The 57,671-nt window shown below is 71.7% G+C and carries 44 protein-coding genes and 1 riboswitch; of the genes, 15 read left to right on the top strand and 29 right to left on the bottom strand.

The genetic code is table 11. The annotated features are described in order from the left end of the window. A partial coding sequence (locus tag FREUN1FDRAFT_RS11860; RefSeq protein WP_369809788.1) for a cytochrome P450 occupies nt 1-1,423 on the top strand: 1,423 nt, incomplete at its 5' end. Between the two features lie 14 nt (nt 1,424-1,437). Here the strand turns inward: FREUN1FDRAFT_RS11860 and FREUN1FDRAFT_RS11865 are convergent. From FREUN1FDRAFT_RS11865 to FREUN1FDRAFT_RS11880, 4 genes are all read right to left on the bottom strand, one after another. Continuing rightward, entirely contained in the window at nt 1,438-2,295 is an 858-nt protein-coding gene (locus FREUN1FDRAFT_RS11865) for an ABC transporter permease subunit (protein WP_035951363.1), read from the bottom strand. Nucleotides 2,296-2,450: 155 nt separating this feature from the next. Further along, on the bottom strand, nt 2,451-3,470 hold the full coding sequence (locus tag FREUN1FDRAFT_RS11870) for an ABC transporter ATP-binding protein (protein WP_006540282.1): 1,020 nt from the start codon (nt 3,468-3,470) through the stop codon (nt 2,451-2,453). Next, nucleotides 3,467-4,663: a DUF4367 domain-containing protein gene (locus tag FREUN1FDRAFT_RS11875; protein ID WP_006540283.1), complete on the bottom strand. Its 1,197-nt coding sequence runs from the start codon at nt 4,661-4,663 to the stop codon at nt 3,467-3,469. Before FREUN1FDRAFT_RS11875 ends, FREUN1FDRAFT_RS11870 begins: the two co-directional genes overlap by 4 nt. Further along, the gene (locus FREUN1FDRAFT_RS11880; protein ID WP_050795835.1) at nt 4,647-5,192 is read right to left on the bottom strand and encodes a sigma-70 family RNA polymerase sigma factor; all 546 of its coding nucleotides are present in this window, start codon (nt 5,190-5,192) and stop codon (nt 4,647-4,649) included. Before FREUN1FDRAFT_RS11880 ends, FREUN1FDRAFT_RS11875 begins: the two co-directional genes overlap by 17 nt. A gap of 313 nt (nt 5,193-5,505) precedes the next feature. Here FREUN1FDRAFT_RS11880 and FREUN1FDRAFT_RS11885 point away from each other — a divergent pair, with 313 nt between their 5' ends. Next, entirely contained in the window at nt 5,506-6,333 is an 828-nt protein-coding gene (locus FREUN1FDRAFT_RS11885) for a TIGR03620 family F420-dependent LLM class oxidoreductase (protein ID WP_006540285.1), read from the top strand. Nucleotides 6,334-6,356: 23 nt separating this feature from the next. Here FREUN1FDRAFT_RS11885 and FREUN1FDRAFT_RS11890 read toward each other — a convergent pair whose 3' ends face one another. The 6 genes from FREUN1FDRAFT_RS11890 to FREUN1FDRAFT_RS11915 form a co-directional block, all read right to left on the bottom strand. After that, a complete protein-coding gene (locus FREUN1FDRAFT_RS11890; protein WP_006540286.1) occupies nt 6,357-7,877 on the bottom strand; it encodes a penicillin-binding transpeptidase domain-containing protein in 1,521 nt (506 codons plus the stop codon). Continuing rightward, nucleotides 7,874-9,295 carry an FtsW/RodA/SpoVE family cell cycle protein gene (locus FREUN1FDRAFT_RS43725; protein ID WP_006540287.1) on the bottom strand — a complete coding sequence of 474 codons (1,422 nt, stop codon included), beginning with the start codon at nt 9,293-9,295 and terminating at the stop codon, nt 7,874-7,876. Before FREUN1FDRAFT_RS43725 ends, FREUN1FDRAFT_RS11890 begins: the two co-directional genes overlap by 4 nt. Then, nucleotides 9,292-11,694 carry a hypothetical protein gene (locus FREUN1FDRAFT_RS43730; protein WP_006540288.1) on the bottom strand — a complete coding sequence of 801 codons (2,403 nt, stop codon included), beginning with the start codon at nt 11,692-11,694 and terminating at the stop codon, nt 9,292-9,294. The genes FREUN1FDRAFT_RS43725 and FREUN1FDRAFT_RS43730 overlap by 4 nt, the downstream gene beginning before the upstream one ends. Nucleotide 11,695: 1 nt before the next feature. Then, nucleotides 11,696-12,826: a hypothetical protein gene (locus FREUN1FDRAFT_RS11905; protein ID WP_006540289.1), complete on the bottom strand. Its 1,131-nt coding sequence runs from the start codon at nt 12,824-12,826 to the stop codon at nt 11,696-11,698. Between the two features lie 27 nt (nt 12,827-12,853). After that, nucleotides 12,854-14,128 (bottom strand): protein kinase, encoded by a 1,275-nt coding sequence (locus FREUN1FDRAFT_RS11910; RefSeq protein ID WP_035951355.1) that lies wholly within the window; start codon nt 14,126-14,128, stop codon nt 12,854-12,856. Nucleotides 14,129-14,210: 82 nt separating this feature from the next. Next, on the bottom strand, nt 14,211-14,906 hold the full coding sequence (locus FREUN1FDRAFT_RS11915) for a hypothetical protein (protein ID WP_035951356.1): 696 nt from the start codon (nt 14,904-14,906) through the stop codon (nt 14,211-14,213). A gap of 393 nt (nt 14,907-15,299) precedes the next feature. On the opposite strand from FREUN1FDRAFT_RS11915, the gene FREUN1FDRAFT_RS11920 reads away from it, so the two are divergent. The 4 genes from FREUN1FDRAFT_RS11920 to FREUN1FDRAFT_RS11935 all read left to right on the top strand — a co-directional run bounded on the left by FREUN1FDRAFT_RS11920 (nt 15,300) and on the right by FREUN1FDRAFT_RS11935 (nt 19,581). Next, nucleotides 15,300-16,460, top strand: coding sequence for a hypothetical protein (locus FREUN1FDRAFT_RS11920; protein ID WP_006540292.1), 1,161 nt, complete (start codon nt 15,300-15,302; stop codon nt 16,458-16,460). A 10-nt stretch (nt 16,461-16,470) separates the two neighbouring features. Continuing rightward, on the top strand, nt 16,471-18,567 hold the full coding sequence (locus FREUN1FDRAFT_RS11925; protein ID WP_006540293.1) for a hypothetical protein: 2,097 nt from the start codon (nt 16,471-16,473) through the stop codon (nt 18,565-18,567). A 331-nt stretch (nt 18,568-18,898) separates the two neighbouring features. Continuing rightward, nucleotides 18,899-19,309: a hypothetical protein gene (locus FREUN1FDRAFT_RS11930; protein WP_006540294.1), complete on the top strand. Its 411-nt coding sequence runs from the start codon at nt 18,899-18,901 to the stop codon at nt 19,307-19,309. Then, on the top strand, nt 19,306-19,581 hold the full coding sequence (locus FREUN1FDRAFT_RS11935) for a hypothetical protein (RefSeq protein WP_006540295.1): 276 nt from the start codon (nt 19,306-19,308) through the stop codon (nt 19,579-19,581). Before FREUN1FDRAFT_RS11930 ends, FREUN1FDRAFT_RS11935 begins: the two co-directional genes overlap by 4 nt. A gap of 111 nt (nt 19,582-19,692) precedes the next feature. Here FREUN1FDRAFT_RS11935 and FREUN1FDRAFT_RS41360 read toward each other — a convergent pair whose 3' ends face one another. The 10 genes from FREUN1FDRAFT_RS41360 to FREUN1FDRAFT_RS11985 form a co-directional block, all read right to left on the bottom strand. Then, nucleotides 19,693-21,159, bottom strand: coding sequence for a pectinesterase family protein (locus tag FREUN1FDRAFT_RS41360; protein WP_006540296.1), 1,467 nt, complete (start codon nt 21,157-21,159; stop codon nt 19,693-19,695). 128 nt (nt 21,160-21,287) lie between these two features. After that, nucleotides 21,288-22,739, bottom strand: a complete 1,452-nt coding sequence (locus tag FREUN1FDRAFT_RS11945; RefSeq protein ID WP_050795834.1) for an RICIN domain-containing protein — start codon at nt 22,737-22,739, stop codon at nt 21,288-21,290. Nucleotides 22,740-23,356: 617 nt separating this feature from the next. Then, the gene (locus FREUN1FDRAFT_RS11950) at nt 23,357-25,540 is read right to left on the bottom strand and encodes a sigma-70 family RNA polymerase sigma factor (protein WP_035951358.1); all 2,184 of its coding nucleotides are present in this window, start codon (nt 25,538-25,540) and stop codon (nt 23,357-23,359) included. A gap of 528 nt (nt 25,541-26,068) precedes the next feature. Next, nucleotides 26,069-27,511, bottom strand: coding sequence for an HNH endonuclease signature motif containing protein (locus tag FREUN1FDRAFT_RS11955; protein WP_006540299.1), 1,443 nt, complete (start codon nt 27,509-27,511; stop codon nt 26,069-26,071). A 296-nt stretch (nt 27,512-27,807) separates the two neighbouring features. Next, nucleotides 27,808-29,415 (bottom strand): hypothetical protein, encoded by a 1,608-nt coding sequence (locus tag FREUN1FDRAFT_RS11960; protein WP_006540300.1) that lies wholly within the window; start codon nt 29,413-29,415, stop codon nt 27,808-27,810. After that, complete coding sequence (locus FREUN1FDRAFT_RS11965; RefSeq protein ID WP_006540301.1) at nt 29,412-31,946, bottom strand: hypothetical protein; 2,535 nt, start codon at nt 31,944-31,946, stop codon at nt 29,412-29,414. Before FREUN1FDRAFT_RS11965 ends, FREUN1FDRAFT_RS11960 begins: the two co-directional genes overlap by 4 nt. Nucleotides 31,947-32,062: 116 nt before the next feature. Then, on the bottom strand, nt 32,063-32,881 hold the full coding sequence (locus tag FREUN1FDRAFT_RS11970; protein WP_006540302.1) for a hypothetical protein: 819 nt from the start codon (nt 32,879-32,881) through the stop codon (nt 32,063-32,065). After that, a complete protein-coding gene (locus FREUN1FDRAFT_RS11975; RefSeq protein WP_157474673.1) occupies nt 32,878-33,906 on the bottom strand; it encodes a hypothetical protein in 1,029 nt (342 codons plus the stop codon). The genes FREUN1FDRAFT_RS11970 and FREUN1FDRAFT_RS11975 overlap by 4 nt, the downstream gene beginning before the upstream one ends. 89 nt (nt 33,907-33,995) lie before the next feature. Then, entirely contained in the window at nt 33,996-36,041 is a 2,046-nt protein-coding gene (locus FREUN1FDRAFT_RS11980) for a hypothetical protein (protein WP_006540304.1), read from the bottom strand. Nucleotides 36,042-36,171: 130 nt separating this feature from the next. Continuing rightward, on the bottom strand, nt 36,172-37,779 hold the full coding sequence (locus FREUN1FDRAFT_RS11985) for a DUF4407 domain-containing protein (RefSeq protein ID WP_006540305.1): 1,608 nt from the start codon (nt 37,777-37,779) through the stop codon (nt 36,172-36,174). 596 nt (nt 37,780-38,375) lie between these two features. On the opposite strand from FREUN1FDRAFT_RS11985, the gene FREUN1FDRAFT_RS11990 reads away from it, so the two are divergent. The 4 genes from FREUN1FDRAFT_RS11990 (at nt 38,376) to FREUN1FDRAFT_RS12005 (ending at nt 42,157) form a co-directional block, all read left to right on the top strand. Then, nucleotides 38,376-40,397, top strand: a complete 2,022-nt coding sequence (locus tag FREUN1FDRAFT_RS11990; RefSeq protein WP_006540306.1) for a WD40 repeat domain-containing serine/threonine protein kinase — start codon at nt 38,376-38,378, stop codon at nt 40,395-40,397. 232 nt (nt 40,398-40,629) lie between these two features. After that, entirely contained in the window at nt 40,630-40,995 is a 366-nt protein-coding gene (locus FREUN1FDRAFT_RS11995; protein ID WP_035951359.1) for a metalloregulator ArsR/SmtB family transcription factor, read from the top strand. 16 nt (nt 40,996-41,011) lie between these two features. Then, nucleotides 41,012-41,518 (top strand): SRPBCC domain-containing protein, encoded by a 507-nt coding sequence (locus tag FREUN1FDRAFT_RS12000; protein WP_006540308.1) that lies wholly within the window; start codon nt 41,012-41,014, stop codon nt 41,516-41,518. Between the two features lie 33 nt (nt 41,519-41,551). Continuing rightward, nucleotides 41,552-42,157 carry a TIGR03086 family metal-binding protein gene (locus FREUN1FDRAFT_RS12005; RefSeq protein WP_006540309.1) on the top strand — a complete coding sequence of 202 codons (606 nt, stop codon included), beginning with the start codon at nt 41,552-41,554 and terminating at the stop codon, nt 42,155-42,157. Nucleotides 42,158-42,344: 187 nt separating this feature from the next. Here FREUN1FDRAFT_RS12005 and efeB read toward each other — a convergent pair whose 3' ends face one another. From efeB to efeU, 3 genes are all read right to left on the bottom strand, one after another. Then, nucleotides 42,345-43,748 carry an iron uptake transporter deferrochelatase/peroxidase subunit gene (gene efeB / locus FREUN1FDRAFT_RS12010; RefSeq protein ID WP_006540310.1) on the bottom strand — a complete coding sequence of 468 codons (1,404 nt, stop codon included), beginning with the start codon at nt 43,746-43,748 and terminating at the stop codon, nt 42,345-42,347. Beyond that, the gene (efeO, locus tag FREUN1FDRAFT_RS12015) at nt 43,745-44,800 is read right to left on the bottom strand and encodes an iron uptake system protein EfeO (RefSeq protein WP_006540311.1); all 1,056 of its coding nucleotides are present in this window, start codon (nt 44,798-44,800) and stop codon (nt 43,745-43,747) included. The genes efeB and efeO overlap by 4 nt, the downstream gene beginning before the upstream one ends. Before the next feature lie 211 nt (nt 44,801-45,011). Beyond that, nucleotides 45,012-45,950, bottom strand: coding sequence for an iron uptake transporter permease EfeU (efeU, locus tag FREUN1FDRAFT_RS12020; protein WP_006540312.1), 939 nt, complete (start codon nt 45,948-45,950; stop codon nt 45,012-45,014). 226 nt (nt 45,951-46,176) lie between these two features. On the opposite strand from efeU, the gene FREUN1FDRAFT_RS12025 reads away from it, so the two are divergent. The 4 genes from FREUN1FDRAFT_RS12025 (at nt 46,177) to FREUN1FDRAFT_RS12040 (ending at nt 49,124) form a co-directional block, all read left to right on the top strand. After that, a complete protein-coding gene (locus FREUN1FDRAFT_RS12025) occupies nt 46,177-46,605 on the top strand; it encodes a BlaI/MecI/CopY family transcriptional regulator (protein WP_006540313.1) in 429 nt (142 codons plus the stop codon). Continuing rightward, nucleotides 46,602-47,525 carry a M56 family metallopeptidase gene (locus FREUN1FDRAFT_RS12030; RefSeq protein ID WP_006540314.1) on the top strand — a complete coding sequence of 308 codons (924 nt, stop codon included), beginning with the start codon at nt 46,602-46,604 and terminating at the stop codon, nt 47,523-47,525. The genes FREUN1FDRAFT_RS12025 and FREUN1FDRAFT_RS12030 overlap by 4 nt, the downstream gene beginning before the upstream one ends. 187 nt (nt 47,526-47,712) lie before the next feature. Next, a complete protein-coding gene (locus FREUN1FDRAFT_RS12035; protein ID WP_006540315.1) occupies nt 47,713-48,399 on the top strand; it encodes a VTT domain-containing protein in 687 nt (228 codons plus the stop codon). A 143-nt stretch (nt 48,400-48,542) separates the two neighbouring features. Then, a complete protein-coding gene (locus FREUN1FDRAFT_RS12040; protein ID WP_232295151.1) occupies nt 48,543-49,124 on the top strand; it encodes an AbrB family transcriptional regulator in 582 nt (193 codons plus the stop codon). 61 nt (nt 49,125-49,185) lie between these two features. Here the strand turns inward: FREUN1FDRAFT_RS12040 and FREUN1FDRAFT_RS12045 are convergent, their stop codons facing one another. The 6 genes from FREUN1FDRAFT_RS12045 to FREUN1FDRAFT_RS12070 all read right to left on the bottom strand — a co-directional run bounded on the left by FREUN1FDRAFT_RS12045 (nt 49,186) and on the right by FREUN1FDRAFT_RS12070 (nt 55,389). Further along, entirely contained in the window at nt 49,186-49,974 is a 789-nt protein-coding gene (locus tag FREUN1FDRAFT_RS12045) for a membrane protein (RefSeq protein WP_035951360.1), read from the bottom strand. Between the two features lie 307 nt (nt 49,975-50,281). Beyond that, nucleotides 50,282-51,001, bottom strand: coding sequence for a phosphatase PAP2 family protein (locus FREUN1FDRAFT_RS12050; protein ID WP_006540318.1), 720 nt, complete (start codon nt 50,999-51,001; stop codon nt 50,282-50,284). A 280-nt stretch (nt 51,002-51,281) separates the two neighbouring features. After that, nucleotides 51,282-52,811 carry an ATP-binding protein gene (locus FREUN1FDRAFT_RS12055; RefSeq protein ID WP_006540319.1) on the bottom strand — a complete coding sequence of 510 codons (1,530 nt, stop codon included), beginning with the start codon at nt 52,809-52,811 and terminating at the stop codon, nt 51,282-51,284. A gap of 78 nt (nt 52,812-52,889) precedes the next feature. Continuing rightward, the gene (locus FREUN1FDRAFT_RS12060) at nt 52,890-53,726 is read right to left on the bottom strand and encodes an undecaprenyl-diphosphate phosphatase (protein ID WP_006540320.1); all 837 of its coding nucleotides are present in this window, start codon (nt 53,724-53,726) and stop codon (nt 52,890-52,892) included. A gap of 226 nt (nt 53,727-53,952) precedes the next feature. Further along, nucleotides 53,953-54,636: a response regulator transcription factor gene (locus FREUN1FDRAFT_RS12065; protein ID WP_006540321.1), complete on the bottom strand. Its 684-nt coding sequence runs from the start codon at nt 54,634-54,636 to the stop codon at nt 53,953-53,955. Between the two features lie 147 nt (nt 54,637-54,783). Then, on the bottom strand, nt 54,784-55,389 hold the full coding sequence (locus FREUN1FDRAFT_RS12070) for an arsinothricin resistance N-acetyltransferase ArsN1 family B (RefSeq protein WP_006540322.1): 606 nt from the start codon (nt 55,387-55,389) through the stop codon (nt 54,784-54,786). Nucleotides 55,390-55,930: 541 nt separating this feature from the next. Continuing rightward, a riboswitch (SAM riboswitch) is annotated at nt 55,931-56,046 on the top strand. A 37-nt stretch (nt 56,047-56,083) separates the two neighbouring features. Here FREUN1FDRAFT_RS12070 and FREUN1FDRAFT_RS12075 point away from each other — a divergent pair. After that, on the top strand, nt 56,084-57,661 hold the full coding sequence (locus FREUN1FDRAFT_RS12075; protein WP_006540323.1) for an aminotransferase class V-fold PLP-dependent enzyme: 1,578 nt from the start codon (nt 56,084-56,086) through the stop codon (nt 57,659-57,661). Nucleotides 57,662-57,671 lie beyond the last annotated feature (10 nt).

The following is a 57,671-nucleotide window of genomic DNA, read 5'->3' on the forward strand; positions in this document are numbered from 1 at the left end:
AGTTCTCGTAGACGTACCCGTCGGTGAGGTCGTTCGTCCGCACGACGACCTCGGCGGCGCCCGCGTGCAGGTCCGCGACGATGCTGATCTCCCGCCCGGAGAGGTCGACCAGGTCCCGGGACTCACCCGGAGCGCCGGCCCGCCCGGACCTGACACCGATCTCCTGACACCGATCTCGGAGGGAGGACCGATGGCCTCGACCCTGCCCGCGGACGACGTCACCCGGATCCTGCTGGATCTGTTCAGCCCGGCGAACCGCGCCGACCCCTACCCGCTGTTCGCGCAGCTGCGCGAGGGCGGGCCGGTACACGAGACGCCGCTCGGCATCCGGCTGGTGACCCGGCACGCGGAATGCACCGCGGTGCTGCAGAACCCGTCCTGGGGGCACAACCAGGGTCCGGACGGCGCGTTCCGGGGCGGCGACTCGTTTCTTTTCATGAACCCGCCGCAGCACACCCGGCTGCGGGGAATGGTCAGCAGGACCTTCACCCCGCGCATGATCTCGGGGCTGGCGCCGCGCATCGAGCGGCTCGTCGACCAGCTGCTGGACGCGATGGTCGAGGCCGGTGAGACCGATCTGATCGCCGCTCTGGCCTATCCGCTGCCGATGACCATCGTGTGCGAGCTGCTGGGGATTCCCGTCTCCGACTATCCGGTCTTTCACGAGTGGTCGATCGCCATCGCCCGCGGGCTGGACCCGGAAATCCTGCTCAGCCCGGAGGAGAAGACCCGGCGGGACGAGTCGACGGCCGCCTTCTACGACTATTTCCGGGAGCTGGCCCTGTCCCGGCGCGACCAGCCGGCCGGCGATCTGATCAGTGCGCTGGCCGCGGTCGACGAGAACGGTGACGGGCTTTCCGACACCGAGCTGCTCGGCACCGGGAACCTGCTGCTCAACGCCGGCCACGAGACCAGTGTCAATCTGATCGGGAACGGCCTGCTCGCGCTGCTGCGCCACCCGGAGCAGTTCGCCGCCCTGCGCGCCGACCCGCAGCTGGTTCCCAGCGCCGTCCAGGAGCTGCTCCGTTTCGACGCGCCGATCCAGCTGATCCCCCGCGACGCGCTGACCGAGCTGGAGCTCGCCGGCGAGACGCTGCCGCCCGGCTCCGGGGTGGCGGTGCTGCTCGCCGCGGCGAACCGTGACCCGGCCGCCTACCCGGACCCGGACCGCCTCGACGTCACCCGCTTCCACGGACGCCAGGCGGCTCCCCCGCGCCATCTCGCGTTCAGCCTGGGAGTGCATTTCTGCCTCGGTGCCGGGCTGGCCCTGCTGGAGATGGAGACACTGCTGCGCCGCCTGATCGAGCGGGGAATCACCATCGACCCGCTCACCGACGAGCCGGCCTTCAAGCCGAACGTGATCCTTCGCGGGCCGGAACGCCTTCCCGTCTCGGTACACGAACCGGCTCCGCGGCGGGCGTAGGCGCGGGCGCCGGGTCAGAAGTTGCGGCGCCGGAAGGAGGCCGCCGCGACGCTCCAGACCAGGACCACCCAGACCACCGCCCACGCCAGATAGGCGGCGGTCAGCGAATGCACGCTGAGGAACGGGAAGGCCTCGAACTCACCCGCGGCGAACCTGTGCAGCACCGACGGGTCCTGGAAGCCGCGCATCGCCCCGCGCCAGAGTCCGTCGGTGGGCAGCAGGATTCGTGAGACGGTGCCGACCCGTTCCACGGCCTCGTTGTCGAGTGCCGCGCCCACACCGCCGATCACCCCGGCGACCCAGGCCGACCCGAACAGCCCGATGGAGACCACGCCGGAGGCCATCGGCGACACCGCGGTCGACAGCAGGACGGCGAGGGTCAGCAGCACGATCACCTGGGCGGCGAGCAGAGCCAGCGCCGTCGCCGGCTCCGGCGGCCAGTAGCCGGACGTCGCCAGCACGACCAGGCACTGCGCGAGGCCGGCGAGCACCACGTAGACGGTGCCGAACACGACCAGCCCGAGCCATTTTCCGAGCAGGAACGCCGAGCGCCGGATCGGCCGGGCGAGCATCGCCAGCGCGATGCCCGACTCCGTCTCACCGGCGAGGGTGGGGCCGGCGAGGAAGGCGGTGCCCAGGGCCGCGATCAGGCTGAAGCCGAACATCACCAGGTTGAGGATCTGGGAGCAGGCCATCAGCTTCTCGCCGGAGGTGAGCCCGCCGTCGTCGGCCGCGGCGCCGAGCTGGGAGAACCCCCAGGCGCTGAGCGCCAGCAGCAGGACGGTGAGCACCCCCAGCGCACGCATCACCTTGCGCCGCGACGCCTCCCGCAGGGTGAGCCCGGCGATGGTGAGCACCGTCCGGACTGGCATCAGCCGCTCCGGAGTCGTCCGGGGTGCCGTCCGCCCCGGCGCCGGCTGGGTCGGTGTCGGCTGGGTCGGTGTCGGCTGGGTCGGTGTCGGCTTCCTGGCCTGCGTCGGCTGCGTCGCCTGCGCGGCCTGCGCGGCCTGCGCGGCCTGCTGCGTTGTCAACGGTCTCCCTCCGGCTGACCGGCGGCGCCGGTTCGCAGAATGCCGAGCAGGCGTTCCTCCAGGCTGATCCGCGCCGGCTCGACCGCGTGCACCCGCACGCCCAGGCCGACCAGCTCGGCGACCAGCCCAGGAACGACGTCCCCGCTGCCCCCGGTGGCACCGGTGGCGCCGGCCTCGTCGGGCGGCAGGGCCACGGTGTACCAGTCGCCGGACTGTTCGACCCGGCCGACGTCGGCGAGACGTCGCTGCGCCGCCGGTGGGACGTCGGTGAGCCGCAGCCGCAGCTCACGCTGGCCGAGGAGCTCCGCCAGGGTGCCGGCGGCCGCGACCCGGCCGTGGTCGAGGATCACGACGCGGTCGCAGACCCTTTCGACCTCGCCGATCAGATGCGAGTTCAGCAGCACCGCGACGCCCCGCGAACGCAGGTCCAGCACGATGTCACGGACGTCGGCGCGCCCCAGCGGGTCCAGCGCGCTGGTCGGTTCGTCCAGGATGACGAGCTCGGGGCGGGCGACCAGCGCGACCGCCAGCCCCAGCCGCTGCTGCATGCCCTTGGAGAAGCCGCCCACCCGGTCGTCGGTGCGGCCCGCGAGGCCGACCAGGCCGAGGCAGTCACGCCGCTCCCCGGCGGTGACGTCGGCGCCGGAAAGCCTGATGTGCAGGGCCATCACCTCGGACGCACTGAGCCACGGCTGGTATCGGAACAGCTCCGGCAGGTAGCCGACCCGGGCTCGCGCGGCCGGGTCGGTCGCCGGCCGCCCGAGCAGCAGCACCTCGCCGGCGTCCGGGCGGACCAGGCCGAGGAGCATTTTGATCACCGACGTCTTGCCGGCTCCGTTGGGCCCCAGCAGGCCGACCACCTGCCCGCGGCCGACCTCCAGGGAGACGTCCTCGACCGCGGTGCGGCGACCGTACCGCTTGTTCAGTCCCGAGGCCCACACGGCGGACGACGGTCGCAGGTCCCCGACCAGTCGTGCCGCCGCGTCGAGCGCGGGTCCTTCGGCGATTGTGGTCAACGCAGCTCCCTGGCGACGGTGAGGATCTCGTTCTCGGACAGCGAGCCGGCGACGGCGCACACCACGCCGCCCTGCACCCAGACGACCGCGGCGAGAGTGCCGTCGCGGCTGGTCAGCGCGGTGGCGGGAATACCGTTGACCTTGACCTGCCGGGTGGTGGCCTCCGCGGTGGGCACCGGCAGCGGCAGGGTCGAGCCGTCAGCGGCGAAGGTGCGCAGCTGGGCCGCGACGTCGGCCGGCAGGCCGGGCAGCGACAGTATGTAGTCGCGGACCGTCTCGAACGGGACGCCGGTCGAGAACGCCCGGGGCGCGACGGCACGGGCGACGACGAGGCCGGGCGCCCCGGAGCCGGAGGACCAGACCCGGGCCACGCCGGGGCCGGCGACCATCCGCACTCGGGTGCCGTCCAGGCCCGGGGGTACCGGCGGCAGCGTCTCGCCCTCGTCGGCCGCAGTGCGGGCGGCTCGTTGCGCCGAGAAGGTGAACACCGCCTCGACCTGGTCGATCGTCTCGTAGACCGGCTCACCGGCGATGCCGGCCGGCAGTCTGGTCACGGCGGGCAGGTCGAGGCCGGTCCGCCTGGTGGCGGTGGCCGCGGAGTCCACGTCGCGCAGGTCGGGTTCACTGGCCATGTCGAGGTCGCCGTAGGCGCCCAGGTCGGGCAGCGCGACGAGGTCCTCGGGGCCCAGGCCGATCACCGCGACCCGTTCGGTCTGGAAGATCTGCAGCCAGCCGTTCGCGGCGGCGGTGCCGGCGCCGGCGAGAACCGCGGCCGCGACCAGCGCGGCGACGGCCGGGCGACCCGCGAACCGCCGCCCGAACGACGGCCGACCGGTACGCGGACGGGCGTGCGGGCGGCGACGCTCGCCGGCGGACGCCTTGCGCCCTGTTCCCGTGGCGGGCATGGACGCGACCAGGCGCCGCCAGGCGGCATCGATGTCACCGGCGGCGTGCTCACCCGCGGCGTGCTCACCCACGGCATGCTCGCCGACGGCATGCTCGCCCGCGGTGTGCTCGCCGCCCGCGGGAACGGCGAAGGACAGTGCGGCGTGGACGGCGTCGGCGTCGGCGCGCATGGTGGCCAGCACGGCCAGGCAGCGTGGGCAGGCGGCGGTGTGCTCGCGGTCGGCGTCGGTCACTCCGGCCGGCTCGTCGAGCAGCCGGCGCAGCACGCCGTCAGACGTGTGACCCATGGCGGTTCAGCTCCTTGCGTAGTGCCGACTCGGCGCGGCGCACCGTGGTGCCGATGCTGGTCGGGGACAGATCGAGGGCGGCGGCGACGTCGGCGTAGCTCAGGCCGCTGTGACGCAGGACCAGCGCCACCGCCTGGGTGCGGGGAAGCTGGGCGAGGGCGGCGCGCACCCGGCGGTGTTCGTCCCGCCGGACCACGGCGTCGGCCACATCCGGCACGGTGGCGTGCTCGGCCGTGGCGGCGGCTTCCTCCCGCCCGGTGCGGCGACGATGCGAGCGGATGGTGTTCAGCGCGGTGTGGGCGGCGGCGACGCAGAGCCAGCCGCGGGCCCGGGCCCCGGGAACCGAGCAGCCGCTGAACGACAGGAAGACCTCCTGGGCGACGTCCTCTGCCTGATCCCGGTCGCCGAGCACACGGGCGGCCACGCCGACGACCACCTGGTAGTCACGCCGGAACACCTCGTCGAGGTCAGGCCGCACCGCTGCCGCCTCGCCCGCCGCCTCTCCGCGCGCCGGGCGGGATCGCGCCACCCGGGCGCCCCTCCCGCCGCCGGCGGAGATGCCCCCTTCGCCGCCTCGACGGGCCGCGGTGACGGCAGCCGCCCCGGGGCCCGCCAGGACAGGGACACCCGCCGCCTGCCTGTGCCGAATCAGGTCCATACCCACACAGCACCGCCCGGCGCGCGAATGTGACACACAGCCGCGCCCTTGTGCGACCGAAGGTCGCTGCGGGAGCCACGGGAGCCGCGGGCGATGCGGGAGGTGCGGGAGGTGCGGGAGGTGCCGACCGCGATCGGATCCGGTGACGCGGAACACAGGCCGCCAGCGTGAGGTTGCGCTGTGCATGGTCACTCTCGGATCCCTTGGCATCGCCGCCTCCAGCCTGCCGACTGACGGGCCCGACGCTGAAGTCGCCTTCGCGCGCGAAGCGGAGGCGGCGGGCTACTCGACACTTTGGCTGGCCGGAGGCCAGGGCAACAACCTGCCCGTCATCGACCGGGTCGTCCGCGCGTCGGAACGCATCCAGGTCGCCAGCGGCATTCTCTCCGTGGACGTGGTGCCTGCCGGCGAGGTCGCGCGGACCTACGCGGACCTGGAGGAGTCCTTCCCCGGCCGGTTCGTCGTCGGCCTCGGTGGCGCGCACGGTGCCCGGCCGCTGCACACGCTCAACTCCTATCTCGACGTTCTCGACACCGAAAAGCCCGAGGTACCGGCGTCGGCACGGATCCTCGCCGCGCTCGGCCCGGCGGTCCTGGCGCTCGCCCGGGACCGCGCGGCCGGCGCCTACCCCTTCCTGGTCACTCCCGAGTACGTCGCGCAGGCGCGGGCGACGCTCGGGGCCGAACCGGCGATCGCCGTCCTGCTCAGCGTCATCCCGGAAAAGGATCCGGCGACCGCGCGGGCCATCGCCGCCGACAACCTCAGATTTCTCAGCACCGTGCCCGGCTATCGGCGCAGTTTCGGGCGCATGGGATTCACCGAGCCCGAGATCGCGGGTCTCGACGCGAGGCTTCTCGACGCGGTGACGGCGTGGGGCGATCTCGACACCATCGTCGCCCGCATCCGCGAATACCAGGCCGCCGGCGCCGACCAGGTCGTTCTGCGGATCAGTACGGGCAGCCAGCCCGCCGGCGAGTGGCTGGGCAGGTTCGCCGACGCGCTCCTGCCCTGAGCACCGGATCCGGCGGTGAGGGCTCAGCAGCGGTCAGCCCATTTCAGGGCGACCAGCGCGGTCCGCAGCGTGGTGGCGGCGGCCGGGGCCGCGTTCGCGCCTCCGGTGAGATGGCCGCCGGCGGGTGCCTTCAGGTAGACCGCCACCACGACCTCCGGCTTCTCGGCCGGGGCGAACGCCACCATCCAGGCGTTGGTGTCGGGGTTGGCCGAGGCGGGCCCGGTCTCCGGCGTTCCGGTCTTCGCGGCGACCTGGGCGCAGGGAACAGCGGCCCTCTTCGCCGTGCCGGCCTTCACGGCCTCGACCATGCCGGTTCGGATCATCTCGGCGTTCTCCGGCGGGATGACCGGCCGCGGCTGACCCGCGGGTTCCTTCCAGAGGACGGTGCCATCCCGTTCGCCCTGCTCGACGATGTGCGGTGGACGCAGCCGGCCTCCCTCGGCGACAGCCGCGGCGACCAGTGCCATCTGCAGCGGCGTCGCGTAGACGCATGCCTGGCCGATGGCCATCTGCTGCGGCAGGCAGCTCCTGTCGTCCCCCGTGTGGGACTCGATGGAGGACACGGCGACCGGCAGGCCGTCCAGGTCACAGTGGTCCTTCCCGATCGGCTCCAGCCCCAGGGTTCGGCAGGCTGGTGCTCCATCGGGCTTCTCCGCGGGGTCGGTGCCGGGCATACGGAACCCGAAGGCGGCCGCCTCCTGGGTGATGCGCTCCGGGCCGAGGTCCTCGCCGATCAGGGCGAAGGCGGTGTTGCAGGACTGGCGCAGCGCGTCCACCAGGGCCGGGATCCCGATCATGTCCCTGGCCGGGCATCTGTCACCGCCGAAGTTCCGCAGCGAATGGCCGTCCGGCAGGGGCAGGCTGGTGTGGGGCGCCAGGGGCAGGTCGTTCAGCCCGGCCGGGTCGATCGCGGCGGCGGTGACGATTTTGAACACCGAGCCGGGCTGGCTGGCGTCTCCGGTGACGGTGGTCGCGAGGCCGTCGTCGGCGGCGATGGCCAGCACACCGCCGGTGCGTGGGTCCAGGGCCACGACCGCGCCGCGGGCTCCCGGGGCGGCCTGCTTCGCCTCCGCCAGCGCGCGGACCGCCGCCTCCTGAATCTCGGCGTTGTACGACGTCCGCACGTCGGCGGGCTGGCATCGCTGCCCCAGCAGACCGCGTGGGCCGGCCAGGCCCTCCTCCGGCCGGGTGCCGCATTCGAGCTGCAGCGCCCAGGTGTTCTCCAGCCCGGTGCCGTCGGTGTCCTTCCTGGACGGCCGGAAATCACCGACGGGCAGGCCCGTGGACGTCCCGTGGCGGGTGGCGTCGACGCCGGACCCAACCGTTGCGGCCAGGACCAGGCCGTCGGCGGAGAGGATCCGGCCCCGGTTGAACGTCGCCCGCTCGGTGCGGGCGATCCCGCGGCTGCGGTCGTGGTCGTCCAGCCAGGCGCCGGCGGTGAGCAGCTGCGCGTTCAGCAGCGAGCCGGCGGTGACGAGTGCCAGCAGCCCGGCGAGTGCCGGCGCCCGCCAGGTCAGCGGCGACCGACGCCGGGCTCTCGTCACGTAACGGCCGGCCGCGCCGGTTGGACCGGCAGCGGCGGGACCGGGGTGGGGGCGGTGGAGCCAGCGGGCCGCGGGCCGGCGCAGCCCGCGGCCAGTCCCACGATGCCGAGCACCACCAGCATGGACGTCCCACCGGCCGAGAGCAGCGGGGTGGTGATGCCGGAGATCGGCAGCACCCTGGTCGTCGCCAGCGCCGGCCAGACGATGTTGGCGGCCAGCATGACGGAAAGCCCGACCAGCCAGGCCCGCAGCCAGGACTCCTCACCGGCCCGCCGGGCCAGCCGGAACAGCTGGATGAGCAGCAGTGCGTACAGGGCGCCGGTCAGCAGGGTGCCGACGAGGCCGAGCTCCTCGCCGAGCACGGCGAGGATGAAGTCGTTCTGGCGCTCGGTGCCGATGCTGTCCACCCGGCCGAGGCCCGGCCCGGCGCCGAGCAGCCCGCCGCGGGCGTAGGCGAGCAGCGCCTTCCCGGGCTGTTGCAGCGCCTTGCCCGGGCCGTGTTCGCCCATGTAGAAGGGGTCTTTCCAGAGGGCGAGCCGGTCGCCCAGCACGCCGACGCCCAACAGCATCGCGACCGCTGCCAGCGCCGCGAAGGAGACGGTCGCCGCCGCGGCGTAGCGCCAGCGGCCGGTGAGGTGGACGACCAGGCCGACGATGCCGATGAAGAGCACCACCGCCGGCCCGAGGTCGGAGAGCTTGACGAAGAGTCCGGTGGCCACCACGGCCGGTACCAGCGCGTACTCGATCAGCGCCCGGCCGGCCCCGGGGGGCCGGTAGGAGCCGAACAGGCGGGGGGCGTCCGGCGGCGCCTTCAGCTGGAACGCGATCCAGCCGAGCAGGCTGAACCGGAACACCTCGGTCGGCTGGACGTGCAGCGGGCCCAGCGTGAGGCCGATCTGGGCGCCCCGCTCGATGGGTGCTCTCAGCGCCAGCACACCGGACACGACCACCAGGATGAGCAGCGCGTTACCGGTGCGCCCGTTCCGCTTGATCCACCGGTTTCGCGCCGGGCCCTCCCGGCGCCGGTCGGTCTGCGCCAGCGACCGGCCCAGGTAGAACAGCCCGACGCCGACGGCGACGGCGACCAGGTAGGCGCCGAGCGAGATCTGGTCCCCGACACCGACGCGCATCCGCAGGACGAACCCGAGCGCCGTGAGCGCCTGGACGGTGACCACCAGCAGGCCGAGGGCCGGGTCGCGGACGCGGCGGGCGCCCCGGAGCAGGAGCACCGTGATCACGGTGTGGAGGGCGACGGTGGCCACGGCCCACATCGGGTCCACCATGACCGGCCGGTGCCACCAGAGGGCGAAGACCAGCGCGGCGAAGAGCAGGCCCGGCCACGCGGCATGCGAGGGCGTGACCGTGTCCCGCGACCGCCGTCCGCCCACGGTGCCGACACCCGTGGCGGCGGTTCTCACGTGAGCAGCGGCAGGAAGATCGCGATGACGATGACGGTCGCCGCCGCCATGCAGAGCCAGAAGACCACCCAGCTCTTCGGGGACTCGACCTTCTCGGCGCGCGCCTGAACAGGTGGATCCGACTGCTGTGTCGCTTTCCCCGGCCTCGGTGCCTGCCGGCCTGCGGGACTGCCGGCGGGCGGCGACGTCGGACGAGCCGGTTGGGCCGCAGCCGCCTGTTGGGCCGCAGCCACCTGCCGGGCCGCAGCCGCCCGCCGAGACTGAGCCGGCCGCCGAGGCTGAGCCGGCCGGCGCGGCGGGCGTTGGCGGGCGGTGAGCGGGGAGTGGCCGAGCTGCGCCAGCCACTGGTCGACGACGAACGCGCTCAGTACCATCTCGGCCGGCGACGAGGAGGGCGCCTCCCGCGCGACCGCCAGAAGCTCGGCGACCAGGCCCGGTGGAAGACCGTGCTGGAGGAGACCGCCCAGCTCCTCGGCGAACTGCCAGCCGTTGTCGGCGCGCGGATCTTCGAGTTCCGGCCGGAACAGCAGGTCGACCATCAGACGGCGTTCCACGGCAGGCTCGGGCAGCAGCGCGGACTCCGGCAGCACCGCGGACTCGGGCAGCAGCTCGGGCAGCTGCGCGGGCTGGGCCCACAGCGGGTCGAGCTTCGGGCCGACGAGGTGGCGGCGGATCTGCCCACGCACCCTGGCGGGCTCGAGCACGCTGTCGGCGACGACTCGAGCGTCCCCTCCGTGCCCGAGCCGGTTGTTGAGCACGTGCAGCGTGACGGCCAGCGTGGTCGCCAGGGTTGCGGCGTCCGTCCCGGTGGGAAGTTGTTCGGCGACGCGCCCGACCGGCACGCCGGCCAGCACGAGCGCGAGCACCACGCCGAACTCCCGTCGCTGCGCCGGATCGGGCAGGCCGGCCGGCGGGTGGTTCCCGGCCCACGGGCGGTCCCGGTCGGGGTGGCCGGCTTCGGCCCAGATCCTGATGGCGGTCTGCGCGACGCGCAGCCGGCCGACGGCGCCCGGCTCGCCGGCACCGATCCGTTCCCACCAGCGTTCCACGACGGTCCGGACCGAGGCTGGACCGAGGCCGCATTCGCTCACGGCACGCTGGATCGCGCGCTCGACGTTCCTGTCGAGGCCGCCCACGCCGCCGGCGGTGCCGTCACCGGCGTCCGCCGCGGCGGCGAGGGACTCGTCGAGGACAGCCTCGACGAGTCGCTCACCGAGGATCGCCCACACGGGCTCCGCGGACGCGACCCCCACCGGGGCCGTCCCCATCCTCCAGCCGCTGCGCAGCCAGTGGAAGCCGTCCGCGCCCAGGCGCCGGATCTCGTCACGCAGCAGCGCGGCGGTCTCCGGTCGCCCGATCTCGGCCGGTTCTCCGTCACCGCCGCGGCCCTGCAGTACCCGGCGCAGGGACCAGAGACGACTCGAGGCCGCGATGGGCGCGCTCGCGGCGCGGACGACCCAGCGCTCCACGGCGGGCAGCGAGTCCGGCAGCGGATCCGCGAGCGCGCGGGCCACCGTGACCACTCCGCCCGACCCGTACTCCCGGTAGGCCTCCACCAGCTCGACGGCGACCTCCGCGGCGGCGCCGTGGCCCTCCGGGGGCAGCGAGGACCCATATCGCACACGCAGCCGGGTCTGCTCGAAGTCGGAGTGGCTCGTCCGGTCGAGAAAGATGTGCCGCAATGGGGACCGGCGCTCCGCCGTCTCGGCGGTGGAGAACGACCAGTCGTGACCGGGCAGTCCGCCCAGCAGGTTGTCGAGCACCTCGATGAGGCCGAACATCAGAGGGTCGACCCAGCCGGGGTATCCGACGGCGCTGACCTGGCCGGCCGGATCGGCCAGCACCCCGGCCACCAGCTGTACGAGGGGTTCGTCCAGCTCGCGTGCGGTCACGGCGAGCTCGCGCAGCGACGCCTCGACCTCCGGGGTACGCAGTCCCGCCGCGGACGTCGGACGTCGCAGCCGGACGGCGTCAACCTGCCCGGCGGCCGGTCCGAGCCCGCCGTGCCACCCCGCGCCGAACCAGCGCGGCCAGGCCCGCAGGGCGAGCGCCAGGCGGGGTGACAGGATGTGCTCCGGGCCGACGAGGGCATGCGCGAGCACCGAGACGCGGCCCTGCGGGTCGAGCGCGGGGACCCTGCGGATGACCGCCGCCTCCCCCTCGGCGTCGTCCGGCCCGAAGCGCAGGTAGCACAGCGATCCGTCCGGTCCCTGCCCGGAGGCGGCCAGCACGGTGCTGAGCAGCCGCGTGTTCCAGGCCGCGAGTCGCCGCAGGTCCTCCAGCGAGGTCAGCGCCGGCCCGACGCCCTCCTGGCCGAGGGGCGACTGCCGACCCGGCACCCAGTGGAAGGCGATCTGATGGATCGGGTGCGGATCCGCGGCGCTGCCAGGGCTGGACACGTCAGATGCCCACCTCTCCGGTCCGGTCGCCGACGAAGACCGCGCGGTCGATGATGCCGGCCATCGCCAGCACCGCCACCAGCGGTTCCAGCACCCGGTTGGGCTGGACGCGGCGGCGGTAGTACCCGGGCCGGTCGAGGGCTTCCTCGGTTCCGGTCGCCGAGGCGAAGTGCAGGGTCGCCCGCCGGCATTCACGTACCGGCGCGAGCCAGGCCGTGGCGTTCCGGCTGTACAGCAGCCCGTAGGCGACGGAGCTCTCGTCCAGGATGTCGTCCAGGTCCACCTCGCCGCGGGTGCGCTCCCGGCGGTACCAGTCCTGGACCGGAGGCTGGAACCGCAGGACGTCCGACTTGTTCACGACGACGGCGGCGTCGATGTCGAACAGGCCGGTGCGCTGATCCATCCGGCCGACGAGCTTGAGCTTCCCGAGGACGGCGTTGAAGGCCTCGTCGTCGATCTTCCCCGGGCGGCCCGCCAGCCCGCTGTGGTGCGGGTCGACGACGAAGACCAGGGCCCCCGCGGCGTTCACGAAATCGGAGGAACGCCGGTTGCTGGCGAAATCCTCGCCCCGGATGTCGTAGAAGGTGACGAGACGGTCCCGCCGGGTCCGGAGATTGGTGATGATCACGGCGTCCACGAAGGACACCGCCTCGTCCTCCGGCGTCAGGGTGGCGGGCAGTACCGCCGACCTGCCCAGCAGCGGGTCCACCTGGTCACGCACGTATTCGCGGTGCCGGCGCGGGTCGGCCACCGTCACCGACAGGCCGAGATCGTCGAGGCCGCGCTGGTTCACCAGCTGGCCTATCATCGCCGCCAGCAGGTGGCTCTTACCTACCGTCGTCGCCCCGACCATCCCGATGACGAACGGCTCGCCGTACCAGCCGTAGGGGTAGAAAAGGTAGTGCGTCGGGTCCTTGAAGGGATTCGGGCACCGCAGGTATTTGGTTGCCAGCCAGGCCTGGAAACGCCGCCGGTGCTGGTCCTGGTCGTCCTCCCGGAAACTGCGCAGGAGGCTTTCGTCGACGGGCTCGTACACATCCCGGTCGGCGTCGTACTCGTAGAACTCGCCCTCGTACGCGTCCGGCCATTCATCGAAGACGTACAGGCAGATCGGGCATCGTACCTCAGGCACAGCTCTGTCCCCCGTTCCTCACCACCGCTAGAGGCTGCCCAGACCGACGATCACCACAAGCAGGAACACCACGATCGTGACGATGGCGACGATCACCTTCATGGCCAGATCACCCGAGACCGGGCCCAGTCCCGAATCCGAATCCGGATACGGATACGGATCCGGTGGAGGCTGTCTGTTGGAAATCGACTCGTCGTGGGGTTGTTCGGGCTCGGGTTCGGGCCGGTGGCGGCTGTGGCCGGGCCGCCTGCGGCCGGGCGGAAGATACGACGGCGCAACCGGCGCCCGGCGCCATTCCTTGTCCTTCACCAGGCCGTTGAACCGGTCGCGCCCGGCCAGCATCCCCGCGGGGTCATACCGCGTCCGGTGCTCGGGCCGCCGTTCGCGCAGCCGCGCGAGCATGTCCGCCGCGACCACCGGGGAACCGGGCTCGAACACATCCGCGAAGAAGCCCTCGGGAAACAGTGTCGAGATGTTCGGCTCGGTGACGGAGGAGTTTCCACCGGACCAGTCCGGGACCGGGTCCGGGTCCTGCTGGTCGCCTCGGGACCAGTAGCCGTCGGCATCAGGGCGCCAGCCGGGCAGCGACTCCGGCGGCTCGCCGGTCGCGGCGTGCAGGATGAGCCAGCAGGCGCGGGAGACGTCCTCGGTGAAATCGGCGATCAGGTCGGCGCGGGGCGGGTCCAGCGTGCTCCACGGCGGCGCCTCGACGTGCGGCCGGTGCGCCCCCGCCCAGCAGGCGTGGCTGAAGTCGAAGATGAGCGCGGTCTGGCCATCCCAGAGGATGTTCTCCGGGGTGAGGTCCCGGTGCACGATCTCGGCGGCCTGCAGCCAGTACAGCCCGTGGAACAGGCTGGCCGCGAACCGACGGCATTCGTCCACGCCCAGCGGGCCCGCGCGCCGCAGCCGCCGCCCCAGCGTCTCCCCCTGGGCCAGCGACGTCGTGAGGAAGAACGGGGCGTCGCCGTGCTCGCTGAAACCGATCAGGCGGACGAGCTGGTCCGGGTACCGGAAGGGGCGGTGGCGGTCCGGGCGCGGCCCGTTGCGCTCCATGGCGTGCCAGAGGGTCAGCAGGATCTCGATCTCCGCGCGAAGATCCTCCGCGGCCTGCCCGTCGGCCGGGGAAACCCGCTTGCGGGCGACGGCCTGCGCCACCCCGCCCGGGCCGGGCAGCGTGCCGCGCTGCACCTGGTACGGAGGGCCGCTGACCTCGTCCTTGGGGTCGAACTGCACCCACCAGCTCCCCCGGGGGCCTTCCGGGGTGTCGCCGTCGATGCCGCCGGCAAGACCGCTGTCAGTCATGGTCATGCACCACCCACCAGGCGACGAACGCGACGTTCCCGAGCAGGAGCACCAACAGGGCCATCTGCATGATCAATTCTGCTCACCGGTGCCCCACGCTCCGCGCCGGCGATGCCCGCACGGCCGTGTCGTCAAAGATGAACCAGCCCTGGTCCCAGAAGAGATTCAGCCAGGTGTGCCCCACCTGCAACGGGTAGCCCGGATCACGGGGAGACAGCGTGACCTCCACGACCAGCGGGGTGTCACCGACGACGGCCTGGTGACGCGGGTCCCGTGACGGGATGATCGTGACCCGGCCGTCGGGACTGACCCGGACCTCGGCATGCGCCTCGGCGGAGATGTGCGAGTCACGCCGGCGCGAGACGCCGAACACCAGGTCCCGGTTGATGACGGTGGCCGGGCCCAGCGGCCGGGAGCGGTCCCCGCCCTGGTCCCGGGGGTCGGCGAGAAACGCCTGCAGGCCCCAGTCGACCCGCGACTCCACCGTGAGCTGCGGCCGGCCCTGCCGGACCCCGGGACTGCCGTCGAGGATCACTGCGAAGTCGTCGTGGAACCAGACCTGTCGCCGGCCCTCCCGCTCCAGGGCGGCGGTGAGGACGTCCTGGACCGCCGGGCCCGCCTGGCTCGGCTCGAGCCCGAGAGTCCGTAACGACGCCTCGGCCCGCCTGGCATCGTCCGAGTTGAGCCGCACCCGCACCCGGCGGGGGGCGACGAGTGCCTCGCCGCAGGTCGCCCGCCGACTTTCGTCGAGTGTTCGCCAGGCGATCTGTTCCAGCACGTCAGATGAACAGTGACCACGTGCGCTGACGGCCTTGTGCCTGGCCCATTCGCGTAAACGGTCCCATTCCGGCCCGAGCCTCACGCGCGCCTGTCCCCCATATACACAGCCGGCCCCCCGGTACACGAGCAGTGCAGATTGTCATCTTATGATGCGAAGATTACTCACAACAGTGAGGGTCCTGCGCCCATCAGCACCCGGACAGCTGGCGGCCACGGCCTCCCGGTCGCCGTCAGTAGCCGGGCGGCCGGTGACGATGATGGTAGATTTGCCCCGCCGCTGGCGGTTCTGCCCCAGTCGGTAACCGGATCGGGGGCGGTACGGGGCACATGAGCAGCATCACCAGCAGCGTCACCAGCAGCAGTGCGGCGGGAGCCAGCCCGAGGTCCGGCCATGGCGCCTAGCGGGCCGCCGGTCCAGCGGCGCATCGGGCTGTGGGGAGCCACCCAGAGCGGCAAGACGACCATGCTCGCCGCCCTGCAGATAGCCGCCGGCCAGCAGGTCCGAGAAGACCGCTGGATGGTCATCGGGGCCAACCCGGCGTCGTCGACGTTCCTGAGCCGAAACGTCGACGTCCTGACCACGGACAAGAAGTTCCCGGTGGCGACGGAGGCCGCCGAGCCGCTCTCCTGGCTCTTCTACCGCCCGGATCCGGCGCCGCGCGGGCTGAACGCGTGGCTGCGCAGGCGGTTGCGGCGCCCGCTGGCCACCGGCCAGCAGGTGTTCGAGGTCAACACGCTGGACGTCGGCGGCTACATGTTCCGCAACCATCTCGGCGAGGTTCTCGACGACCCTTACCACGACTACTACGACGACGAGGACGAGGGGCTCCCTCTCTTCGACCCCGAGCAGACCGCGGGCGCGGACGCCGACGAGGTGATGCGCACCATGGCCGACTGCGACGGGCTGGTCTACCTGTTCGACCCGGTCACCGAGCACCGGGAACAGAACTCCTTCCAGTACTTCGCCCGGGTGCTCGACCAGATCGGCCGGTTGTCCCACGAATCCGGGCGGATCCGGAACGGCCGGCTGCCGCACTACCTGGCGGTCTGCGTCAACAAGATCGACGATCCGGGCATCTACCGGGTGGCCAGCCAGAACGGCTACATGCTCAGCGGTGACAACGACCTGCTGCTGCCCGAGGTGCCCCGCGAGTACGCCGCCGAACTCTTCGAGCGGCTGTGCGACGGCCGCGAGGCAGGCGGCGCCGCCCAGGTCCGCCGGATCATCCGGCGGTTCTTCGACCCCGATCGGGTGGCCTACTTCGCGACCTCTTCCATCGGGTTCTATGTGCAGCCGGGCCGGCTGTTCCGGCACCGCGACAACCAAAACGTGATCTTGGGGCCGGACGGGCGCCCACGGATCCGCGGCGAAATCCGGCCGATCAACGTGCTCGAGCCGTTCCTGTGGCTGGAGGACGAGATCCGGCGGAACCCGCTGCCACCGCCGATCATCCCGGAACCCGCGGAATCCTCGGAATCCCCGGAGCTGGACTCGGAGCTGGACTCGGATTTCTCGGACTTCACCCGGTCCGGCCCGCCCCCAGACCTGTGAGGCCAGAGCTGTGAGCCCACCGGCCGCACCACCCGAGCCGCCAACGCCGGCCGGGCCCACCCTGCGGGTCGGGTGGGCACTCATGGGCAAGGAGCGCGGCGGCTTCACCGACTACGTCGTCCTCCGGTCGAACGAGGCCTACTTCAGCAGGTCCGCCTACCAGACAATCCTGCACCGGTACTCCCCCGGAACACCGCCACACGCGCAGCGCACCAGCCTGCCCGGGTCACTGCCCTGGGTGACGGTGAGCTACGCCCCACTCGGTCGGAACACCGGGCAGACCGTGCTCGGGATCGCCGAACGCACCTGGTCCGACGAGGCCGACGCGTCCGGGCGCCCGATCGCGCACACCCGCTACGTCTGCGTCCCGTTCAGCGCGCTCGCCGCCGCTCCGGTCTCCTACGCGGGCCTGCACACCGCTCTGGCCAGCCCGACGATCCAGCGCCCGATGCTCCAGCACTCGGCGACGGGGACCCAGCCCGCGGTGACGGGGACCGCCGTGGGCAGCCTGCCCGTCACCGTGCCGCGCCTCGACCCGATGCGGATCGCGGATAGCCTGGCCACCGACGACGGGCAGTGGTTCCTGCTGGCGGCCGAGGCCGCGGCGCTCGTCCTGGCCGGCAGGGTGGCCATCCTCGGCTTCCCGGCCCCCAGCCGCGACGAGCCGACCGCGCGGACGCGGCTGCGTTTCCTCGACGCGGTAGCGGCGCTGCTGCCCTACGGCCAGCGGGCCCGGCTGACCGCCAGCACCTGGGCGGTCAGCGGCGCCGCTCACCGGATCCGGCTTGCCTTCACCGACCAGCCCCGCCAGGGTGACCTGGTTCTGCGCTGGCGCGACCCGCGACCGCGGCCCGACCAGCTGCCGGGCCCGGCCGCCGACTACTTCGATCTGCTGCTGCGGCTGCGCGACCAGGCAGGCGGATCACTGGCCGCCCTCGTCGCCCACCTCACCGGCTACCCGACCGCCTACCCCGCCGCCTGGCATCGGCTCAGGGCAACCGCACGTGCCTACTTCCACCTGCACGAGATGGGCGGGGGCGACACCGCCGACGCCCTGGCCGCCCTGGTCGCCCGGCGGCTGGCCCCGGGCCGGTTGTTGCCTTACACCGCCCCGACGGACGCCGAGCAGTGGCAGGCCGTCCAGGAGAAGGCGGTGGAGGAGGTCGCCGAGCTGGTGCGCGCCGCCTGGGACGACGAGCGGCCGCGCGACGACGACGCGACGCGGACGTTCAGCCGGCGGCTGCTGGCCGTGGTCGCGCAGGTGCCCCGGGACGACCTCGCCCTCGAACTGATCCGCCTGGCCGTTCTCGACGACCTCGGCCTCGACAGCGCCCTGAACACAGGTACAGCCACAGCCACAGACGCAGGAACCGCCGTCGAGCGCCAGGCGACGGCGACGGCGACGGCGTCGACGCGGCGCTGGCTGCGCTGGCTGGAGAGCGCGCCCGAGCTCGCCGACCAGACGCGCCCCTTCCGCGCCGTTCTCGACGGCTCCCCCAGCCCGGACGTCGTCGAAACACTCCACGGCCGGGCCCGCTACCTGCTGTCGCTCTCCCAGCTCGCCCGGCTCCGCGGAACCGGCGCCGCCATGATGGTCCTGCTGGATCCCTGGCTGTGGCAGACCGTCCCAGCCCTGTCGCCGCGGCACCGGCAGGACTGGGCCGCCGAGATCCGCGGCTTCCGCTTCGGCACCCCGAGGAGAGCGGCCCGCTACGACCTGCTCCTGCTGATACTGGGTGAAGCCCCCGCCAGGCCGTTGGGACGCCGGATCAACACCATGGCGAAGGACTACACGGAGGCATTCCAGGAGCACTTCACCACCCTGCTGCGGGAGCAGGGTGCGGACGGGCGGGTCGACCAGGCCCTGACCGCCCTGGCCCGTTCCATCCTCGACACCGGCTGGCCCCAGGACGAGGTACAGGTGGACCTCATGCTCAGGGTGCTGGAGCAGCTCGTCCGCCAGGTCCACGCCAACATCGACCAGCGTGATCGGCCACCCGGACTGGCCGCGCTGATCAAGGTGGTCGGCAGCTTCCTGATCAGGAACTCGTGGGCCAGGAACCTGCCAGCCGGCCGGCAGTGGCGCATCTGGCTACCGAAGCTCTGAGCAGGAGACCGGCCTAGAAGATCACTGAAAATCTTGGTGCGGGGCTGACTGAGGCGGATCGCTGTGGTTTGAGGGGGTGCGGCGGTCAGGGTCCAGCCGTTGGTGCTGGTGCGGGTGAGTCCGAGGGTGATCAGCCGGCGCAGGTTGAGAGCGGCGGCCCGGTGGTGGAACCAGGTGTCGTTCCGGGTCACGCCGCGGTAGGGCACTCGGCGCCCGCGCTGTCCAGGCCACCATCGCCTTCTGGTCGGACCGGCCCAGAGAAGGGATACGGCTGACGACCACGGGCCTCGACCACGCCAGAGCAGGGTCCGGCAAGGTTCGCCTGCACGCCGTGCAGGCCCGCTCCTACGCGATGATCGGAGCCGCGGACGAGGCGATGACCGCATTGGTCGCCGCCCAGCGCGCCGCCGAGGCAGACGTGTCAGACGACCTTCTCGACAGTGTGGGCGGCGAGTTCTCGTTCGGCGAGGAACGCCGGCTCCTCAGCGCCGCCGCCACCCATCTCGCACTCAGCCAACTCGACCAGGCTGAGCACGCGGCATCCCAGGCGATCGACCTGTTCACCGCGATACCGACCGCCGACAGGTGGACACCAGGTGAGCACGGCGCCCGCATCGATCTGATCGTCGCCCGGACGCTGGGCGGCGATCTCGACAGCGCGCACGACGCCCTCGTCCCCGTACTCGCACTGCCGTCCGAGCAACGCACGGGACGCCTGACGGGGCGGCTCCACCGGCGGTGACAGTCGCCGGCTGGCACGGCTGCGACCATGTCGGCCCGGTCCACGAGGGCAACACCCTACGCAGCGACGTGACGGTGGAGGACCTGACCCCGCTGCCGGCCGGCGGCGGACTCGTCGGCCTGCGCTCCCGGGTCCGCGCCGACGCCACCATCCCAGCCCCCGACGGCCGCACCGCGCCGACCGGCGGCGCGGGCGAAGGTGGCGGTGGCGGTGGCGGTGGCGACGGCAGCCGGGACGTCCTCGACTGGCGCTTCGTAGCCGTTCTCCCCTGACCGAAAGTGCCTCCTGGCAGGAGCTGCGCCGTCGCTCCTGCCAGGAACAGCACCGCGGCGCAGACACGCCGCTGGCGCGGTCAGCGGTGAAGAGTTCCCCGCGGCTGGTCCTTACATCGGGTTCCAGCCGTCAGTGCCGGCGAGATACTTCTGCGGGGTGTACTTGGCCGCCTGCGAAGCGCTCAGCTGTGGCCGGTTGCTGTTGACCGCCGCGCCCGGGCCAGAGTTCTGGTATTCGAGGAAGCGGGCGTTCCGCCAGGTGCTGCTCGACATGTCCGTCCACGGCTGCGAGCCGCGGATGGTCGCGCTCAGCGTCGACTCACGGTACAGGACCTGGGCGCCCTGCCGCCACGGCCGCCCGAGGGTGGTGACGTTGTTCGCCGCGCCGGTGACCGTCGAGCGGTAGAAAAGCATCCCGTAGGTCTTCTCGCGTGGCGTGCTCGCGGCCGTGATCGGCCCGCCGGTCGACCTCTTCTCGTGGATCGTGCATCTGTCGAAGACAATCGTGCCGCCTCCGAAGATGAAGTCGACCGTTCCTTCGATGTACGAGCTCACCACGTACGCACGGGTACTGTTATTCACCAGGAAGGTGTCCTGGTCGCCCAGCAGCCGGACATTACGGAGAACCGCTCGGTCCGCGTTCAGGTCAAGGGCGAGAGCCTGGCCGCCACTGCTCGTCGAGCTCTCATTGAAGTCATTCGAGACCGTGAGGTTCTCCGCCACGAAATTGGCGCCACGCGCGAACATGGTCGCACTCCCGGAGGTGCCGGACGTGCCGGCGGAGTTGTTGTACACGATGAGAACATTCGACGGTGACGCGCCCAGGCCCCGAAGTGTGATGTGCGGCTTGTTCGCCGGCACGGTCACCACCTCGCGATACGTGCCAGGCTTGATCGTGATCACCGCGCGAGCGGTGTTGTTTGCCGGGATCGCGTTGATCGCCGCCTGGACCGTGCGGTACTTGCCGGTGCCATCCGCGGCCACCGTCGGGGGCGCCGCGGGCGGCGTCGTGCCGGCGGCGGCGTCGAACCTCCACTGCATCCGCGCGATATCCGAGCAGGGCTCCTGCACGATCGGATTGTTACCCGCGGTCGAACCATCCCGGTTACTCATACACAACCCGCTGGAAACACTCCGCACCAGATACTTCCCAGCCGCGGCCGAAGAGGACGAGAACTTCCACGTCTGATTCGTGCCAGCATGGCACGACCACTGCCACAACTGCGTGCCAGCGACCTTGGACGCGGACGGCACGTCCACACACCGACCACTTTTACCGTTCACCAGCGCGAACCCACCAGACTGCGCCACAACCTTGAAACGCTGGTCCGCCGCACTGCCGTTACAAGCCACCTGAACCAGTAACGCGTTGCCGACCGCGGCACCACTGACATGGACACACTTACCGCTCGACCCACTCGCCACCGTATAGACCCCCCCGTTCACCGGAGACGTCGCGGCACCAGCGGAACCGACGGCGAACACCATCCCCACCAGCACCAGAACAGCACTGATGAAACCAGAGGAGAAGACACCGAAACGGCGCCCGAGAAGTAATTTTCCAGACCTGATTGACATAGTTCCTCGCGTGAGAAGATCTCGGCTTCTAAGGTGCGCCGGTGGCCCGCCCGAGCGAGCCACCGGCGGATTACTGTTCCGGCACGTTCGACGGCTGGGCTCGTCTGCCCTCGAACATTGAGGACCGATCAGATTCCGATACCGGCCTGCGGTCCCGCGTAGGTTCGAACCAGGCTCGGAACCTGTGCCGCCGGGTCGAGCCGGTAGGAGTAGAAGCTCGACGGAGTGAACGCGGATCCGCCGGTCTGCTGCTTTCCGGTGCAGTTGACCAGGATGCTGCCGGTCTGCCGCAGCTGGGCCCCGGAGTCCTTGTAGAATGGGTCACGCACGTTCTCGAAGTACCCGTTCTCCAAAACCATACTAGTTCCACCACGCGCATAGTTGCCGTAGCCTGTCACGTTCTGGAGATAGTTGTTGTACAGATGGGCATAGGCGACGTTACCTGTGCTGGGGTTACGCGAACCAGTATTGTGAATCCAGTTGTGGTGGATGGTCATCCGGGCGGTGATGTTGCTGGTCCAGCCGATCCCGAACGCCTTTCGACTCTCGGACAGGACGTTCCACGAGACAGTCAGGTTCGTGGTATCGATCCGACTGTCGATGAGTCCGTCGTTCATCCGCGTGATGTTGTTGTGATCGATCCAGATCCGGTTCGCGGTATCCATCTGGATGCCGTCGTAGTCGTAGCCTTTGTCACCCGGATCATCGTCGGTCATCCTGGTGTCGCGGATGGTCAGGTTCCGGATGATCACATTGCTGGTGCCGCCGCGGAGGTTGAGGCCTCCGTTGACTATCTGACCGTTCCGACCGACCCCGACGATGGTCTTGTTGGACGAGACCGGGATCTCCCGGCCGTACGGCGAGATGGTGATGGCCGCGTTGACCCGGATGATGTGCGGGGTGCTCGCGGCAGCGTACCGCTCCAGGTCCGCCTGGTTAGTGACGGTCACGGTCGTCCCGCCGGCACCACCGGTCGTGCCGGCGGCGCCGGCGAACCCGTCCGGGGCATTCGAGTAGGGCAGCGTCGGCGTCGTGCCGGCAGCGGCGTCGAACCTCCACTGCATCCGCGCGATATCCGAGCAGGGCTCCTGCACGATCGGATTGTTACCCGCGGTCGAACCATCCCGGTTACTCATACACAACCCGCTGGAAACACTCCGCACCAGATACTTCCCAGCCGCGGCCGAAGAGGACGAGAACTTCCACGTCTGATTCGTGCCAGCATGGCACGACCACTGCCACAACTGCGTGCCAGCGACCTTGGACGCGGACGGCACGTCCACACACCGACCACTTTTACCGTTCACCAGCGCGAACCCACCAGACTGCGCCACAACCTTGAAACGCTGGTCCGCCGCACTGCCGTTACAAGCCACCTGAACCAGTAACGCGTTGCCGACCGCGGCACCACTGACATCGACACACTTACCGCTCGACCCACTCGCCACCGTATAGACCCCCCCGTTCACCGGAGACGTCGCGGCACCAGCGGAACCGACGGAGAACACCATCCCCACCAGCACCAGAACAGCACTGATGAAACCAGAGAAGAAGACACCGAAACGGCGCCCGAGCCTCATTGACCGAATCACATCAAGTCCTTCACCTGAGATTGCTCCGAAGGCATCACTAAACGAGATTTAGGGCAGCCAGAAGCGCCACTGGATGCCATCCGACATCAGAATTCATGCCCAGGCACAGCGATCTCGGCTCCGCGGATTTTCCACGCGCTTCGCGCGCTCCATACCCGTGCGGCCTGGCCAGGGCAGCGCGGGAGATGGGCTCCGATGCCGTGCTCGCATGTGTGCATTCGCCCGGCGGCTCCGCGCCAGCCGGGCGCACTGTTCAGGCCGCCGTTCCGTGTTGGTTCGGCGGGCGTCCGTGGTGACTGCCGCCAGTCAGCGTCGCGGCGCCGCGAGAGTGGCCTCGGCACTGTCACCGCTGGCGGGCGGCGGCGAGCGGAGCGCGGTCAGGCGCATATCGGTCCCTTCAGGGTCACCATCCGGTCGGGCGGGCCGCGTAACAGGTCTGTCACCCTGCGGAGCACCACCGGACGGCGTGCTCGAAATGTCGTGGACGTCTAGGTAGATGCGTCGACGTGGGCGCGGACTACAGAAATCTCGAAGTTGGGATCCGACGTGCCGGGAGCGCCGGCCATCACCTCGCCGGGGACAGCCAGCCCACGTTCGCCCGCGCCTCAGCCGCCCGCCGACATCGCGGCGCCCAGGTCGGTTCCGGTCACGAGGAAGCCTGTGGCCGCGAGAGTGCCGTCGAGCGCACGTTCCCCCTGCGCGTTCCGCGGGTCCGTGGAGCGGAAGCGGACCGCGCCGCCGTCGCCGGCCTGCCAGGTGTTGCGGCCGAGCTCCGCTCCTTCGCCGACGACCGCCTGACTCGCGTTGCCGACCGAGACGTTGTTCCGCAGCACCGCGGCCGCCCGGGGAACCTTGAAGCCGATGCCACCGTTGCGGAACGCGGTGTTATTGATCATCTGCATTGCCCCGGTGTTGCCGCCGTCGTCAAAACCGGAACCGACGTTGTCCCAGGCGGCGTTGTGCCGCGCGACGTGCGCCGCCGAACGGACTGGGGCGCCGCCACCGAACCGAAAGCCCGTCGCGTTGCTGTCCCAGCTCGGTAGCCCCCACCGGTTGATCCCGTTGCCGTACGCCCAGTTGTGTTCCACCGTCACCGGGCTGGCGAAGCTGCCGAAGTCGAAGCCGTCGTTGGCATTGTTGAAGGAGCGGTTTCCGCGCAGCAGGTTGCCCTCGCCGAAGCCGAACTTCACGGCCACCCCGGTGCCGACCCCGCCCGGATCCGCCGGATCGCGGTTGTTGAAGAAGTCGCAGTCGAGCACCTGGTTGCCAATCGTCCCGTCATCGCGCAGGGTCAACGACGACCGGACGTTGTCGTGGATGACCAGCTGCTGGAAAACGTTGTACTGGCAGGCCAGGCACACATAGGCGTGACTGCGGGAGTTCTTGATCTCCAGCCCTCGCACGGTCCAGTAGCTGGCGCTTTGAGTGATCATCCACTTGTCGGCGGGCACCCGGCCCGCGTCGATCACCGGGCGCTCGGCGCCGTAGTTGGTGAGCGTGATCCGCTGCTGCGCGCTGCCACTGGTCCTGATCTCGACCGGTTCGGCCGGGCGGTAGAGCCCGCCGCGCATCACGATGGTCTGCCCCGGCCGCACCACGGCCACGGCCCTGGAAAGAGTGGCCAAGGGCTCCTCGATAGTGCCGGCTCCACCGTCCGAGCCATCCGGGGCGACATAGATGTCGCCAGCGACCACGCCGTTGGCACCACTGGCAGGCGGGGCCAGGGCCGCGCTGGACGGCGCGGCCGACGAGCCCGCGACCCCGAACGACTGGGCCGCGCCGCTGGCCATGCCGGAGCCGGGCTTCGTCGGGCTGCTGACGATCACGGGGACGGCTTCTGTCCCGAGCAGGGGCCGTTCGACAACCGCGTAGGTGAAGGCACCGCCGAGCGCGACTGTCACTGCCGCGCCCCCCGCGGCCACCTTGCTTGAAAAAACGTCCCGGATCACTCCCCACACCGCCGCGGGGGCGGTCGAGGCCGTCGCCGGCATCGCGGCGGCAAGCCCGATCGCCGCGGGGAGGGCAGCGACCCCGTACAGCAGTTGCTCCGGGGCCACCAGCTCACGCTCGTACCGGCCGCAGTGCGGGCAGCCGCGTACATGCCGGGACAGCCGCTTGCGCCACAGCGGGTCCGGATGGCCGTTCCAGGGGCGGATAAGGCCGTCCAGGTCGCGGCAGCGCGGGGAGGCCCTCAGCGCATGCGCGATCATACGGGTCGCCTCGAGCTGTACCTTCATCCGCCGCAGGCGCACCGACGCGTGCCTGGTGCCGACCGACAGCGCCGCCGCCAGCTCGGCTCGGCTGAGCTCGCCCACCGCTTCCTGCCACCAGAGGGACAGCAGGCGCCGGTCATCGTCGTCCAGCCAACGGGCCGCCTCCACCAGGTTTCGGCGCTGGCCGGCGAGAACCAGCTCGGTCACCGTGCGCTCGGCGAAGTCACCGGCGGGGTCCGCCGGTTCCGCCCCTGGGTCCTGCTGGTCGAACCGGGAGGTCGGCTTCGGGCGGCGCAGGTGCAGCTGGACCTCACGATGCGCGATGGCCAGCACCCAGGAGCGGAATCTATCCGGCTCCCGGAGACCGGGTAACCCGCGTACGACCCGGATCATTGTTTCCTGCACGACGTCGTCGACATCAGCGTGGTTGTTCAGTGCCTTACCGACAACGCCGTACACCAGCGGCAGATGCACGGAGATCAGGTCGGTCAGCGCGTCCTCATCACCCGCCCGTGCGGCATCGACAAGGACACTCACATCAACAGCGGTCGCTCCGGACGGCACCTTCGACACCATCCCGCCTTCCCTTCGCCGCGCCTACGTCCCCCGCCCGCGACGGGTGGGACCATAACTGCGCACCGGCGAACAGACCGTTCAGGCCCGAGGAAGCCGACCCTGTAAATCGGCCGGCCGGATCCCCTGCGGCGGACCGCTCATGCGGCCGTATGTTCGCAGAACACTCCCTCCCTGTAAAGACGCGGATGGCCACCAAGGGTGGGCGTAAAACAACGAGCAACAAATTGCTGCACAATTCTCGGCGGTCGGCCATGGCGCGGAGATGAGAGGACCTGACCCCGCCGCCGGCCGGCGGCGGACTCGTCGGCCTGCGCTCCCGGGTCCGCGCCGACGCCACCACCCCAGCCCCCGACGGCCGCACCGCGCCGACCGGCGGCGCGGGCGAAGGTGGCGGTGGCGGTGGCGACGGCAGCCGGGAACCGGCGGCGCTCTTCTTGGCAGGAATACGTCGTCCCCTGCCGGGACACCGTCCGCTTTCCGATTCCTGCCACCTCCGACACCCGGCTCGCCCGCGCCGTTTACACCTAGCTAGGCGGCGGGGTGGTTCTGGAGGAGTACGAACAGGGATTCGCCGAGGTTGAGCCGGCCGCCGTTGCGGGTGGTGATGGCGTCCGGTGCTACGTGGTCGGTGTCGCCTGCGAGCGCGGCAGCCGGGCGGTCTCCGGGGGTTGCCGGTGGTGCCGGGACGAGGGTGCGGCCGTCGCGGAGCAGCGCGGTGATCGTTCCGTCGGGGGTTCTGCGGAGCACGATGCCCTCTTCGTGGAGGTGGCGGTGGTGGGTGCCGCAGATGAGGGTGAGGTTGTCGAGGTCGGTGTGGCCGCCGTCGGCCCAGCCGGTGAGGTGGTGGATGTTCAGCCATCGGGTGTGGTCGCAGCCCGGGTACTGGCAGGTGCCGTGGTCACGGGCGTGGACCGCGGCGCGGAGCCGGCGGGTGGGGAACCGATACCGCCGGCCGAGGCGTAGTGGGTTGCCGTGGGGGTCGGTGAGCATCGCCTGGACGAGGCTGTCGCAGCCGAGGCGTTGCAGCACCGCCGGTGGGAGCGTGGCCGGTGAGGCGTCACCGGTCGTGGTGGTGCCGGTGGTGGTGGGTTGCAGGTCGGTGGGGTGCAGGTGCAGGACGAGGGTGTGCGCGGGGTGGACGAGCCCGGGGGCGCGGTGGTGCAGGAAGCTTTCGGCGAGGGCGACGAGGCCGTCGGCGTCACGCTGCCGATCCGACGCCGGCCCCGGCTCTGGTTCCGGCTCTGGCTCTGGTTCGGGTTCCGTGGTGGATTCGGTGGCGCCCGGTTCCGCGGTGCCGTGTTCGGTGGTGGTGAGGCTGTCGCGGGCGGTTTCGATCGCGGCGATCAGCTGGGCGCCCTGGTCGGCGGGGAGTACGGCAGTCAGGTGGATCATGCCGTCCTCATCGGTGCGCCAGGACACCCGGCGGGCGGCACGTATCCGGGCCCGGGTATCGGGGTCGGCGCTGCGTTGCCGGTAGGCGCGGGCCAGGTGTTCCAGGGCGCCGGCGGTGCAGTGTTCGGCGTGGTGGAGCCAGGTCTGTTCGGTGTCGGGGCGGGCGACCCGGGTGATCGCGCGGACCTTCGAGTAGGACAGGGTTCCGGCGGCGAACGCGGCGCGGATCGCGGGGAGCTGTTCGAGGGCGTGGGCGGTGGCGAGGTGCTCGCGGGCGGTTCTCGGGTTGAGTCCGCATCGCCAGGACAGCCAGTGCGCGCAGGAACGCATCCCGATGCCGGACCAGCCGGTGCGCCGGTCGAAGGCGGCGAGCAGGGCCAGCCAGGTGCAGGTCGCGGCCGCGATCCGGCCGGCCCACTGGCAGATCGCGGTCTCCAGCTCGCCGACCGGGACGGCGTCGGGGTCCGCCGGGAGAGCGGCGGGCGGGAGACGCGCTGCCGGATCGGGGCCGGTGGGCGGGGAGTTCGTGGTGGGCGTGGCGCGGGGAGCGTCGGGAGTGACAGCAGCAGTGCCGATCATGAGGATCACCGGGCCAGGGGTGTCGTCGGTCCATCGGACCCGCGCATCGTCACATCGACCACCGACAGTTTTCACAACCTCAACACGATCACAGCCCCACCTCGAGTCGGGGTGACCGTCCGGACGGCGACCGCAGCCGACGGGTGAGGTGGTTCAGCGGAACCGCCTCACAGTCTGGCTGTGTTGATGTCGATGTTTACGGGGCCGGGCCACGCTCGACGAGCTTGCCGACGGCGCGGCGCCGACAGTTCGCAGAGCGCTCCACCCACCTGTTTCAGCGCGGCATGCCCTTGGTGCTAGCCCAGCGGCAGCGCTGTGGGCGGGCCGCCGCGGGCCGGGCTGAGCAGCAGCGCACCCAGCTGTGAGCGGTCCATCCTGACCCCGACGTGGTAGTCGCCTGTTGGCAGCTCGGCGCCGAGCGGTACCCGCAGCGCCCGCGGCGCGTCGCCGTCGGCCTGGACGTCCACGACGAGCACCCCGCCTGCGGACCCGTCATGGTGGACAGTGATCAGCTCGCCGGCCAGCTCACACCGTTCCAGCGGGACGCCTCCCACCGAGATCACCCGCAGGCTTCCGCCGGTCAGCCGGCCGGCCAGGACACGGTGGACGCGCAGGCTCACCGTGTGCGGGTAGAGCTCCGTGCCGTGGACCCTCCCCGCGGCGAGTAGCGCGGCTCCCCGCGCAGCCGCGTGTTCGGAGTCCGCGACCGGCCACACCGGCACCCGCGCCTCTCCGCCGCCGGCGGCTTCAGCTTCGCCGGAGGCTGCCGAGCGGCCAGAGCCGCCGGGCAGGTCGGCCGGCCAGGCCTCGGCGACCGCCGTCCGGACCGCTTCCACCGCCGCCGGCAGGAAGCCGAGGCCGCCGACGACGACCACCTCCGGCCAGGGGGCTTCCCCTCCCGGCAGGGCATCCCCGCCTTCCCGCCGGCGCAGGTCACCCCGCCGGCGCAGGTCACCCCGCCGATGCAGCAGCCCGCCGACGGCGGCCCGCACCGTCTGGGCGACCGGTCCGAACGCGGCCGCCAGCTGGTCCGCGCCCAACTGCCGTCCGGGTCCGAAGACCAGTGCGCTGCCGGCATCCCGGGCGGGATCGGCCGTGGTCCCGCCCGCGCCCGTGCCGACCGGCTCCCGGCCGGCGCGTGCACCCCGCAGAAACGTCAGGACCAGGTCGTTCTCCGTCCTGATCGGCACCGTGTCCTCGCCGGGGCCGCCGGGGCCGCCGGGTCGGCCGGGACCGGCGCGCCGGACGGCGTCCACGGCAAAACGGCGGCCGGCGTACCCAGGCTGGATCCGGCGCTCCAGCAGCCGGACGGTGCCTATGCCCGCCGAGGCCGGGGCGGCGCCAGCCGGGGCGGTGGCGACCTCGACCAGGGCTGCCTCGACCGAGTCCGCGCCGATGTCACAGACCAGCACGAGGCGCCCCGGGATCCCCGGCCCCCCGTCCACCGCGAGCTGGTCAGCCCGGACGGCCGCGGCGCACACCGCCGTGCTGTGGACGGCGACGGCGTCCTGGGGCAGCCCCAGCCCGGCCGCCAACGCCTGCTGGAGCCGGGTCCGGACCTGCGCTCCGGAGTCGGTCGCGAAGCAGTCACCGGTCACGGCGACGGCGAGGCCGGCGACGGACCGCAGATCCCACGGGCCGGCCTCACCCGCGATCGTGATCTCGCTTTCCGCGGCCAGCGTCGCGAGGAGGTCCCACCCGGCCGCCACCGGACTGCGCGGTCGCGCAGCGGCGGGACCGGTGACCATCCACGCCCCGGCCCGGCCGCCGCCGGCGCCAGGCCCAGCGTCGGTGGCGGTGTCGGTGGCGGCGTCGGTGGCGGCGTCGGCGTCCAGGATGACGAGCCTGGTGAACTGGGTGCCGAGGTCGACGCCCGCCCGGCGGCCCGGTGGCCTGGCGCTCATCTGGGCGGCCCCGCCACCGCGGCGGCACTCGAACCGGCGGCCCCGCTCCGCAGGAACGAGTCCACCAGCGCTGGGCGAGTGTGTTGCAGGGCCCTCAGCAGCTGGGCGAACCGGTCCGCAGGCCCGTGCCGTTCGCCGTAGCGGGCGATCTGCAGCGCGGCCAACAGCGCATCATCCCCATGGACTGCCAGCAGCCGCAGATCGATCGGCGCGGGACGCGGGGTCGCCAGCGCCTGGAAGACGGCCAGCGGCGGCGGCAGCTGCCCGCTCGGCGGAGTGAGCCAGCGGAGCCATCCGCCCTGCGCGGCGTTCAGCGCCGCGAAGCTGCCCGACCGGGTGAGGTGGACGATCCAGGAGACCGCGGCCTCGGGCAGCTCCTGCAGCGCCGCCCGGACGGTCTCTCCTCCGCCGGAGAGCTGCAGCAGCAGGAGCGCTCCCGCGTGCGTGCGTGCCACCCGGTCGGTGTCCCTCCCGTCGCCGCGGATCAGTCGGGCGAGGATGCCGTCGAGGCGCTGGAACGTCTCGAGGCGGTTGGCGAACACGACGGCGTCCTGCAGGTCCGCCATGGTGCCGCCGGAGAGCAGGATCCGCAGGGCGTCGGCCTCCTCGGGCTCCCGGGCGAACCTGCCGGCCATCGCCGCCCGCCGTCGGCTGCGGGCCTTCTCCAGGCTTTTGCTGGCCGGCAGCGGGGAGACGAAGGCCGGGTTCGTGTCGGTGAGCACGTCGAGCAGGTCCTCGGCCTGGTCGACGTCCAGTGGGTCACGCCAGGTGGACAACGCGTGGACCAGGCCGGCGGTGTCCTGGAAGAGGGCGCGGGCCGCCAGCAGGCGGCGGAAGTACTCACGGCCGTAGCCGCTCGGCGGCTCCGCGGCTTCCGGCAGGTCACCCCAGCGCACCAGCAGCCTCGACTGCCCGCTGGAGATCTGCGCCTGGGTGGTGAAGGCCAGCCGGAAGGGGGTCGGGTCGTCGGCCGCGGTGGTCACGGCCATCCCGGCGAGCATTCCGGCCGGTAGCAGGGCCAGCACCGCCTCGATGAAGCGCAGGCGCTGCTCGGTGGTCAGGGCCGGCGGTGCGCCGACCACAGACACGGGCCCGCCGAGCAGCCCCGCGGCGACGGCGGCAACCGCGCCGAAGCCGAACGCGTCGACGTCCTGGGCACCCAGGCGCTGGTCGGCGGCGACGAGTTGCAGCCGGCTCGGCCGGGTGCCGGACGCGGCCGAGGCCGAGGCCGCGAGGCCCAGGCCGGTGATGCCGACCCCCGATTCCAGGAACCGCTCGAAGCCGGTGTGGCAGCACCAGTCCGCGCCGCGCACCGCGAGCCGCCCACCGCCGTCACCGAACAGCACCAACCCGTCGGACGTCCCGCCCGGCGGACCGTCGCGGCGCACGCCGGGGGCGTACAGCCGCGCGAGCTCCCAGATTCCGCGGCCGTCCGCCGAGGCGGGCGGCGGTGACGGGGCCGGATCGACCCAGCCGGCACCGAGCGGGACGCGGGTGCCCGCGGCCAGTCGGGACGACGGGTCGTCCGGCACCTCCTCGCCGTCGGTGGGCTCCGTGTTCCGGCGGAGCAGCCGGCGGCGGGCTTTGGGCTCGCCGATCAGCCTGCCGAGCCGCTGTCGCTCGTCGGCGCGGCGGTCCGGCCACAGCTCGTCCAGGGCAGCCGTCCAGGTCCTGCGGCGAGCGACGCTGAACGGGGCCCGGTTGGCTTCGGCCCACAGCCATTCCTCGAGCGCCGGTGTCAGCGCCTCGGCCCGGCCGCTCCACCCGGCGAGCCGGACGACGGTCAGCACCGCCGCCTCACCGATCCCGTCCGCGGCGCCGACCGCGGCGAGATCCGGGTGGCCGACGGACTCCTGGCTGTTGCCGCCCAGCGCGCGGAACGGACGCAGCACCGCGTCGGTCTGTGGCTGCCCGGCGGCGGCCAGCCACTCCACCAGCTGGAGCAGCCCGGGCACCCCCCGACTGGCGAAGTACCGCACCAGCACCTGCAGGGTGCGCGCCGGGCTGGCGGCGAGCCCGTTCCGGACCGGGGCCCAGGTCGCCCGGTCCCCGGTCGCCCCTCCGTGCTCCCGGATGATGTCCGCCGCAAGCTCGACCGCGTCCGCCGGCGGCGGATCGTCGTCCGCTCCCGGCTCCAGCAGCCCGCCGACGATCGCGGCGAACATCGCTTCGGGCGCACCCTGCAGGTGCGAGGCCAGGTCCCGGTATTCCCGCCCACCCGCGGCGCAGAGCCGGACCACGAGGTCGACCACCGCCGGGGCCAGCGCCGGGGCCCAGTGGCGCGCGACCAGGGTGAGATCCTCCGGCCGGGCGAAGGGCAGCAGCAACGGGACGAGGACGCCGGTCGGGTCCGCCGGCGCGGGCAGGGCGGCCAGATGCCGACGGAGGTGCTCCGGGCCTGCCTTCCCGGCGGCGAACCGGGTGGCCAGGTCCAGCGCGGCGGTCTCCGTGAGAGCCTGGAAGATCTCCCCGGGCCGACTGAAGCTGCGCGGCGTGGTGTCCTCGGCGAGCCATCCCAGGACTGTGCGCAACCCGCCGTCGCCGTCGCCGCCGCCGTGAATGTGGTCGTGGCCGATCCCGTGGTCGTGGCCCGCGTCGTGGCCGAGCCCGTGACCGGCGCCGCGGTCAGCCGGCCGGTTGCCGTCGATCAGGTACGCCAGCAGGGAGGCGTAGCGGGGAGCCCATTCGTCGTTCGGGTTCGGCGGGCCGAACCGCGGGGGGCCGTCGGGTCGACCTGCCGGCCGGTGCCGCCGAGGTCCTGTCCGAACGCGACGCGCAGCCGGTGGCTGGTCGCGACGTCGACCCAGGTCCCGACGGCGAGAGCGCCCTCGGCGCCGGCCGGCAGCAGTGCGGCCACCAGATCGAGAAAGGCGATCCGGGCCGAATGGCTGGCCAGCTCGGGGACGGGACGCACCACGACCGGACCGTCCAGTGCCAACGCGGCGGTCACGACCGCGCCGCGCAGCAAGCGCAGGGCCGGGCTGGCCAGGGCACCCTCCCGGCGAGGCGGCGACGCGGCGGGGTGCAGGGACAGCGCCTGGCCGCCCGTGACCTCGGGAAGCCGGCGCAGATGGCTCACGGTCGCCACCCGCACCGCCTCGTACAGCGCCGTGAAACTCCCCAGGTGACGGCGGAAGTCGTCCAGCGGCAGGCAGAAGAAGCGGGTGGGGATGACGACCCGGCCGGTGGCGTCGACCGCCCTGGTCGGGTCCGCGGGCCATTCGCGGATCGCGACTCCCACGTAGGGCGTCTCGCCGGACGTCGCGGCGGTGAAGGTGATCCACGGCAGCGCGTCCGGCTCGCCCGCGCGCTCACCGGCCGGCGAGCCGGGCGAGAAATGCTGGATGATGCGTTCCAGCGTCGCCGGTCGAAGCCGGGCCCCTCCGGCGCACAGGATCTGGTAGTCCTCGCGCTGCCCGGGCTCCTTGCCCAGCAGCGCCCATTCGAAGCCGACGGTGTCGGTCACCGGCGCTCCCCGTTGATCCGGGTCACCAGGCCCACGACCGGCTCCAGGACGTTCATCGGCGCCACCCGGCCGCGGATGCGGGGCACCCCACCGGTCATCACGACGTTCGAGTAGTCGACGGGGTTGAACCTGCCGTCCGGGCCGGCGAACAACCCGATGGAGGAAGTCGCGTAGTAGCGAACCCGCGACGGGTCGAAGAATCCGCCGATCGCGTCTCGTAGATGGGATGCGCCGGTCGATCTGGTGCAGAGCTGCTCGAAATAGCGATGGGCGACATCGCTTTCGATCCTGGGCGGCCCCGATCCGTTGGCCAGCGTGTTGAGCTTGCCGTCCAGGGCGACTCCGAGCACCCGGGGGTCGTCGAACTTCGTGACGCAGACGGCGAGGTGGTGCGGCAACAGCCCACCCCGGCTTCGCCGCGCGGCGCGGACCTTCTCGAGCACCCGGTTGATCATGGCATCGAAATAGGCGTAGTTGTCGCCGTCCGCGCGGTCCCGCTCCCGGATCGGGTCGAAGAGAAGGACGATCCCGTCGCAGCGGACGAGATGGTCGACCAGCTCTTCGTGCTGCGCCGCGCCCCGGTCCGGAGGGCGGCGAGCCGGGATCGGCGCGCTGGTCTCGTCGTCGTCGAACCTCAGCCCGTCGTCCTCGACGCCACCACTGCCGCCGCTTCCGCTTCCGCCGTCCAGGGCGCTGATCTCACTGCCGCCGATTCCGCCGCCCCGGTAATACAGCGCGCCGGAGACGTCCAGGAAGTCGAGGGTGAAATCGATCGGCGGCGTGCGCTCAGGCCTCGGCCGCGCGGGATTCGAGCCCGGCCGCAGCACCCGGCCCTCGAAGATGAGCCGCAACGGTGTGTTGGCCAGCGTTGCCGGAGGGAAACGGTGGTCCTGGACCAGGGTGCTCCGCAGCCTTTCCAATGCGCTTCCGGTCGCCGCGTCCGCGCTGGTGATGGTCCAGCGGACGTGTCTGCCCCCAGGCTCGCGGGGCTTGTGCTGGATGGCGGCCAGCTGCATGGCAGCCATCAGGGTCGTCTTCCCACTGCTCGTCGCCCCCCAGAGCCCGAGGCGCACCCGGCCCTGGGGCGACGGGCGCGGGCCCGCCGGCGGACGCGTCAACGCGGGCCGCCCGGTGACGCGACGCCCGACGCCGGTGCCAGCGGCAGTGGCAGCGGCTGCCCGGCGGACCCGGCGAACAGCCCCAGCGCGTCGGCCACCTCCTGCGCGGAAGCCGTCTCGAGCAGGAACAGCGCGTCCGCACCCAGCACCCGCCAGACCGCACCGGCCCCGGACGGACCACCGGCACGCCCACCGCCACCCGCACCGAATCCGAAACCGGCGCCGAAACCGACGCCGGAGCCGGAGCCGGCCAGGAACGCTTCCTGCCCGCAAACGGCCACCCGACGCGGGCGCTGCACAGTGGCCAGGCTGTCCATGAGTGTTCTCCAGTCGTGCCGGTCCAGGCAGGGGAGCGTAAGATCATCGGGTCGCTGCCTCGGTGGATGCGGAGGCCTGGCGGCGACGGTCACCAGCGCGCGGGCAGCCCCCGGCCGCCACGGCAGCCGGGCCGCCACAGCCAGCGCGTCCTCCAACGGGGCGGCGAGGTCGTGCTGGGGAACGCTCGGGCCCCACTCCCGCAGCGCCACCCGGACCTGCAGGCCCGCTGCCGGTCCGACGGTCCGCACCACCTGCCCCTGGTCAGGCCACCCCTGGCCCAGGTAGTCGTGGTCGTCGTAGCCGAGCACCACGAAGCGGACCGCGTCGGCGTCGGGATGCTCGGCCACGACCAGGGCGATCAGCTCGTCGACCAGCCCCAGTCGGCGCAGCACGTCCTGCGCCGTTCCCGCCATCTCCACCAGGCAGACCACGTCCACCGGGTCCGCGCCGTAACGTTGCGGGACGCCGGCCAGCAGCTCCGGCCAGCCCGGATTGTGGACCCGGATTCCGGCCGGTTCGAGGAAGCGGATCCGGCCCGGCCCGTCCAGGGCGAACCGCAGTCGCAGGTCGGCCCGCGGGGTCGCCGCGACCCAGCCGACCGTGATCGGTGCCCAGCCGTCCGGATGCGGTTCGGCGCCGGCCAACCCGCCCGCGCCGGTCACCCCGCCCGCGACGATCACCAACGCCAGCTCGGGCGGGGCGGTGGCCGGCACCGAGACGGTGACCTCGGCGGTGGGAGGCTGCCCGTCGGTGATGACGGTGCCGGGCGGGAAGAGCGTCCGGGTGGTGAGGCGCACCCCGCGGGTGACCCGGTCGACGTCCGCCACGACCAGCCCGTAGCCGACGGCGAGCGGCAGCTTCCGGCGCGCGGCCTCAAGTGCGGTGGCGAAACTCTCCCGAGGCCGGGCCCGGGCCTGCTGGACCGCCGGCGCGCCATCGGCCCGGCCCGACCCGTCGGCCCGACCCAGCTCGTCGGCCAGGGCGTCCGCGACCTGGCTGGTCACCGGCCAGTCGACCGCCGGCCGGATCAGCAGGATCTCGGTGGCCAGCGTCTCGGCCACCGCGGCGAGCACCGGCACCAGCGAACCGGGCGTGATGTCCTCCTCCAGACCCGCCGCGAGGCGCAGGCGGCGGGCGTCGGGGTCCGTGGGCAGGGCTGGCAGCAGGTCCGGCCAGGCCCACTCCCGGGCGGCCGCCAGCCGGCCGGGCTGACCGTCGAAGCCGGTGGTCAGCGCGCTGACGACGACGGCGTCGGGCCGCAGCTCGATGACCGCGATCCGTGCGGGGCCACCCGAGGCCATCCGCCGCAGCAGCGGGCCGAGCACGGTCTCGGGCTCCCGCAGACCCGGCCGGTCGGCCGCCGCGGCCTCCGGGGTGGCGGCCAGCTCGGCCAGCTCAACCAGCTCGGCGGCGAGTTCCGTGGCGGTTCTGTCCCCGCCGCGGATGAACGCGGCGATACGGACCGGCAGATCGGGGTCGGGCTGCTCCGTCGCGGCCAGCACCCGGGCGGCGGACCGCAGGTCGTGGCCGCACCTGGCCTGCGCCAGCCGCGTGTCGAACGCCTGTCGCAGCTGTGCCGTGATCTCGCCGAGCACCTGAGGGCTCCGCAGCTGCCAGCCGCACCGCGGGCAGGTTGTGTCCCGCTCCGCCACCCGCCGCCGGCACACCGGACAGCCCACCGCGGCCTCGGCCGCGCTCCAGCTCACCGCGTCGTCGTCCCTCATGAGTCGTCGAAGTCAGCCGTCCGGCCGGCTCCCCGTCACGCGCCGGCGGTACACACCCGCCGGTCTCGCCCGCGGGCAGCAGGGCCCGGGCCGCGGGCCGCGAGCCCGGGGCCCGGTCACGCCTGGCTGGTCAGTTCCGCCACTGGCCGTAGCCGTTGCCGGAATCGCCGTCGAAGAACGGGCCTGAGGGCGGGATCGGCTCGTTGCTCGGGTAGGGCTGGTACTGGTCCCCGCTGGGGTGCTGCCCGGTGGAGACCTGCTGCAGCCCGATCCGACCCAGCAGGTTGTCGAGCCGCGACCGCCGGGGCGGCGGGACCGGCCGCGCCGGAGCGGGGCGCCGCGGCGAGAACGCCGTCGGATTCATGTAGGCCTGCGGGTTGCGCCTCGCATCCCGGGTCATCCGGCGTTTGAGCTGGTTGAGGGCGGCCTCGCTGGCGTGCTCGGCCGCCTCGGTCTGTATCTCCAGGCCGATGGCCCGCCGTCGGTGCAGCCCGGCGTTCGCCATGATCGCGGCCGCCCGCCGGTGCCGGATGCGCTCCTCCTCGGCCCGCAGCCGGCTCTTCCCGTCGAGGGCGACCGCCTGCTCGTAGTCGTTCGCCGGGCCGACGGAGATGATGAACTTGACGATGATCGGCAGGCACTCGATCGCCGTGATGAACACCAGCAGGAACCGGTGCGCGAGGCCCAGGGCCGGCCGGTGCGCGGTCAGGTTGTCCAGCGCCTCGATGCGGATCAGCAGGCCGTTCTCCTTGCCGTTCTCCTTGCGGAAGTTCGCGATGGCCGCCGTGCGTGCCGTCCTGAGGTCCGTGAGCTCGGTCTCGACCGTCTTCAGCCGGCCCTTCGCGGTGTTCTGCGCCGCGCCCCTGGTGTCGGTGGCCTTTGACCGCGCGGTCGCCTGGGCGGTGGTGAGCTGGCCGTTCAGCACGCTGAGCTCATCGCGGTACCGATCCCGGAGCGCCACCTTCTCCGCGTAGGCCGGGCCGCGGCCGACCTTGCCGCTGCCGCAGGTTCCCTCGTTCTCGCAGATGACGGCCTGCTCGGCGGCGTCGTACTGCTGCTGCTTGGTGTCGACCAGCTTCTGTATGCGCGCGACGTCGGGGTCCGTGCTGACGTCCACGGTGTCGGTGCTGGTGTCGATCGTGGCCTGCAGCGTTTTCTGCTCCGCTTCCAGCGCCTTGATCCGCATGCCGCGCTCGTCGGTCTGCGTGGTGGCCAGGAATTCGCTGTCCCGCTCGCTGCGCATGAGCGAGAGCTCGGTCGTGATCTCCGCCTCGAAGATTCGCAGCACGAGCGGCGTCGAGATCACGACGCCGATCAGTATCGCGAGGGCGAGCCGGGGAATCGCGATCGGCAGAATCTGATACCAGTGGTCCCGGCGCTGCATCGAGACGACCAGCCACCGGTCGAGGCTCATGATGGCGAAACCCCAGGCCACCCCGAGCAGCAGATAGAAGAACGGGCTCAGGCCCAGCGCCATCCGGAGGGCGAAGGCGCAGGAGATACCGGCCATGGTCGACGTGGTGAGCACGGCGGCGCCGATGCCCACGTACTTCGGGACGTCGGAGGGAAAACGGTCCAGAATATCGGTGTTGGCGCCGGAGAGCCATAGCAGCACCCGGGTCGGACGCGACCGGCGCTTGCCGCCCTCATCCCACGGGTCCTCGTCAGGCAGACCGCCCGGCCAGGAACCCCCGGAAAGCCCTGACCCCGGGTCCTGCGAAAAACTGTCGTTCGGCATGACGCTCCCCGTTTACGCCATCTGTCGGTGTGGGTGGCCGGTGGCCCGCCCAGCCCGATGTCGAGGTGCCCCTCAGAGCCCCGCCCGCATTCCCCCACAGCCGCGGAGGCCGGCGGGAGGCGTACCGGCACCCGCCGGCCGGCGGCCTTGCCGCGCCACCCGACCACTCCCCTCCCCCGCGGGCCCTCCGCGGGGCGACCGACCACCACTCCCGCACAGACCGCTCAGGCCGATGCAGCTCAGGCGAACGCAGCTCGGGCCGATGCACCCGACACCCGTATACCGACTCTCGGAATGAACGTACCGCACACCGCGGGCAAATCACAGCCGAGGTCGGGGCGCGAGCCCGGTCTATAACCGAACCAGCAGGCAGCGCCTTTGCCTCATAGCAACCACGGCTCGCCGCGAAGCCGGCGACCACGCACCCGCTACACCCCCACCCACGGTTGCCCTCGCTTTGAGAAATCCACCGGACTACGGACCGGAAGACCACGGCATCAACCGGCCGGCGGGCCCGCGAGCACCCCGGACAGGCTCCGGCCGGGCTCCGAGCGGGCCCCGGACAGGGCCCGGTCAGCCACTATGATGGCTGCACTATGACGGGGGCGAACGACCACGAGACGAACTGGTCTAACCACTACCTGCTCGCCAATTTAGAGCAGCGCCGCGGGTGGCTCAGATCGGCGATACCAGCTGCGGTAAAAGCGCGGCGACCCGAGATCGTCCTGGGCCCCGAACTGGGCTCGGGTGGGTACGGTCTGGTGCTGGAGGCAACCCAGAAACAATTGAATCGCCGGGTTGCCGTCAAGGGAATTCTCGGCGTGACCGACGAGGCGCAGCGACTGGCTGAGCTAAATCATCCACATGTGGTGCAGGTATACGACTCGTTCAGCCAGGTCTTCGGGCAGCACCACCTGCAGGTGGTCGTGATGGAATATCTTCCGGGCGCCACCCTGAACGGGCGGCGCGAGCGGCTCTCGCCCGAGCAGTCGTGCGCGGTGGGGCTCGCGGTCGCCGCCGGGCTGAACCACGCCCACCAGAAACTGCTGCACCGCGACATCAAGCCCGCGAACATCATGTTCGCGGAGGACAACACGCTGAAGGTCGGCGACTTCGGGCTCGCGAAGTCATATGTGGGCCAGGCTGTCCACACCGACAACGTGGTCGGCACCCAGGCCTACATGGCGCCCGAGCAGATCACCGCGGGGAAGCTCACCCCGGCGACCGACGTCTATGCCCTCGGTGTCGTGCTCTACCAGCTCCTGACCGGCCGGCTCCCGTTCGGCCCCAAAGGGAACATCGCGCGACCGGAAACCGGGGCCGGGAACCAGCCGCCGGCGATGGGCGCCGTGGACGACCGGATCGCCCGGGTCGTCCTGCGCACCCTGGCGAGAAGGCCCGACGACCGCTACTCCAGCGCCGCCGAGCTGGCCCTGGCCCTCGCCCACGCCGCCACCGACGCCTACGGCCCCGGCTGGGCCGACAAGGCGCGCACGGGCCTCCCACTGCATCTGACGGACCTGCCTGAACTGATCGAGATCCTTCGCCCCACCGGGCCCAACCCCGCCAGGCCCCCACGCCCGAACCGTTCGGACACGTCTCGCGGCTCTGACCCGCGAGCCCTGGGAGCCCCGCTGCGCGGCCACGAGAAGCCGGTGCACGCGGTGGCGTTCTCCCCGCGCGGGAAGATCCTCGCCAGCGCGGGCGCCGATCAGCGCATCCAGCTGTGGGATCTCACCGCCCCCGTCAGCCCGCGGCCCCTCGGCGGGCCGCTGCAGGGCCACGACGGCACCGTCCTGTCGCTGGCCTTCTCCCCGAGCGGCAGCATCCTGGCCAGCGCCGGCGCGGACCGGACGGTCCAGCTGTGGAGACCGACCGGCCCGACAGCACTGCGCCTTTCCGGCCGGCAACCGCTCGAACACGCCGGCCTGGTCAGCTCGGTGGCGTTCTCGCCGAACGGGCGCATCCTCGCCAGCGGCAGCAGGGACACCGCGATCCGGCTGTGGGACGTCACCGATCCCACTGCCCCGCGGCCCGTCGGCGATCCGCTGCTGGGCCACCAGGGCTCGGTGTGGTCGTTGGCGTTCTCCCGCAGCGGGCGCATCCTCGCCAGCGGCGGGGCCGACCAGAGGATTCGGCTGTGGGATCTCACCGAGCCGACCAACCCCCAGCTCATCCACGACCGGCTCGGCAACCAGTTCGGCCAGGTGGACGCGGTGGCGTTCTCCCGGCGTCGCGACACCCTCGCCGGCGCGAGCGCCGGCGCCACGAGGGTCGGCAGGGCGACGGTGGCGTTGTGGGATGTGGCCGATCCGGCCGATCCCCGGTCGCTCAGCCAGCCGATGCGGGGCCGCGGGCGCGCCGGGGTGAACGCGATGGCCTTCTCACCTGTCGCGGAGATTCTCGCCGCCGCGGCCTTCGACAAGGTCGTGCGCCTGTGGCACACGACCAATCCGGCCGCGCCCCAGCCCCTCGGCGAGCCACTGCGCGGCCACACCGACCGGGTGCGCTCGGTGGCGTTCGGCCCGCAGGGCGACATCCTCGCCAGCGCCAGTGAGGACGGAACAGTACGCCTCTGGACGAGGTTCACCACGACGGCCCCGACCGGGCGGAGCTGAGCCCCCCGCAGAGCTGAGCCCCCCGCAGAGCTGAGCCCCCCGCGGAGCTGAGGCCACCGCGGAGCTGGGGCCCCGCGCCCGGAGGCTCCGACGGTCCGTCTCGTGCCGCTCCGGTGGCTGCCGGTCCGCCTGCGCGCCTTTGCCGGGGCACTCCCGTCAACCAGATGGTTGACGTAGCTGCTCACCTGCACTACCTTCATTCTCAACCAACCAGTTGAGGATAGATGGGGTGATGGTGGATCAGCTGTCACGGCTTTTCTCAGCCCTCACCGATCCGACGCGGCGGGATCTCGTCGCCCGGCTCACGGCGGGCGATGCCACCGTCGGCGAGCTCGCCGCGCCCTACGACATGAGCATCCAGGCGGTCTCGAAACACCTGAAGGTCCTTGAACAGGCGGGCCTGGTCAGCCGCACCGGCCCGGGCCACCGCAGCCCCGTCCACCTGGAGGCACAGGTGCTCGACCTGATGACGGGCTGGATCGAGCGCTACCGCCGCCAGGCCGAGCAGCGCTACCGCCGCCTCGACGCGGTGCTCGCCGCGATGAAGGACCCCGCGGCGGCCGACCCGTCCCACATCGCCGGCGAGAAGTCGGCCTGAGAAAGGGAAATGACTGATGAGCACCACCAGCAGCAGTGCCACGACCGCCATCGAGACGACCCGGATCGAGGCCGACCCGAACGTGCCGTTGATCCGGCTCACCCGGGATTTCGTCGCCACGCCGGAGCAGCTGTTCCGCGCACACACCGACCCCGACCTGTTCGCCCGCTGGGTCGGGCCGGACGGGATGGTCACCACCGTCGAGCACTGGGATGCCAGCAACGGCGGAAGCTGGCGCTACGTCGCGCGCCGCGACGGCCTGGATTTCCGTTTCCGCGGCTGTTTCCACGACGTCCGCCCGAACCGGATCGTCCAGACCTTCACCTTCGAGGGCGAGCCGGACAGTGTGGCGCTGGAGACGATCTGGTTCGAGGATCTCGGTGACGGCCGGGCCCGGCTGCACGCCCAGTCGCTGGTCGACAGTTTCGAGGGCCGCGACGCCTGGCTGCGCAGCGGAATGGAGACCGGCATCAACCAGGGCTACGCGAAGCTGGCCGCCCTGGTCTCCTCGGGCACCGTCTGAACGGGGAATCAGCCGGGCGAAGGGACGACATCCATGACCGAGAACTCCACGCTCTCCGTTTCACCTGCCGGGCTCCCACCCGCCGAACGCCATCGGCTGATCGCGGGCATCTTCACCGACCGGGTGCTCGGCGCGCGCGACTGGGACGCCCCCACACCGGTCGTCGGCTGGGCGGCGCGCGACGTGGTCCGGCACCTGTGCGAATGGTTCGCCGGCTTCCTCGAAGCCAGCGGCGGACCGGCGCTGCCCCACGGCCCGTCCGTCGACGAAGACCCGGTAGGCGCCTGGCAGGTGCATGCCGGCGGCGTGCAGCGGCTCCTCGACGACCCGGCCACCGCCGCCCACATCCTGCGCAACCCGCACGTGGGTGAGCTGTCGGTCGCCAACGCGACCGACATGATCTACACCGCCGACGTCTTCATGCACACCTGGGATCTCGCCCGGGCCACCGGGCAGGACGACCGCCTCGACCCCGCCTTCTGCGCCCAGCTCGTCGACGGAATGGCGCAGATGGAGGACGTCCTGCGGTCATCCGGGCAGTACGGGCCAGCCGTCGCCGTGCCCGCGGGCGCCGACGCCCAGACCCGCCTGCTCGGGTTCATCGGCCGCGACCCGCACTGGCGGCCCGAGCTGTCCTGAGCCGTCCTGAGCAGCGGACGTCCAGGGTCCCGGCTCACGCGCGCAGCGGCGCAGGAGCGCTGCCAAGCAAGGCTTGAGGATTTTGGTTGTTGGAACGACCGAAATCCTCAGGTCTTCGAGCTACCGATTCGAGCTGCGCACAGCTACCAAGCAAGACGAGGCCTGAGGATCCTGGTCGCTGGGAGGCCTATTCGAAAAGCTTCTGGCCCAGGTACTCTCCGGGCTGGACGCCCGGCGGACAGGCGAACAGTCCGCTGCCGACATGCTGGATGTATTCGTTGAGGGCATCGTTGGCCTTGCCGGCCAGTGATTTCTGGATGGTGACGAACTGGGTGCGCGGGTCGCGCTGGTAGGCGATGAAGAACAACCCGGCATCGAGCCGGCCCAGGTCGTCGGTGCCGTTCGTGAACGAGTACCCGCGGCGCAGGATCACGGCGCCGTTGTTATGGGAGGAGTGGGCGAGTCGGACGTGGGCGTTGGGATCGATGAGCGGCTCACCGTCGGCACCTTTGGCCCCGAAATCCAGTGGGTCGAACTCGTCGCTCTTTCCGGGCGGCGCGCCGCTTCCCTTGGCGCGGCCGATGACCCGCTCCTGTTCGGTGAGCGGCGTGCTGTCCCAGGGCTCGATGAGCATGCGGATACGGCGGCTGACGAGATAGCTGCCGCCGGTCATCCAGGCCGGCCCGTCGCCGGGCTGAACCCAGACCTGGGCGTTCATGATGGCCGTGTCCTCGGCCCTGATGTTGGCCGTGCCGTCCTTGAAACCCATCATGTTGCGCGGGGTGACCTGGGCGTTCGAGGTGGAGCTGGTGCGGCCGAACCCCAGCTGGGAGTAGCGCACCGAGGCGGTGCCACGGGCGAGCCGGGCCAGGTTGCGGATGGCGTGCACGGCGACCTGGGGGTCGTCGGCGCAGGCCTGCACGCACAGGTCGCCACCGCACAGGGCCGGGTTGAGCGCGTCGCCCGGAAAGGCGGGCAGGTCGGCGAGCTGCGGCGGACGTGAGGCGGCGAGCCCGAAGCGGTCCTTGCCGGTGGCGTCCGTGAACAGGCTGGTGCCGAAGCCGAACGTGAGGGTCAGCCGGGCGGCCGACAGCCCCAGCGCCTCCCCGGTGTCGTCCGGCGGTGCGCCTGGCTCGCCGGTCACCGCGCCGGTGCCGACATCCGTCCCGACGGTCAGGTGGGTGGCCGCGTTCGTCCAGGCGGTGAGCAGCGCGATCAGGTCCTCGCGGGTGGCCGTCGCGCCGAGGTCGAAGGCGGCGAAGTGCAGCCGGTCCTGAACCGGGGTGACGATGCCGGCCTGGTTCGCGCCGAAGAACGGCACCGTCTGGCCCGACTCCGGTGACCCGTCGTCCGTGGTGGAGACGGCGAAGGCGGCGGCGGTGCCACCGGCACCCACACCCGCGCTGACGACCGCGGCGCCGCCGAGGAGTCCGACGACGCGGCGACGGCTGAAGCCGCGCGACGCGGGCGCCGGAGCCGGCGCCGAGTCCGGAGCCGGCGCTGACGCCGCCGACGCTGACGCCGGCGCCGAGTCCGGTGCTGGCTGACTTTCGCGGCCGTGCGGGCCGCCGGGGTCGGGTGAGGTGCTCACTTGCTGGTCACGACTCCCGCGATCTGGCCGATCGGCTCCGAGATCGCGTCGACCTCGACGGCGAGGGCCTTCACCTGCTCCGGGGTGAGGGTGTCGTAGGAGACGTACGGGCTGCCGGGGATGTAGCCGTTGTCTCCCGGCTTGGCCAGGTGGGTGTCGAGCAGGCCCACCAGCGCCGGGAAACGCTTGTCGAGGGTGGACACCAGCTCGGGGTCCTTCTCCTGCAGGGCCGGGCGCAGCGCGCTGTAGACGTACTTGGCGCCGTCGACGTTGCCGGCGAAGTCGACGAGGTCGATGCGGGAGTACCGCTCCTCCTCGCCGGTGACCTTGGACGCGGCGACCTCGTCCAGCAGCGACTTCGCCCCGTTGGCCATCACCAGAGGGGTGAGCTCGACCGTCTTGACCAGTTCGTTGAGCTTGCCCACGTTCGTGCTCAGCGCGGTCGCGAGCGGCTGCGTCGCGTCCAGGGTCTTCTGCTCGAAGAGCTTCTGCTCGATCGCGTGGAACCCGACGAACGGCGTCTCGGGGGTGGCATCGTCGATCCGCATGTCGATGAGCGGGTCGAGGTCACCGAAGGACTCCGCGATCGGCTCGATCCGCTCGTAGTGCAGGCGCACGGCCGGGTAGGCCTCCTTCGCCTTGGCCAGGTCACCCGAGCTGATCGCCGCGACGAAGGTCGCGGTGGTGTCGACCAGCGCCTGGGTCTCGGACTCGACGTAGGTCTGGTACGAGGTGACCGCGGTCTGCAGGTTCTGGTCGAGCGTCTGCGGAGGCGCGGCCTTGCCGGTGACCTTGAGCGCGGTGCGAATGCCGTCGCCGACCATCCCGGGCTTGCAGGCCACCTGGTACTCGCCGGCTGGCAGGTCGACGATCAGATTGCGCTTCGTCGACGGGCCGACGTTCTCCACCTCGCCCATGATCCGGTCGCCGGCCGCGTAGACGTACACCTCGGTGACCTGCGACGCGGTGTTGGTGACCGCGAAGGTGTGCCGGCCCGCGGCCAGTTCCACGCTGGCCACCTCGCAGTTCTTGTCGCCCGCCTTGACCGCCACCGGTCCCCCGCCGGCGCCGGCCCCCCGGACGAGGCGGGGCTGGCCGTCTCGTCCGAGGAGCAGGCCGCGGCCAGTGTCGCGGCCAGGACGACGGGACAGGCCAGGCTCAGGACACGGCTGACAGGCGATTTCACTGGTTCTCCTCAGGGGTTCTGGGCGGTGCGAAGGATCGGTCGGAGGCGGACCGCGGCGGCGGCTGCCGACGGTGCCGTCAGCTGGTCGATCCCGACGGGATGGGCGGCGCCTGGCCCGGCTGGCCAGGCTGGCCGGACTGGCTCGGCTGGCCGGACTGGCTCGGCTGGCCGGACTGGCTCGGCTGGCCGGACTGGCTCGGCTGACCGGAGCGGAGCCGATGGCCGAGGAAGAAGACGGCCATGACGGGGACGAGGTAGGCGGTCCAGGCGATCGCCTGGGCGACGGTGGTCTGCGGGGTGAAGTTGAGGACGCCCTTGAGCAGCGCCCCGTACCAGGAGCCGGGTGAGATCTGGTCGCTGACGTCGAAGGCGAGGGTGCCCAGCCCGCCGATGACGCCGCCTTCCTGCAGGTCATGGACCGCGTAGGCCAGCACGCCGGCGGCGATCACGATCAGGCCGGCGCCGGTCCAGGTGAAGAAGCGGGCGAGGTTCAGGCGGACCGACCGCCGGTACAGCAGCCAGGCCAGGACGACCGCGGTGACGATGCCCAGGGAGAACCCGATCACGGGTGTGGTCGTGCTCCCCGCGGCCTGCACCGCCGACCAGAAGAACAACGCCGTCTCCAGCCCCTCCCGGGCCACGGCGAGGAAGGCGGTGAGGGCGACGGCGAACGCGCCGAGCTCCAGCGCCGAGGCGAGCCGTCCGTCCAGCTCGGCGCGCATGCCGCGGGCGGTGCGGCGCATCCAGAACACCATCCAGGTGACGAACAGGACCGCGATCGCCGACATCGTGCCGCCGAAGATCTCCTGGCTTCTGAAGTCCGCCAGCAGGGTCGTCGACGTGTAGGTCAACAGTGCCCCGAAGCAGACGCTGACGGCGACCGCCAGGGCGACGCCACCGCCGACGAGCACCAGCCGGTCCTGCCGGCCGACCTTGACCAGGTAGGCGATCAGGATGCTCACGACCAGCGCGGCCTCAAGGCCCTCACGCAGGCCGATCAGGTAGTTGGCGAACACGGCGCTCGATCCTCCAGATCAACAACTATCTGACGATAGTTGTGGAGGTAAGGCATACCTAATGTTCACCGAAAACGCAAGCTCGCTTTCCGCCCGCCATCGGGTCGAGTCGACACAACGAGCCCACAGTGGGCGACGTCCCCGCGCAACACGCTGCCACAATCGACTGGAGGCGCGGCAAAACCGGCGTCGACGGGCAGCGGGTGAGAAGCGACGGGAGGCATCAGTGGCCGGCCGAGCTCATCCCCGCCCGAGCGGCGGTCTGGAGAACGAGGTCGTCGCCTGCCTCGCGGCCGCCGACAGGCCGCTGACCGCGGCCCAGGTGCAGGCCGAGCTGGGCGATGACCTGGCCTACACGACAGTCCTGACGACGCTCCGACGCCTGTACGAGAAACAGGCCCTGACCCGCGTCCCCCGGGGCCGCGCCTACGCGTACCAGCTGGTCGGCAACCTGTCGGAGACCCAGGCCGGGCTCACCGCCCGCCAGATGCAGAAGCTGCTCGACGCCGGCACGGACCGCGCCAGGGTGCTGTCCCAGTTCATCGGAACCCTCGACGAGGACTCCGAACGCATCCTGCGGGACCTGCTCGCCCGCCACCCCGGCCCCGACCAGACCTCGCCGGCATCCGACGCGCAGGAACAGAGGCCGCAGTGACCAGAATCGCCGTCGTGTTCGGATTGATCATGATTCCGATCGTGATCGGCATCGTCGGCGGTCTGGCCGCGCCGCGCGCGGCCCGTCTGCTCCCGCCGGCGGCCGCGACCGTGCTTCTCACGACCTTCGCGGTGACGGTGTCGCTGGCCACCGAGACCGGGCTGTCGTACTCGGCCTATCTCAGTACCGTCGCCGTCTTCCCCAACGCGCACCCGAGCGACTGGTCCATCCCGGTCCTGCGCACGATGCTGCCGGTTCCGAGCCTGGTCGGCCTGGCCGTGGGCGCGCTGGCGCTCGTCCTGCTCGGTCGGGCCGGCGTCCACCTGATCCGGGTGGTGATGGCCGCATGCCGGACCACGGCCGCGGTCAGAGCGTTTCCCGCCGTCGGCGAACTGGCTGTCGTCGACGACGACGACGCGCACGCCTATGCGGTTCCGGGCCGCCACCGCCGGGTCGTCGTCTCCACCGGCATGCTGCGCCTGCTGAGCGGCCCGCAACGCCGGGCGCTGCTCGCCCACGAGCAGGCCCACCTGCGTCATCATCACCACCGCTACGCACAGCTGACCCGCCTCGCCGCCGCGGCCAGTCCCCCGACGGCGATGGTGACCCGCGCCGTCGACCACGCGATCGAGCGGTGGGCCGACGCCGCCGCGGTCCGCGCGGTGGGCGACCCGTCGACCGTGGCCCAGGCGCTGGGCCTGGCCGCGCTCGCCCGACCCGCGGTGCCGCCCCACCTGCTCGGTGCCGCCCACGGCCACGTCGTCGACCGGGTCCAGGACCTTCTCGAGCCGCCGGCCCGCCGGACCTGGGCGGGTGTTCTGCTCGCGGTCGCGACCCTGGTGTGCTGGGCCAGCACGGTCGCGGTCGTCCTCTACCTCCACGGCATCGTCGAGATCTCCGAGGCCGCAACGGGCGGCTGACCCGACGGCACAGCCTCACGACGGCACCAGCCACCCGTCGGCACAGCCACCCGCGGCACAACCCTCGCGGCACAGCCCTCACGGCGGCGCGTGCTCACACCGAACTCACATCGTCACCGACCTACCGTGCTGTCACGGATCGACGGGTACCCGGCCCCGTCGCCGGACGCGCGGGAGGCCCTCGGCAGTGACCGGCTTCGCATCGAACACGCTGGCCCTGGGGCCGGACTTCATCAGTGCGGACAGCCTGGCCAAGGGCGGCCTGGTCGTTGTCCTGCTCGTGGTCTTCGCCGAGTCCGGGCTGCTGGTCGGCTTCTTCCTGCCCGGAGACTCGCTGTTGTTCACCCTCGGCCTGCTGATCTCCCGGGACGAGGTGTCCACGCCGCTGTGGCTCGCCTGTGCCCTCGTCGGCACCGCCGCGGCCCTGGGTGACCAGGTCGGCTATCTCTTCGGCCGGAAGGCCGGCCCCGCGCTCTTCCGCCGCCCGGACTCCCGCCTGTTCCGCCAGGAGCACGTCGACCAGGCACACGCGTTCTTCGAGAAACACGGCCCGCGGTCGATCGTCCTGGCTCGATTCGTCCCCATCGTGCGGACGTTCACCCCGGTCATCGCGGGTGTCAGCGCCATGCACTACCGGATCTTCGTCGTCTACAACATCGTCGGCGCCACTCTGTGGGGCTGCGGCGTCACGATCCTCGGATTCTTTCTCGGTAAGATCGACTTCATTCGGCAGAACGTCGAGGCGATCCTGCTCCTCATCGTGCTGATCTCGGTCGTCCCTGTCCTGGCAGAGGTTTTCCGGGCCCACCGCAAGAAGGCCGCGGCGGCACGCCCAGAATCTCAGGAACACGCCGTTCGCGGCGACGCAGGGTGACCGTTCTCCGCGATCTAGATCTCGTCGCAGAATCCCCGCGCCTCGAGCTCCCGCCGCCACCGCTGCCGCTGCCGCCGCCGCCGCCACTTCAAAGCAAGAAGTAAGGATTTCGGCTACTGAAACAACCGAAATCCTCACTTCTTGTGGATTGCCAAGCGACGCCGTGCCCCACTTGTCCCGATGGCCTGGCCACCCTGCTGTTCATCTGCGCGGCCGGCAGCCGTGTCGGGCGCGGCTGCCGGCTGCCGACGCCGTCGCTGCTCGGGCCGATGCTGGTGGCCGCAGCCGTGCTGGCCACCGGTATCGCCCCCGGGTTCGCTCCCTCGGGGCCACTCCAGGACGTCGTCTGGGTCCTGGTGGGACTCGAGGTCGGCCTGCGCTTCACCGGCCCGGCCGTGCGGCATGCCGGACGCCTCGCGCCCCACCTGCTCAGCGGCATCGTGCTGGTCTGCCTGGTCTGCGCCGGATTCGCGTGGATCCTGGCCGACCTGGCCGGCGTGCCCTTCCTGGAGGCATACCTCGCCACCACCCCCGGCGGCATCAACGCCGTCCTCGCGACCGCCGCGTCCAACCACACCAACGTTCCCGTCGTCGCCGTCGTGCAGAGCCTGCGGCTGTTCCTCGTCGCGCTCCCCACCCCAGTGATCATCGGTTGGGCGACCCGGCGGCCGGCTCGGCGGCCAGCCCGGCACACCGACGAAAGCACCGATGCCCTGGCCGGGTGAGGATCGCCGCGCCGGGGCCAGGCCGGCGGCACGGGCCTGCCGCCGAGGACTCGGGGGCGGGTCAGGATGAGCTGACCGACACCACACCGGCGCCGGGCACCGCGACCCGGCGCTTCTCCCGGGTATGAGCGAACCCCACCATGCCGAACAGGAGCGCGAGCAGGACTGCCGACGACCCGAGGGTGCCGAGAGCGAGCCCGCCCTTGGCGACCGGTTTCGTGAGGAAGTCGCCGACCGTGGCGCCGAGCGGGCGGGTGAGCACGAAGGCGAGCCAGAACAACAGCACGTTCGACGCCGCAGGGACATATCTGAGCGCGAGCAGCAGACCGAGCAGCCCGAGGATGAGCAGTGCGCTCCCCGCGTAGCCGAGGCCCGAGCTGTCCGCCAGGAAGTCACCCATCGAGGTTCCGAGCGTGTTCGACACGAGAATCGCCGACCAGAAGAGGCCTTCACCGCGCAGCGTGTTGATGTCGCGGATCGCGAACGTCAGCCCGGTCTGCTTCCAGACCGCGAACACGGCGATCAGAAGCGAGATCAGGATCGCCGCGCCGACCGGGTAGCCCAGGCCGAGCCCCTGCGGCCCCCAGCCCAACGAGCCGGTCCCCGTGGCCAGGTACTTCCCGCTCGCGTCGCGGTTCATGAAGTCGGAGATGGTCGTGCCGGCGGTGCTGGTGGACAGGATGACCGCCCAGTAGAAGAACGGGTTGTACGCCCGCGATCCCAGCTGGACGGCAAGGGTCGTCACGAAGACCAGGAGAAGTACGACTGTGGTCAGAAAATACCCGAGCCGCAGGGTTTGCGCGAGCAGGTCTCCCGCGGTCTCACCGAGGGTCGTCGCCGCGATCTTCATAACCCAGAACGCCAGCGTGATCTCCGGCAGCTTTTTCAGCGCGTAACTGCCACCGTCGGCCGCTCGGAATTCTTCGACTACGCCACCTTTTACCACTCCGCCTCCCTGGGGCGATTCAGGTCTAAATACCTCACGTAGGGGCGACGGAACGGTTTGGATTCCGGTGTCGTCGCCCGGCACGCGCGTGGCCGAAAAATAGCTGCGACAGCATGTGGAAACGATGTGAGAGAAGCCCCCTCCGGGCGGGCTTCAGAAGGCGGTTGAATCACCCCCGCCTGATCCTCGTAACCATTTGGCCGGTCACGGATTAAGCGCCGTTATACGGGTTGTTCCGGTCCCGCCCGATCCATCCGAGCAGGGCGGCCAGCGGCGGCAGGAACACACCGGCCAGAACACCCGCCAGAAGCCATCCGGCGAGGACATCGGTCGGCCAGTGCACCCCGAGAAGGATCCGGGTGGCCCCTACGGCGAACGCCCACAGGCCCGGTATGGCGACAGCCGCGACCCGTACGGCGGGATGCCGCGCCCGGCGGTACAGCACCGCGGCAAGCCCCGCGGCGACCAGCGCCGACGTGGTCGTATGCCCGGACGGGAAGGCGAAACCCGACGGGTGAGTCACCCAGTCCGCCACCGGTGGCCGTGCCCTGCCGACAATGGTCGCCAGGGACGTCCGGAGCAGCTGACCCGTCAGCAACGCCGCGAACCCGACGCCAGCGCCCAGCCACCAGCGCCCGCGCCGTCCCACCGCGACCGCGCCCGCGACCGCGGCGAGAACGTACGCGCAGGCACCAGCGCCGGTGTTGGTGACCGCGACGGCGACGTCGGACAATTCGGCGCTCCGGTGATCCAGCACCCAGCGGTGCCACCCGGAGTCAAGCGGGAACGGCCTTCCGTTTCTGACGACGACCGCGCACAACAGCCCTGTCAGCAGGAGACCCGACAGGCCAGCGACCAGGCGGCTGGCGGTCTCGGCGCGGCTGCGCCGCGGCCCGGGCGCACCCGCCGGCAGATCAGATGCCGAGCCCACCAACGGCTCCCTCGATCGGTTCGGGCGTGACCAACACACTCGACCGAAGAGTGCCACCGCCGACATGTGCGCACGATTTGAGACACGCGCCACTGGCCTCCCCGCACCCTCCTTCAGCGCACGCACCAGGCTCGGGTCGTCATCCACCACGAGAATTCGCACGCCGGTCAGGGTTGCGCGTGGCGGCTGAATCCCGCCTGAAGGAGCGGGCAGGGGCCTGACCGGGACGGGTGCGGCCCGCCCAGGCGGATCCGGTCACGCGCCGGCATCGCGGGCATGGTCAGGCGGAGCTCTCGTCGGTCTCGGGGTCGTCGGTCCCGGGGTCGAGGGTCCCGGAGTCGAGGGTCCCGGAGTCGAGGGTCCCGGAGTCGGGGATCCCGACGTCGGGGGGCTGGCTGGTCGGGAGGGTGACGGCGACGACGGCGCCGCCGTCGGGATGGTTGCTGGCCGTGGCGGTCCCGTGGTGTGCGTGGGCGGTCGCGGCGACGATGGCGAGCCCCAGGCCCGTCCCTCCGTGATCCCGGGTGCGGGCGCTGTCGGACCGGCGGAAACGTTCGAAGGCGTGTGGGAGGAAGTCGGGGGGAAAGCCCGGGCCGTGGTCGCGGACCTGCACGGCGACGGCCGCCCCGCCCTCGGCCGGGTGGGCCCGTACCTCCACGGCGGTGCCGGGTGGAGCGTGGCGGATGGCGTTGGCCAGGAGGTTGTCGACGGCCTGGCGCAGCAGGTCGGGCTCCGCGTCGACGGTCAGGGTGCGGTCGGCGTCCGTTCGGATCGTGACGTCCCTGGTCTGCGCGTGGCCGGCCGCGGCCCGGCTGGCGCGGTCGAGCAGGTCTCCGACGGACAGCCGCCGCGGGATGACGATGCCGCTGTCCATCCGGGCGAGCGTGAGCATGGATTCGGCGAGCCGGATCAGGCGGTCGGTCTCCTCGGCGGCGTTACCGACGGCTTCGACGAGGTCGTCACGGGTGCGGCCGGGGCGCCCGGCGAGGTCGAGCTCGGCCTTGAGGTTCGTCAGCGGGGTGCGCAGTTCGTGCCCGGCGTCGGCGACGAAGGCCCGGTCGCGGGCGCGGGCGGCGTTCAGCCGGCGCAGCAGGTCGTTCATCGTGGTCGCCAGGGCCGCGATCTCGTCCCGGGTGGCGGGGACGTCCAGCTCGGCGGCGCTGTCGGACTCGCTGATGGCGGCGGTCTGCCGGCGCATGCGGTCGACGGGGCGCAGCGCCGCGCCCGAGAGGAGCCAGGCCGCGAGCCCGGCGAGGGCCACCGTCGGCGCCATCGCCGCGATCATGATGTTGCGGATCCGGTCCTCGGCGGCGTCCACGAGGTCGGTCTCCGTCGCCACCACCAGAACGGTCTGCCGCGGCGTGGTCCGCGGCGGTGCGGTGGGCAGCGGTGCGGAGGGCAGCGGTGCGGAGGGCAGCGGCCCGGCAAGTGCGCGCACGTCCTGCTCTTCGGTGTCCGTTCCCCGGCGCTGCTCCATCTCGAGCGTGAGCGAGGTCATGCCCGTGCGGGCAGCCGCCACCTGGTCCCGGTCGAGCAGCGGCGCCGAACCCGCGACGTCGGTCGAGGCGATGACGGTGCCGTCCGCGCGCAGGAGCTGAGCGGGCCCGGCGCCGGCCTCCTTCAGCTCCGCCTCCGGATCGGACGCCTCCGGGAGCTGGGCGGCGAGGATCGAGAAGCGCGTGCGCAGGCTGGCGTCGACGGAGTTCTGCAGGTCATTGCGCAGCAGCAGGTAGAAGAGCACGCCGGCGGCGACGAGCACGAGCGAGGTTCCGAGCGCGAACAGCAGGGTCAGTCTCACTCGCAGTGGCACGAACGACGCTTCCTCTGTGATCTTCTGGTGTCCGGCGGAACACCGGCTTCCCACGATGATGACCAGGGCAGCGGGCGCTCACGCGGCCAGCGCGCCGGTGGCCAGCAGCCCGAACAGGGCCAGCCCGACCACGATCCGGTAGGCGACGAAGACGTCGAACGAATGCCGGGCCACATACCGCAGCAGCCAGGCGATGGAGGCGTAGGCGACGGCGAAGGAGACCACGGTGCCGACCACCAGCGGCAGTACGGAGACACCGCCGCCGACCGCGTCCTTCAGCTCGTACAGCCCGGCGCCGGTCAGCGCCGGAATCGACAGGAAGAAGGACAGCCGGGTGGCCGCCACCCGGTCCAGGTCGCGGACCAGCGCCGTGGACATCGTCGCCCCGGAACGGGAGAACCCGGGAAAGAGCAGGGCCAGGATCTGGGACGACCCCACGGTCATGGCATCGGTGAGATCGATGTCGTCCTCGCCCCGTTTGCGCCGGCCGAACCGGTCGGCGAACCACATGAAGGCACTTCCGGCGAGCAGCGAACCCGCGACAATCCACAGTGAGGCCAGCGGCCCGTCGATCAGTGACTTGGCGGCCAGCCCGACGGCGACCACCGGCAGCGTCGCGTAGAAGATCCAGCAGGCGAACCGGAACTCGTGATGCTGGCGCAGCTCCCGGTCGGTCAGGCCACGCGCCCAGGCGGTCGCCAGGCGGCGGATGTCGCTGAAGAAGTAGACCAGCACGGCCCCGATCGCGCCCACCTGGATGACCGCCGTGAACGCGACGACCGACTGGTCGTCCACGGGAAGACCCATGATCCCCTCGGCGATCTTGAGGTGACCGGTGGAAGAGATCGGAAGGAACTCCGTCACGCCCTCGACGACACCGAGAACCAGGGCCTGCCCGACACTGATGGCACTCACTGATCGCCTTCCCTGACTGATTCGGCCGCGGTCACGAGCTGGTCACGAGCTGGTCACGAGCGGCGAGCCGTGAGCCGTGAGCCGCGCGGTGGCACGGAGATGCACGTTAGGCCCGGGATCATGTGAGGCTGATTTGATTCGTCCCGGCCCGCCGGGATGGGCGCCGGCCCCCGGCCGGGCCGTCCGCGCGCCGGTTCCGGTCAGTCCGTGCGGGCGCTGGTTCCGGTCAGTCCGTCCGGGCGCTGGTCCGCAGTCGGTAGCCGGCCCCGCGCACCGTCTCCAGCTGCGAGGTGCCGAAGGGCTTGTCGATCTTGCGACGGAGGTAGGCGACGTACTGGTCGACCACGTTGGAGGTTCCGTCGTAGGCGAAGTCCCAGACGTGTTCGAGGATGGCGGTGCGGCGCAGCGCCTCACCGGGGTGGCGCATCAGGTATTCCAGCAGCGCGAACTCCTTCGGCGACAGATCCAGGGGGACCCCGTCGCGGCTCACGGTGCGCCCGGCCGGGTCCAGGCGCAGCCCGTCGACCTCCAGGACGACGGGGCGCTCGTGGGCACCGCGGCGGATCAGGGCCCGGATGCGGGCGGACAGCTCGTCGAAGCTGAACGGTTTGGGCAGGTAGTCGTCGGCGCCCACATCGAGCCCGCGGACGCGGTCCGTCACGGCGCCGCGGGCCGAGAGCATGAGCACCGGGGACCAGCGCCCCGCGGCGCGCAGCCGCCGGCAGACCTCGAACCCGTCGAGGCTCGGCAGCATCAGATCGAGCACGATCACGTCGTAGGTGATCTCGGTGGCCTGCCACACGGCGTCGGCGCCGTCCGCGACGACGTCGACCGCGAACCCCTCCTCCGCCAGGCCCCGGCGCAGCAGCGCGGCGGTGCGTGTCTCGTCCTCCACCACAAGCACCCGCATGACCGAACGATAGGTCGCCTCGGATGTGAGTTCGATGTGAGCTCGATGGGAGCGCCTGGAGGACCTCAGAGTCGCAGGGCCTGCGGCGGGTGCCCGCGGCGGGGCTGGCAGCGCCCAGCGAGGTGATCGGCCGCGGTGATCAGCCGGTCAGCCTGCGGCCGACCCGGACGCGTGGTGGTCGACGTCCCATTCCCGGGGCTCGGCCGGGTCGGCAGGCAGGCTTCCCGGGGGCAGCAGCGCGTACCAGCCCACGTCGTGCCAGCGGCCGGCCTTGTGGCCGACCGCGGGGTAGACACCGACCGGCCGGAACCCGAGCGCGGTGTGCAGGCCGACGCTGGCCTCGTTCGGCAGGGCGATACCGGCGAACAGGGCGACGTAGCCGAGCGTGCGCACCTCGTCGATCAGCCGGGTGTAGAGCAGCCGGCCGAGCCCGCGCCGGCGCTGCCGGGCGGCGAGGTAGATCGAGACATCGGCCGACCAGCGGTAGGCCGCGCGCTCCCGGTGCTGGCTGGCGTAAGCGTAGCCGGCGACCTCGCCCTCGATCTCGGCGACGAACCAGGGCATCAACGGCCGCCCGGTCATGCGTGCGCGCATGACCGCCTCACTGGGCACCTCCACCTCGAAGGTGATGGGCGTCTCCAGCACATAGGGCGCGTAGATGGCCCGGATCGCGGTGGCGTCGGACAGCCTCGCCGGTCTGACCACCGCCTGCGAACGGCCCGCCGGGACCGCCCCGCGGGTGACGCCTGTCATGACGCCGGCCGGAGGCGGTTCAATCGACGCCCCCGCCCGACAAGGCGGGCCGCACTGCGGACTCCGGGGTGGCTCAGCTGATACAGCACACCGACATGAAATCAGGCGGGTCGGGCCCGCGAGGGGCCTTCGCGACCTGCGAAGGCCCCTCTCTTTCCTGGTCCGCCACGCCGGCGATGGAGCACGGCTGGTCAGCCGGTCGGGGTGTCCATGTCACCGACAGCCTCCTCATCGCTTCACGTAAGGAAGATTTGACGGATCCGGGCGGGCAGCGCGCCGTCACCGGTCGCGCCTGGCGGCTGCGCCGCCCAAAGGACCCGCGACGGTTCTGGCCAGGTTCAGCGGGCTACCGGAACGCGCGCGGCAGGCGGCCGGGACGGATACGGCGCTCCCAGGCACTTGTCGACCTGGCCGGTCGGAGAGGTAGCCTGTCTGCGTTGCCCTGAGTCTCGGTATGTGACTTCAGGCGGCGTCGTGGTCCCGTCTTCGCGGGAGCACGGCGAGCGCACTGTGATCGATCAGGCCACATTGCGCTCATCCAGGTCAAGAGTGCCAGCGTCAAGTCCGGGCTTGCTGGCCGGCAACCCTCCTCCGCGGCGGGGTGCCCCCGGTTGTGACCAGGCCGCGTCCGGGTGTCGGGCGTGGCAAGTGCGGACCCTCACCGGGGTCCGATGGACCCGAAGGAGTCACGGCTGTGCCGTCTGTTCAGCCTGCCCTTGACCATCCCGCCGCCCGCGCCGCCACCGCGCCCGCCGCACAAACCGTTCCCGCCGCACAAACCGTTCCCGCCGCACGAACCGGGCTCGCCGCACGAACCGGGCTCGCGGCCCGGGCCACGACCCCGGTCCGGGCTGTACCGGCAAAGTTCCGCGACCGTCAGGTCCTGCCGCCCTGGGCTGGCCCGGCGGCAGCCAGCGCGGGGCACGACGCGCTGCTGCCCGTCGTCGGAGCCGATCTGGACGTCCCGCTGGTCGGCGGTGGCCGCGTCCGCCACGTGAACCTCGACTACGCGGCAAGCGCGCCCAGCCTCGTCGCTGTGGCAGACCAGGTGGCCCGGCTGTTGCCGTACTCGGCGAGCGTGCACCGCGGAGCCGGCTTCGGCTCGCAGGTCTGCACCGCGGTGTACGAGACCGCTCGCGACGAGGTGGGCCGCTTCCTGAGTGTGCGAACGGACGACACGGTGGTGTTCACCCGCAACACCACCGACGCCGTGAACCTGCTCGCGCACTGCGTCGCGCACGCGGTGGGCCGGGCCGCACGGGTGGTGGTTCTCGATCTGGAACATCACGCGAACCTGCTGCCGTGGTCGGCGGTGCGCCGGGAGGTGGTGGAGTCCCGAACGACTCCGGAGGAGACGCTGGACGCGCTCGCCACGGCGTTGCGCGCCGAGCCGACCGCGCTGCTCGCGGTCACCGGGGCCTCCAATGTGACCGGGGAGCGGCTGCCGCTGGCCCGGCTCGCGGCCGTCGCCCATGACGCCGGCGCCCGCCTGTTCGTCGACGCGGCCCAGCTGGCCCCGCATGCCCGGATCGACCTGGCCGGCCTCGGCATCGACTACCTGGCGCTTTCCGGCCACAAGCTGTATGCCCCGTTCGGGGCGGGGGCGCTGGTCGGCCGGCGTGACTGGCTGGATGCCGCCCCGCCCTACCTGGCCGGTGGCGGCGCGGTCCGCGAGGTCACACCGGCCTCCGTCACCTGGGCGGACGCGCCGGCGCGGCACGAGGCCGGCACCCCGAACCTGCCCGGCGTGACGGCGCTGGCGACCGCCTGCCGCACGCTGGCCCAACTGCCCGCGGAGGCACTCGCCGCGCATGATCTGGCACTGCGGCACCACTTGGTGGACGGCCTCGGCGCCCTGCCCGGCGTGCGTGTGCTGGCCTGCTGGCCCGCCGCCGGCACGGACGGGACGCGCGTTCCGGTCGGTGTCGTCACGTTCACGCTCTCCGGGCATCACCCGGACGCCGTCGCCGTGTATCTCGCCGCCGAGCACGGCATCAGCCTGCGCGCCGGCCGCTTCTGCGCGCATCCGCTGCTGCGGCGGCTCGGAGCCCCCGCCGGCGCGCTGCGCGCCAGTGTCGGCGTCGGTTCGACCACCGCCGATGTCGACCGGCTCGTCGAGGCACTGGACGAATACCTGACCGGAGGCCCCCGCTGGCGTTACACATGTGGCCCGGGCGGCTGGGCTCCGGCTCCGGACGATCGGGCACTGCCCGAATGGGCGGCATCCACCCCGGCCGCCCGGGTGCCTGTCACCTCGCCCTGCGGCACCTGATCTGCGATCT

It is taken from the genome of Parafrankia sp. EUN1f (genome assembly GCF_000177675.1).
Taxonomy (GTDB): Bacteria; Actinomycetota; Actinomycetes; order Frankiales; family Frankiaceae; genus Parafrankia.

What these genes read in the sequence shown, in the direction of transcription:
- FREUN1FDRAFT_RS11865 (WP_035951363.1), bottom strand. Translation starts at nt 2,295, where the DNA reads ATGCCAGTCCGGACGGTGCTCACCATCGCCGGGCTCACCCTGCGGGAG.
- FREUN1FDRAFT_RS11875 (WP_006540283.1), bottom strand. Translation starts at nt 4,663, where the DNA reads ATGGGTCACACGTCTGACGGCGTGCTGCGCCGGCTGCTCGACGAGCCG.
- FREUN1FDRAFT_RS11885 (WP_006540285.1), top strand. Translation starts at nt 5,506, where the DNA reads ATGGTCACTCTCGGATCCCTTGGCATCGCCGCCTCCAGCCTGCCGACT.
- FREUN1FDRAFT_RS11910 (WP_035951355.1), bottom strand. Translation starts at nt 14,128, where the DNA reads ATGACTGACAGCGGTCTTGCCGGCGGCATCGACGGCGACACCCCGGAA.
- FREUN1FDRAFT_RS11920 (WP_006540292.1), top strand. Translation starts at nt 15,300, where the DNA reads ATGGCGCCTAGCGGGCCGCCGGTCCAGCGGCGCATCGGGCTGTGGGGA.
- FREUN1FDRAFT_RS41360 (WP_006540296.1), bottom strand. Translation starts at nt 21,159, where the DNA reads ATGTCAATCAGGTCTGGAAAATTACTTCTCGGGCGCCGTTTCGGTGTC.
- FREUN1FDRAFT_RS11945 (WP_050795834.1), bottom strand. Translation starts at nt 22,739, where the DNA reads ATGAGGCTCGGGCGCCGTTTCGGTGTCTTCTTCTCTGGTTTCATCAGT.
- FREUN1FDRAFT_RS11950 (WP_035951358.1), bottom strand. Translation starts at nt 25,540, where the DNA reads ATGGTGTCGAAGGTGCCGTCCGGAGCGACCGCTGTTGATGTGAGTGTC.
- FREUN1FDRAFT_RS11955 (WP_006540299.1), bottom strand. Translation starts at nt 27,511, where the DNA reads ATGATCGGCACTGCTGCTGTCACTCCCGACGCTCCCCGCGCCACGCCC.
- FREUN1FDRAFT_RS11960 (WP_006540300.1), bottom strand. Translation starts at nt 29,415, where the DNA reads ATGAGCGCCAGGCCACCGGGCCGCCGGGCGGGCGTCGACCTCGGCACC.
- FREUN1FDRAFT_RS11975 (WP_157474673.1), bottom strand. Translation starts at nt 33,906, where the DNA reads ATGGCTGCCATGCAGCTGGCCGCCATCCAGCACAAGCCCCGCGAGCCT.
- FREUN1FDRAFT_RS11980 (WP_006540304.1), bottom strand. Translation starts at nt 36,041, where the DNA reads ATGAGGGACGACGACGCGGTGAGCTGGAGCGCGGCCGAGGCCGCGGTG.
- FREUN1FDRAFT_RS11985 (WP_006540305.1), bottom strand. Translation starts at nt 37,779, where the DNA reads ATGCCGAACGACAGTTTTTCGCAGGACCCGGGGTCAGGGCTTTCCGGG.
- FREUN1FDRAFT_RS11990 (WP_006540306.1), top strand. Translation starts at nt 38,376, where the DNA reads ATGACGGGGGCGAACGACCACGAGACGAACTGGTCTAACCACTACCTG.
- FREUN1FDRAFT_RS11995 (WP_035951359.1), top strand. Translation starts at nt 40,630, where the DNA reads ATGGTGGATCAGCTGTCACGGCTTTTCTCAGCCCTCACCGATCCGACG.
- FREUN1FDRAFT_RS12000 (WP_006540308.1), top strand. Translation starts at nt 41,012, where the DNA reads ATGAGCACCACCAGCAGCAGTGCCACGACCGCCATCGAGACGACCCGG.
- FREUN1FDRAFT_RS12005 (WP_006540309.1), top strand. Translation starts at nt 41,552, where the DNA reads ATGACCGAGAACTCCACGCTCTCCGTTTCACCTGCCGGGCTCCCACCC.
- FREUN1FDRAFT_RS12045 (WP_035951360.1), bottom strand. Translation starts at nt 49,974, where the DNA reads ATGAAGATCGCGGCGACGACCCTCGGTGAGACCGCGGGAGACCTGCTC.
- FREUN1FDRAFT_RS12065 (WP_006540321.1), bottom strand. Translation starts at nt 54,636, where the DNA reads ATGCGGGTGCTTGTGGTGGAGGACGAGACACGCACCGCCGCGCTGCTG.
- FREUN1FDRAFT_RS12070 (WP_006540322.1), bottom strand. Translation starts at nt 55,389, where the DNA reads ATGACAGGCGTCACCCGCGGGGCGGTCCCGGCGGGCCGTTCGCAGGCG.